General features: G+C 70.3%; 50 protein-coding genes (2 of these 50 cut by a window edge). 33 read left to right on the top strand and 17 right to left on the bottom strand.

The window, feature by feature from the left end; translation table 11 throughout:
- From ACSBPG_RS07505 to ACSBPG_RS07480, 6 genes are all read left to right on the top strand, one after another.
- Positions 1-1747, top strand: partial view of a DEAD/DEAH box helicase gene (locus ACSBPG_RS07505; protein ID WP_435536512.1) — the final stretch only. 3464 nt of this gene lie to the left of the window's left edge; the window shows 1747 of its 5211 coding nt (coding positions 3465-5211); its start codon lies beyond the left edge, outside the window; its stop codon occupies positions 1745-1747.
- A 59-nt stretch (positions 1748-1806) separates the two neighbouring features.
- Entirely contained in the window at positions 1807-4542 is a 2736-nt protein-coding gene (locus ACSBPG_RS07500) for a helicase-related protein (protein ID WP_435536511.1), read from the top strand.
- A gap of 5 nt (positions 4543-4547) precedes the next feature.
- Positions 4548-8894 carry an Eco57I restriction-modification methylase domain-containing protein gene (locus ACSBPG_RS07495; RefSeq protein WP_435536510.1) on the top strand — a complete coding sequence of 1449 codons (4347 nt, stop codon included), beginning with the start codon at positions 4548-4550 and terminating at the stop codon, positions 8892-8894.
- 4 nt (positions 8895-8898) lie between these two features.
- The gene (locus ACSBPG_RS07490; RefSeq protein WP_435536509.1) at positions 8899-9663 is read left to right on the top strand and encodes an HNH endonuclease; all 765 of its coding nucleotides are present in this window, start codon (positions 8899-8901) and stop codon (positions 9661-9663) included.
- Positions 9664-9889: 226 nt separating this feature from the next.
- Entirely contained in the window at positions 9890-12064 is a 2175-nt protein-coding gene (locus tag ACSBPG_RS07485) for an McrB family protein (protein WP_435536508.1), read from the top strand.
- Between the two features lies 1 nt (position 12065).
- Positions 12066-13712 (top strand): nuclease domain-containing protein, encoded by a 1647-nt coding sequence (locus ACSBPG_RS07480; protein ID WP_435536507.1) that lies wholly within the window; start codon positions 12066-12068, stop codon positions 13710-13712.
- A gap of 154 nt (positions 13713-13866) precedes the next feature.
- On the opposite strand, the gene ACSBPG_RS07475 is transcribed toward ACSBPG_RS07480, so the two are convergent.
- The 6 genes from ACSBPG_RS07475 to radC all read right to left on the bottom strand — a co-directional run bounded on the left by ACSBPG_RS07475 (position 13867) and on the right by radC (position 21189).
- Positions 13867-15012 carry a hypothetical protein gene (locus tag ACSBPG_RS07475; RefSeq protein WP_435536506.1) on the bottom strand — a complete coding sequence of 382 codons (1146 nt, stop codon included), beginning with the start codon at positions 15010-15012 and terminating at the stop codon, positions 13867-13869.
- A 290-nt stretch (positions 15013-15302) separates the two neighbouring features.
- Entirely contained in the window at positions 15303-17561 is a 2259-nt protein-coding gene (locus tag ACSBPG_RS07470) for an AAA family ATPase (protein WP_435536505.1), read from the bottom strand.
- A gap of 290 nt (positions 17562-17851) precedes the next feature.
- Positions 17852-18121, bottom strand: coding sequence for a helix-turn-helix transcriptional regulator (locus tag ACSBPG_RS07465; RefSeq protein ID WP_435536504.1), 270 nt, complete (start codon positions 18119-18121; stop codon positions 17852-17854).
- A 104-nt stretch (positions 18122-18225) separates the two neighbouring features.
- Positions 18226-18930: a hypothetical protein gene (locus ACSBPG_RS07460; RefSeq protein ID WP_435536503.1), complete on the bottom strand. Its 705-nt coding sequence runs from the start codon at positions 18928-18930 to the stop codon at positions 18226-18228.
- A gap of 262 nt (positions 18931-19192) precedes the next feature.
- Complete coding sequence (gene zapE, locus ACSBPG_RS07455; protein WP_435536502.1) at positions 19193-20326, bottom strand: cell division protein ZapE; 1134 nt, start codon at positions 20324-20326, stop codon at positions 19193-19195.
- A 71-nt stretch (positions 20327-20397) separates the two neighbouring features.
- The gene (gene radC, locus ACSBPG_RS07450) at positions 20398-21189 is read right to left on the bottom strand and encodes a RadC family protein (RefSeq protein WP_435536501.1); all 792 of its coding nucleotides are present in this window, start codon (positions 21187-21189) and stop codon (positions 20398-20400) included.
- Positions 21190-21344: 155 nt separating this feature from the next.
- Here radC and ACSBPG_RS07445 point away from each other — a divergent pair, with 155 nt between their 5' ends.
- The gene (locus ACSBPG_RS07445; RefSeq protein WP_435536500.1) at positions 21345-22706 is read left to right on the top strand and encodes a hypothetical protein; all 1362 of its coding nucleotides are present in this window, start codon (positions 21345-21347) and stop codon (positions 22704-22706) included.
- A 48-nt stretch (positions 22707-22754) separates the two neighbouring features.
- Here ACSBPG_RS07445 and map read toward each other — a convergent pair whose 3' ends face one another.
- Both map and sfsA read right to left on the bottom strand, forming a co-directional pair.
- Positions 22755-23573 (bottom strand): type I methionyl aminopeptidase, encoded by an 819-nt coding sequence (gene map / locus ACSBPG_RS07440; protein WP_435536499.1) that lies wholly within the window; start codon positions 23571-23573, stop codon positions 22755-22757.
- A gap of 38 nt (positions 23574-23611) precedes the next feature.
- Positions 23612-24328, bottom strand: a complete 717-nt coding sequence (gene sfsA, locus ACSBPG_RS07435; RefSeq protein ID WP_435536498.1) for a DNA/RNA nuclease SfsA — start codon at positions 24326-24328, stop codon at positions 23612-23614.
- 160 nt (positions 24329-24488) lie between these two features.
- Here sfsA and ACSBPG_RS07430 point away from each other — a divergent pair, with 160 nt between their 5' ends.
- Together ACSBPG_RS07430 and ACSBPG_RS07425 are read left to right on the top strand one after the other, a co-directional pair.
- Positions 24489-25259: a competence/damage-inducible protein A gene (locus tag ACSBPG_RS07430; protein WP_435536497.1), complete on the top strand. Its 771-nt coding sequence runs from the start codon at positions 24489-24491 to the stop codon at positions 25257-25259.
- Positions 25260-25353: 94 nt separating this feature from the next.
- Positions 25354-25590: a hypothetical protein gene (locus ACSBPG_RS07425; protein ID WP_435536496.1), complete on the top strand. Its 237-nt coding sequence runs from the start codon at positions 25354-25356 to the stop codon at positions 25588-25590.
- Between the two features lie 23 nt (positions 25591-25613).
- Here the strand turns inward: ACSBPG_RS07425 and ACSBPG_RS07420 are convergent, their stop codons facing one another.
- From ACSBPG_RS07420 to ACSBPG_RS07410, 3 genes are all read right to left on the bottom strand, one after another.
- Positions 25614-25784: a hypothetical protein gene (locus tag ACSBPG_RS07420; RefSeq protein WP_435536495.1), complete on the bottom strand. Its 171-nt coding sequence runs from the start codon at positions 25782-25784 to the stop codon at positions 25614-25616.
- A gap of 484 nt (positions 25785-26268) precedes the next feature.
- Positions 26269-26562, bottom strand: a complete 294-nt coding sequence (locus ACSBPG_RS07415; RefSeq protein WP_435536494.1) for a type II toxin-antitoxin system RelE/ParE family toxin — start codon at positions 26560-26562, stop codon at positions 26269-26271.
- A complete protein-coding gene (locus ACSBPG_RS07410) occupies positions 26552-26842 on the bottom strand; it encodes a type II toxin-antitoxin system ParD family antitoxin (protein ID WP_435536493.1) in 291 nt (96 codons plus the stop codon). Before ACSBPG_RS07410 ends, ACSBPG_RS07415 begins: the two co-directional genes overlap by 11 nt.
- A gap of 230 nt (positions 26843-27072) precedes the next feature.
- Between ACSBPG_RS07410 and ACSBPG_RS07405 the strand changes: the two genes are divergently transcribed.
- The 12 genes from ACSBPG_RS07405 to ACSBPG_RS07350 all read left to right on the top strand — a co-directional run bounded on the left by ACSBPG_RS07405 (position 27073) and on the right by ACSBPG_RS07350 (position 38067).
- Positions 27073-27837: a TetR/AcrR family transcriptional regulator gene (locus tag ACSBPG_RS07405; RefSeq protein WP_435536492.1), complete on the top strand. Its 765-nt coding sequence runs from the start codon at positions 27073-27075 to the stop codon at positions 27835-27837.
- 71 nt (positions 27838-27908) lie between these two features.
- On the top strand, positions 27909-28316 hold the full coding sequence (locus ACSBPG_RS07400; RefSeq protein WP_435536491.1) for a hypothetical protein: 408 nt from the start codon (positions 27909-27911) through the stop codon (positions 28314-28316).
- A gap of 496 nt (positions 28317-28812) precedes the next feature.
- On the top strand, positions 28813-29949 hold the full coding sequence (locus ACSBPG_RS07395; protein WP_435536490.1) for an ABC transporter substrate-binding protein: 1137 nt from the start codon (positions 28813-28815) through the stop codon (positions 29947-29949).
- 104 nt (positions 29950-30053) lie between these two features.
- Entirely contained in the window at positions 30054-30926 is an 873-nt protein-coding gene (locus ACSBPG_RS07390; protein ID WP_435536489.1) for a branched-chain amino acid ABC transporter permease, read from the top strand.
- A 1-nt stretch (position 30927) separates the two neighbouring features.
- Positions 30928-31887, top strand: a complete 960-nt coding sequence (locus ACSBPG_RS07385; protein WP_435536488.1) for a branched-chain amino acid ABC transporter permease — start codon at positions 30928-30930, stop codon at positions 31885-31887.
- Complete coding sequence (locus ACSBPG_RS07380; protein ID WP_435536487.1) at positions 31884-32672, top strand: ABC transporter ATP-binding protein; 789 nt, start codon at positions 31884-31886, stop codon at positions 32670-32672. Before ACSBPG_RS07385 ends, ACSBPG_RS07380 begins: the two co-directional genes overlap by 4 nt.
- Complete coding sequence (locus ACSBPG_RS07375) at positions 32669-33427, top strand: ABC transporter ATP-binding protein (protein WP_435536486.1); 759 nt, start codon at positions 32669-32671, stop codon at positions 33425-33427. The genes ACSBPG_RS07380 and ACSBPG_RS07375 overlap by 4 nt, the downstream gene beginning before the upstream one ends.
- Before the next feature lie 126 nt (positions 33428-33553).
- Entirely contained in the window at positions 33554-34777 is a 1224-nt protein-coding gene (locus tag ACSBPG_RS07370) for an FAD-dependent monooxygenase (protein WP_435536485.1), read from the top strand.
- Between the two features lie 20 nt (positions 34778-34797).
- Positions 34798-35553: a maleate cis-trans isomerase family protein gene (locus tag ACSBPG_RS07365; RefSeq protein WP_435536484.1), complete on the top strand. Its 756-nt coding sequence runs from the start codon at positions 34798-34800 to the stop codon at positions 35551-35553.
- 22 nt (positions 35554-35575) lie between these two features.
- The gene (locus ACSBPG_RS07360; RefSeq protein WP_435536483.1) at positions 35576-36379 is read left to right on the top strand and encodes an alpha/beta fold hydrolase; all 804 of its coding nucleotides are present in this window, start codon (positions 35576-35578) and stop codon (positions 36377-36379) included.
- Between the two features lie 36 nt (positions 36380-36415).
- The gene (locus ACSBPG_RS07355) at positions 36416-37462 is read left to right on the top strand and encodes a 2,5-dihydroxypyridine 5,6-dioxygenase (RefSeq protein WP_435536482.1); all 1047 of its coding nucleotides are present in this window, start codon (positions 36416-36418) and stop codon (positions 37460-37462) included.
- Complete coding sequence (locus ACSBPG_RS07350) at positions 37459-38067, top strand: isochorismatase family protein (RefSeq protein ID WP_435536481.1); 609 nt, start codon at positions 37459-37461, stop codon at positions 38065-38067. Before ACSBPG_RS07355 ends, ACSBPG_RS07350 begins: the two co-directional genes overlap by 4 nt.
- Before the next feature lie 228 nt (positions 38068-38295).
- On the opposite strand, the gene ACSBPG_RS07345 is transcribed toward ACSBPG_RS07350, so the two are convergent.
- The 3 genes from ACSBPG_RS07345 to ACSBPG_RS07335 all read right to left on the bottom strand — a co-directional run bounded on the left by ACSBPG_RS07345 (position 38296) and on the right by ACSBPG_RS07335 (position 41239).
- Complete coding sequence (locus tag ACSBPG_RS07345; protein ID WP_435536480.1) at positions 38296-38970, bottom strand: response regulator; 675 nt, start codon at positions 38968-38970, stop codon at positions 38296-38298.
- Positions 38967-40511 (bottom strand): ATP-binding protein, encoded by a 1545-nt coding sequence (locus ACSBPG_RS07340; RefSeq protein WP_435536479.1) that lies wholly within the window; start codon positions 40509-40511, stop codon positions 38967-38969. The genes ACSBPG_RS07345 and ACSBPG_RS07340 overlap by 4 nt, the downstream gene beginning before the upstream one ends.
- A gap of 191 nt (positions 40512-40702) precedes the next feature.
- A complete protein-coding gene (locus tag ACSBPG_RS07335) occupies positions 40703-41239 on the bottom strand; it encodes a hypothetical protein (RefSeq protein WP_435536478.1) in 537 nt (178 codons plus the stop codon).
- A gap of 344 nt (positions 41240-41583) precedes the next feature.
- Between ACSBPG_RS07335 and ACSBPG_RS07330 the strand changes: the two genes are divergently transcribed.
- From ACSBPG_RS07330 to ACSBPG_RS07280, 11 genes are all read left to right on the top strand, one after another.
- Positions 41584-43467, top strand: a complete 1884-nt coding sequence (locus tag ACSBPG_RS07330; protein ID WP_435536477.1) for a methanol/ethanol family PQQ-dependent dehydrogenase — start codon at positions 41584-41586, stop codon at positions 43465-43467.
- Positions 43468-43657: 190 nt separating this feature from the next.
- Positions 43658-44533, top strand: coding sequence for a methanol oxidation system protein MoxJ (moxJ, locus tag ACSBPG_RS07325; protein ID WP_435536476.1), 876 nt, complete (start codon positions 43658-43660; stop codon positions 44531-44533).
- 71 nt (positions 44534-44604) lie between these two features.
- Entirely contained in the window at positions 44605-45174 is a 570-nt protein-coding gene (gene moxG, locus ACSBPG_RS07320; RefSeq protein ID WP_435536475.1) for a cytochrome c(L), periplasmic, read from the top strand.
- 69 nt (positions 45175-45243) lie between these two features.
- Positions 45244-45555, top strand: coding sequence for a methanol dehydrogenase [cytochrome c] subunit (locus tag ACSBPG_RS07315; RefSeq protein WP_435536474.1), 312 nt, complete (start codon positions 45244-45246; stop codon positions 45553-45555).
- 92 nt (positions 45556-45647) lie between these two features.
- A complete protein-coding gene (locus ACSBPG_RS07310; protein ID WP_435536473.1) occupies positions 45648-46679 on the top strand; it encodes an AAA family ATPase in 1032 nt (343 codons plus the stop codon).
- Positions 46676-47539, top strand: coding sequence for a DUF58 domain-containing protein (locus ACSBPG_RS07305; protein ID WP_435536472.1), 864 nt, complete (start codon positions 46676-46678; stop codon positions 47537-47539). Before ACSBPG_RS07310 ends, ACSBPG_RS07305 begins: the two co-directional genes overlap by 4 nt.
- Before the next feature lie 32 nt (positions 47540-47571).
- Complete coding sequence (locus ACSBPG_RS07300; protein ID WP_435536471.1) at positions 47572-48474, top strand: hypothetical protein; 903 nt, start codon at positions 47572-47574, stop codon at positions 48472-48474.
- Positions 48471-49499 (top strand): vWA domain-containing protein, encoded by a 1029-nt coding sequence (locus tag ACSBPG_RS07295; RefSeq protein WP_435536470.1) that lies wholly within the window; start codon positions 48471-48473, stop codon positions 49497-49499. The genes ACSBPG_RS07300 and ACSBPG_RS07295 overlap by 4 nt, the downstream gene beginning before the upstream one ends.
- Positions 49496-50083 (top strand): hypothetical protein, encoded by a 588-nt coding sequence (locus ACSBPG_RS07290; protein WP_435536469.1) that lies wholly within the window; start codon positions 49496-49498, stop codon positions 50081-50083. Before ACSBPG_RS07295 ends, ACSBPG_RS07290 begins: the two co-directional genes overlap by 4 nt.
- The gene (locus ACSBPG_RS07285) at positions 50080-51060 is read left to right on the top strand and encodes a vWA domain-containing protein (RefSeq protein WP_435536468.1); all 981 of its coding nucleotides are present in this window, start codon (positions 50080-50082) and stop codon (positions 51058-51060) included. The genes ACSBPG_RS07290 and ACSBPG_RS07285 overlap by 4 nt, the downstream gene beginning before the upstream one ends.
- Positions 51061-51077: 17 nt before the next feature.
- Positions 51078-51614 carry an SRPBCC family protein gene (locus ACSBPG_RS07280; RefSeq protein ID WP_435536467.1) on the top strand — a complete coding sequence of 179 codons (537 nt, stop codon included), beginning with the start codon at positions 51078-51080 and terminating at the stop codon, positions 51612-51614.
- A 125-nt stretch (positions 51615-51739) separates the two neighbouring features.
- On the opposite strand, the gene ACSBPG_RS07275 is transcribed toward ACSBPG_RS07280, so the two are convergent.
- The 3 genes from ACSBPG_RS07275 to carB form a co-directional block, all read right to left on the bottom strand.
- Positions 51740-52291 carry a cold-shock protein gene (locus ACSBPG_RS07275; RefSeq protein ID WP_435536466.1) on the bottom strand — a complete coding sequence of 184 codons (552 nt, stop codon included), beginning with the start codon at positions 52289-52291 and terminating at the stop codon, positions 51740-51742.
- 257 nt (positions 52292-52548) lie between these two features.
- Positions 52549-53022: a transcription elongation factor GreA gene (greA, locus tag ACSBPG_RS07270; protein WP_435536465.1), complete on the bottom strand. Its 474-nt coding sequence runs from the start codon at positions 53020-53022 to the stop codon at positions 52549-52551.
- Positions 53023-53104: 82 nt separating this feature from the next.
- Positions 53105-56356, bottom strand: coding sequence for a carbamoyl-phosphate synthase large subunit (gene carB / locus ACSBPG_RS07265; RefSeq protein ID WP_435536464.1), 3252 nt, complete (start codon positions 56354-56356; stop codon positions 53105-53107).
- A gap of 243 nt (positions 56357-56599) precedes the next feature.
- On the opposite strand from carB, the gene ACSBPG_RS07260 reads away from it, so the two are divergent.
- Positions 56600-57086 carry the 5' portion of a hypothetical protein gene (locus ACSBPG_RS07260; RefSeq protein WP_435536463.1) on the top strand. 308 nt of this gene lie beyond the right edge of the window, so the window shows 487 of its 795 coding nt (coding positions 1-487); the start codon lies at positions 56600-56602; the stop codon falls past the right edge of the window.

Here is a 57086-nt window from a genome sequence, read left to right as displayed (position 1 = left end):
ACGCCGCATCGGCGCCGTCCTGTCGGCGCTGTCGGCTGATTACGCCGGCAATCCGCCGGAGTGGTTCACCGGTGTGGAGGAGCTGGCGCGCCGGGTCACCAGGGAGGCGCCCGCCCGCTTCGCCACCGTCTTCGACCGCTGGCGCGACCTGCTTGCCTCCGCCGAGCGGCAGGTGGACGATGCCGCGCGCAGCTTGCGCGACTACTCCATTTCGCAGCGGGAACGCCAAGCGGCCGAGCTGCGCCAGCGCGACGGCAACAATCAGATCGCCATTTTGCTCGGCGGAACCGAGAGCCAGGGTGCCGACTTCTACGTCTACCGCTATCTCGCCACCGAGGGGTTTCTGCCGGGGTACAACTTCCCCCGACTGCCCTTGATGGCCTACGTGCCGGGTGCCGACGGTGGAGAGGGACGCCGCTACATCCAGCGGGCACGCTTCCTTGCGATCTCGGAGTTCGGGCCGGGCAGCCTCGTCTACCACGAGGGCCGGGCGTTCCGTGTCGACCGTGCCCTGCTGAAGGGGGCGGGAGGCGGCCCGGACGGCATGCTGGCGACCTTCGCCACGTCGGTCTGTCCCATGTGCGGCGCCGGCCACGACGGCGAGGCGCCGGAGGCGTGCCACGTCTGCGGCCATGACCTGCACAGCCCGGCCATCATCCAGCGCCTCTACCGCATTGAAAACGTCGGCACCCGCCAGGCGGAACGGATCACCGCCAACGATGAGGATCGCCGCCGCCAGGGCTTCGATCTTCAGACGACCTTTTCCTTCGACCGAGCCGACGGCGTGGTGACCCGTGTCCTGGCGGATGCGACGGGCGATGTCCTGACCGCGACGTTCGCGCCGGCGGCGACGGTGCGGCGCATCAACAAGGGGCTGCGACGCCGGCGCAACGAGAACGACATCGGCTTCTGGATCGACCCGCGCACCGGGCGGTGGGCGGCGGGCGATACTGACGATCGGGCACCCGATCCGACGCGTGCCCGCCAGCAGATCACGCCGGTTGTGGAAGACCGCAAGAACGCCCTGTTGCTGCGCTTTCCCCTTTCCCTGTGGCAGGAGGCAGGCACGGACGTCGACAAGGTGCTGACGACGCTTCAGCACGCCCTGGCCCGTGGCATCGAGACGGTGTACCAGCTCGAAGAGGGGGAAATCCTGGGCGAGCCCACCCCCAGCCGCAAGGACCGGCGCGCCCTGTTCTTCTATGAGGCGGCCGAGGGCGGCGCCGGCGCGCTGTCGCGCCTCGTGAACGAGGCGGACGGCTTCCGCGACGTGGCACGGGCGGCCTTGACCACCATGCACATCGATGAGGCCAGCATCGACGCGGCCGGTGCCGACCCGAAGGCATTGCGCGAAACGTCGGCGCGTTGCGTGGCGGGTTGCTACCGCTGCCTGCTGTCTTACTTCAACCAGCCGGATCACGAATCGATCGACCGGCGCAACGAGTCGGTCCTCCGTTTCCTGTTGCGACTGGCCGCGTCCGAGAGTCGATCGGCCGGCGCCGGCCGCGGCAACGGATTGCCCGGTTGCCCGCCACACGACGGGCCGGTCACCGTCGCCGGTGTGTCCATCCCGTGGTTCTGGCGGGCAGCTCGCGTGGCCGCGGCCGAGGAAGCGGACACGCCGGACTCCGTCGTTGACAGCTTTGCCGCGAAAGGGGTGGACCTTTATCGCTTGCCGCGTGATGCTGGCGCACGCTCCGCCGCGATCGCCACCCTTGCCGTTGTCCTGAAAGGCCGCTTGTCGTGACCAGTGCCGTGTCGTTCTCTCCGGGCGAACTCGTCAGCGCCCGTGGACGTGAATGGATCGTGCTCTCCTCCGGGCCCGCCTTGCGCCTGCGCCCCCTGACCGGCTCGGAGCAGGAGGTGGAGACCCTGATCCCGGAACTGGAGACCCAGCCGGTCGTTCCGGCGCAGTTCGATCCGCCGACCGGCGAGCGCCCCGGCCCGCGCGAGGCGGCGCTGTTGCTGCGCGACGCCCTGCGCCTGTCGCTGCGCCGTGGCGCCGGGCCGTTTCGCAGCGCCGGGCGCATCAACTTCGAACCGCGTGCCTACCAGCTCGCCCCGCTCATGATGGCGCTGCGGCAGGAGACGGTGCGCCTGTTGATCGCCGACGACGTGGGCATCGGCAAGACGATCGAGGCGGCGCTGATCCTGCAGGAGTTCCTTGATCGCGGGGATATCGACCGCTTCGCGGTCCTTTGCCCGCCTCACCTGGTGGAGCAGTGGACAGGGGAACTGGAGAGCAAGTTCTCCCTGACGGCCACCCCGGTCACGGCGTCGGAGGCGGCGCGCCTGGAACGCGATCTGCCGGCCAGCATGAGCGTGTTCGAGGCCTACCCGTTCACCGTGGTCAGCCTGGACTTCATCAAGAGCGAGCGGCGGCTCAATGACTTCCTGCGCGCCTGCCCTGACATGGTGGTCGTGGACGAGGCGCACGCGGCGGTGTCCGGGGCCCGCGGCCGGCACCAGCGGTTCAGCCTGCTGCGCAAGCTGGCCGACCACCCCGACCGCCACCTCGTGATGCTGACCGCCACGCCCCATTCCGGCGATGAGGATGCGTTCCACAATCTCCTCGGCCTGCTGGCGCCGGAGTTCGCCGGGTTGCGCGACGTGGCCGGTGGCGAATACCGCACCCTGCGGGAACGGCTGGCCGGTTACTTCATCCAGCGCCGCCGGGCCGACATCGAGGCGTGGCGTGAGCCGGGCCTGTTCCCCACCCGAGAGACGACGGAACGGAAGTACGCCCTGTCCGGCGCCGTGGAGCGCTTCTACAGCGACGTCCTCGACTATTGTGCCGAATTGGTGGAGGCCGGCGAGGGCGAGCGTGGGCGGCGCCTCGCCTTCTGGGGCACGCTGGCACTGATGCGGTGTGTCGGGTCCAGTCCGGCGGCAGCGGCGCGGGCCCTGCGCACGCGCGCCATCATCGAGGACGATACGGCCGAAGCGGAGATGCTGGCGGCCACCACGCTGGATGGCGAGGACGTCACCGAAGACGACCTTGAGCCCGGCGCGGCCATCGACGACCCCCGCCTCGCAGCCCTGGTGGCGGCGGCGGACGCCCTGGCCGCCGCCTTCCATCGCGACCCCAAGTTCCTGGCCCTCAAGGAGGTGCTGGAGGCGCTGGTCAAGGACGGCTTCTCGCCCGTCGTCTTCTGCCGCTACATCGCCACCGCCGAGGCGCTCGGCACCGCGCTCACCAGGATCTTCAAAGACCATACGGTGGAGACGGTCACCGGCGCCCTACCGGCCGAGGAGCGCGAAGCCCGCGTCATGGCCCTGGGCGACGAGGAACGCCGCATCCTGGTGGCCACCGACTGCCTGTCGGAAGGCGTGAACCTGCAATCCTGCTTCGACGCGGTGGTGCATTACGACCTGTCCTGGAACCCCACCCGCCACCAGCAGCGTGAAGGACGCGTCGACCGCTTCGGCCAGAAGAGCGACACGGTGCGCACCGTCCTCCTCTACGGCGAGAACAACCCGGTCGACGGCGCGGTGCTGGACGTGATCCTGCGCAAGGCCCGCGCCATCGAGAAGCAGACCGGCGTGCAGGTCCCCATGCCGGATGACGGCGGCAGTCTGACCAAGGCGCTGATGGCGGCGGTGATGCTGCGCGCCCGCCAGCGGCGCCAGATGTCGCTGGATTTCGGCGTGGCCGACACGGAGGCCGCCAAGAGCATCGACATCGCCTGGACCAACGCGTCGGAGCGCGAGAAGAAGGCGCGCACCATCTTCGCCCAACGCACCCTCAAGCCCGAGGAGGTGATCCCGGAGTGGGAGGCGACGCGCAGGGCACTGGGCGGGTTCGAGGACGCGGAGCGCTTCGTCTCTCGCGCCATGATGCGGCTGGGAGCCGGACTGGTGCCGGCGCAGCGCGGCGGCTACGCGGCATCGCTGCACCTCGTCCCGCCGGTTCTGAAGGAGCGCTTCCAGGCCGAGGGATTGCTGGACGACACCGCCAACCCGAAGCCCCTGCGCATCGCGTTCGAGGCGCGGCCCCGTGCCGGGTTCCTGTCGATCCACCGTGCCCACCCGCTGCCCGGCATCCTGGCCGAGAGCTTTCTCGAAACGGCGCTCGACCGGCACGCCGGGATCGACGGCCCGGCGGTCCTGCCACGCTGCGGCGTGTGGGAGGCGGACGGGGTGGAGGCGGTCACCACCCTGCTGCTGCTGCGCATTCGTCACCGCGTCGATTCCAAGGGGCGGCTCGGCCCCCGGTTCGCCATGGCCGAGGAGGCGGGCGCCGTCGCGTTTTCCGGCATGACGCGGGAGCGCATGGCCGACGGCGATGCCGCCTTCGCCCTGCTGGAGGCGGCCAGCGCCGATGTGGTCGGCGCCGTCCGCGACGCCCAACTCGCCAAGGCGGTTGCGGCGCTGCCCGGCCTGCAGCCGGAACTCGACGCCTACGGCGCCGAGCGCGCCGCCGCCCTCGCCGACGACCACCAGCGCGTCCGGCAGGCGCTGGGGTCCAGGGCCGCCGTGAAGGTCCTGGCGGTGACGCCGGTCGACGTGATCGGTCTCTACGTCCTCATGCCCCGTCTGTGATCGCCATGGCCCGCACGTCGTCGTCCTCCGCCAAGCCCCAGCGTCGCGCCCGCCTGCGTGCGTCCCGCCGCGCCGCCCGGCTCGACTTCGCGGCGATCGAGATCGTCGGCGCCCTGCTGACCCCCCACGTCGTGGGGGAGATCACCGCCGAGCGCGCCGGCGAGCAGGCCGCCGACGACTACGATGTGCCGCCCGGCCTGAAGCTGCGCGACGAGATCTCCCGCTACTTCCGCATCGGGGAGGCGCTGTGGGGGCGTTTCGTCAATGCACGGTCCGTCAACCCGGCGTCGGCGGAGCGCTTCATGCTCGACCTGCTGCGCCAGTGCTTCGGCTTCGACACGATCGCTGCGGTGCCGCCGGTCGTGCTCGGAGAGCGGGTCTTCCCCATCGGCCACGCCGCCCTGGACAGCCGGGTTCCCGTCGTCGTGGCACCGGCCGCGGAGGAGGGGGCACGGCGTCCGGGCATCGACGAGAGCCTCGTGCAGTTCGCTGACGGCGCCCGCCGCCGCTCCGCCACGCTGTTGCTCCAGGAGTACTTGAATGCGCAGGACGGCGTGTTGTGGGGCATCGCGGCCGACGGCACGACCCTGCGCCTGATGCGCGACAACGCGAGCATGACCCGGCCGGCCTGGATCGAGGCCGATCTGGCGCGCATCTTCGGCGAGCGGCTGTTCGCCGATTTTTCCGCCCTGTGGCTGCTGCTCCACGGCAGCCGCTTCGGCGCGGCCGGCGCGCCCGCGTCCGACTGCCCGCTGGAGCGCTGGCGCGAGCGTGGCCGGGTGGAGGGCGTGACCGCCCGTGACAAGCTGCGCGAAGGGGTCGAGGCGGCGCTGCTCGATCTCGGCCAGGGCTTCATCGAGCATCCCGCCAACAACGCCTTGCGCCGCGCGTTGAGCGAAGGCCGGTTGAGCAGCCAAGCCTATTTCGAGGAACTGCTGCGCCTCGTCTACCGCCTGATCTTCCTGTTCGCGGCGGAGGACCGCAACCTCCTGCATCCTCCGGAGGCCGACGCAGCGGCGAAGCGCGCCTACGCGGAGGGTTATGGCGTCGGGCGCCTGCGCGAGCGCTGCATGCGCCGCACCGCCTGGGACCGCAACTCCGACGTCTGGGAGGGGCTGAAGGCCACCTTCGCGGCGCTGGGGCGGGGTGAGCCGCGACTCGGGCTGCCGGCGCTGGGCGGGCTGTTCGCCCGCGGACAGGCGCCGCACCTGAAGGAGTCCCGCATCGAGAACCGGCGCATGCTCTCCGCCATCTGGCGCATGGCCTGGATGCGCCCGGAAGGCCAGCCGCTGACCCGCGTCAACTGGCGCGACATGGAGACGGAGGAGCTGGGCTCCGTCTATGAGAGCCTGCTGGAGCTGACTCCGCTGCCCAGGGTCGACACCCGCACCTTCGTCTTCGCCGCGGGCGACGAGACGCGCGGCAATGCCCGCAAGACGACCGGCAGCTACTACACCCCCGACGCGCTGGTGAAGCTGCTGCTCGACGGCACGCTCGACCCCGTGCTGGACGCGGCGGAAGCGCGCAATCTCGCCGACCCGGCCGCGGAGATCCTCCGGCTGACCATCGTCGACCCCGCCTGCGGCTCGGGCCATTTCCTGCTGGGCGCGGCCCGGCGTGCGGCGGCGCGGATCGCCCGCCTGCGCAGTCCCGGCGTGCCCTCCCAGGCAGAGTTCCAGCACGCCCTGCGCGAGGTGGTGTCGCACAGCATCCACGGCGTCGACCGCAACCCCATGGCGGTGGAGCTGTGCAAGGTCGCCCTGTGGATCGAGGCGCTGGAGCCCGGCAAGCCGCTGACCTTTCTCGATGCCCGCATCCGTTGCGGCGACAGCTTGATCGGTGTCTTCGACTACGACATGCTGCGCAAGGGCATTCCCGACGCCGCCTACACACCGCTGACCGGCGACAATAAGGTGGTCGCTAAGGCCTACGGCAAGCACAACGCGGTGCAGCGCGAGGGTAAGGGCGCCACCGGCTTTCTGACCAATCTGCGGCCCCCCACCGACCTGATCGACGCCTTCCAGCGGCTGATGGACATGCCGGAGGACACTCTGGATCAGGTCGCGGCCAAGCAGGCGGCGTTCATCGACCTGCACCACGGTCGTGGATGGCAGGGCCTGAAGGCCGCCTGCGATCTCTACGTCAGCGCCTTCGTTCTGCCCAAGGTGGGCGAGGTGCCGGGTCCAGCGGAGCTGGCCCACCCGACCATTCCGCTGACCGACCACGTCTGGGCAGCGGTGCGCGGGACGCTACCGTACGGGCCGCTGCATGCGCGCGCCGATGAGACGGCGAACCGCCTGTTCGCTTTTCACTGGCCCTTGGAGTTCCCGCACGTCTTCGCGCTGGGCGGCTTTGACGTCGTGGTCGGCAACCCGCCATGGGAGCGCCTGAAGCTAAATGAGCAGGAGTTTTTCGCCGCCCGTTCTCCTGAGATCGCCGGGGCGCCCAACAAGGCGGCGCGCGCCGTGCTGATCGACCGGTTGAAGAAGGCCGAGCCGGGAACGCCCGACGCCGCGCTGCACGCCGAGTTCGAGTTCGCCAAGCGCGCCGCCGAGGCATCCAGCGTGTTCGCCCGCGGCTCCGGCCGCTACCCGCTGACCGGCGTGGGCGACGTGAACACCTACGCCCTGTTTGCCGAGCACTTTACCCGCCTGACCCGTGACCGCGGACGCGCCGGCGTGATCGTGCCGACGGGCATCGCCACGGACAGCACGACGAGCACGTTCTTCGGTAGACTGATCCGCGATGCACGGCTGGTTAGTCTATACGACTTCCAGACCGGTATGGGTTTTTTCGACCGCATCGGCCATGCACGATTTAAGTTTTGCATTTTGTCTACTACTGGAGTGGCACAGCGCATATCCGAGGCTGCCCGCTTTGTCTTCTTCATTAGGCAGGAGAGCGAGCTCAACCAAATTGAGCGTTTCTTCACGCTCGCCCCCGAACAGATTGCCCGTATCAACCCGAACACCAACACAGCCCCCGTCTTCCGAACGGCGATGGATGCCGAGTTGACGGCGAAGTTCTACGAACGTGCTCCGGTTCTAATCAAGGAACGCTCGCGAGAAGAGGGCGGCGACGTCAATCCATGGGGAGTTACGTTCCAGACAATGTTTCATATGTCAGGCGACTCCGGCCTGTTCCGCGATGTCGCCCAACTTACGAACGAGGGTTGGGTGCGGGATGGCGCCGAATGGGTACGCGGGGAAGGGTTGTCGGAACGGCTGGTGCCGCTGTACGAAGCCAAAATGGTCCATCATTTCGACCACCGCTGGGCGACCTATGCCGCTGGTGGCTCGGCCGATGATGACGAGGGCGCACGGGATGCGACCTTGGCGGAGAAGCAAGACCCGGCGTTCGAGCCAACCCCGCGCTACTGGGTGCCGGAGGAAGAGGTGACGCTCCGCGCGGCCCGCGTGCCGTCGGGTCTGAAACGTGCTTGGCGGGAGGACAGCGGCGACCGCTGCGTCAAGGCGCTAGCAGAGTGGCTGGTTGGCTGGTTCGACGCCGACGAGGGTCGTCGCATGCGCGAGGATGACCTAGCCGGCATCCTCGGCCGGGACCGGCCGTGGCGTGCCATTCTCGGCAGGACCCCAGCCAAGTGGCTGATAGAGCCGAAGACCCTGGAGAACGGCAGGGATGCTCAACATTGCACGCCTTTGACGAGGGATGATGTCGCATTTCTTGCCGACGGCCCAAGAGATCCATTAGATATTGCTGCGGCGATCATTTTGCGCAAACAACCACGCTGGTTGATGGGGTGGCGTGATATCACGAATGCTACGAACGAAAGAACAGTCGTTGGAACGGTATCTCCTAAGTTGGGTGTCGGCAATAGCCTTCCTATCTGGTATGTTGATCAGAAATTTTCAGGGAGATTTGCTGCTGTATTTGTCGGAATCATGTCCAGCATTGCTCTTGATTTCGCGGCACGATTCAAAATCGGAGGGGTTCACCTAAATTTTTTCATAGCCCAACAGCTTCCCATCGTCCCGCCATCCGAATTCACCGGAGATGATCTTAACTTCATCTGTTCGCGAGTCCTTGAGCTGACGTACACGAGCCATTCCCTGCGCCCCTGGGCGGAGGACCTCGGGCACTTTGGCCCACCTTTCGGCTGGGACGAGGAGCGGCGGGCGCTGCTGCGCGCAGACCTCGACGCCTACTTCGCGCGCAAGTACGGGCTGTGCCGCGATGAGTTGCGCTACATCCTTGATCCCGCTGACGTAAAGGGGGAGGACTATCCGTCCGAGACCTTTCGGGGACTCAAAACGAATGAGTTGCGCCGGTACGGCGAGTACCGCACGCAGCGGTTGGTGCTGGCCGCGTTCGACCGGTTGACGGGGGCGTGAGAGCATGGCGCTGTCCCCCCTCGACCACATCCGGTTGGACAAGGCCGCGGTGGACGAGGGATTCGGTTTGCGCCGCGATGGTGACGGGGCGGGCGACTGGCTGGCTTACGACAGCCTGGGCGCGCCGGCCTCGCTGCGGCTGACCAGGGCGGCGGAGAGCTACGTCGCCGCCACCGACCACCCCGGCGTCGCCGCCGACCTGGCGGAACGCTGGCCTCCCTGGCGCGGCGCGGTGCCGGAAGGCTTCACCGCCTTCGTCGTACCCGACACGGCGCCGCTGCACGACCTCGTGCGCGACATGTGGCGACTGGCCCGCGCCCTGCCCACCGCTCCCCTGCGCACCTTCCGCGAGCGGACCGAGACCTTGCCTCGGATGACCGAGGCTGAGCGCCTGACCGTGCAGCGCATCGGGCAGGACGTCTTTCGCGGTGCGCTGACGGACTATTGGTCGGCGGCGTGCGCCGTTACCGGCCTGTCCGATCCGCGCCTGTTGCGCGCCAGCCACATCCGCCCCTGGGCCGCGTGCGACACCGATGCCGAGCGGCTGGACGTGCACAACGGCCTGCTGCTGGCCGTCCACCTCGACGCCGCCTTCGACGCCGGTCTGATCGCCTTCGCCGATGACGGCCGCATCCTGATCGCCCCGACCTTCACCCCTGCCGACCGCACCATCCTCGGCATCCACGACGGCATGCGGCTGCGCCGGGTTGCACAGCCGCACCGTGCGCGGCTGGCGTGGCATCGCGCGAACGTGTTCACGAGTGGATGAGTCGTTCGATCGCTCTGGGCTTCTACCATGACGTGCTCTATGATTCCGTCGCGGAAGGGTTCGGGGGAGTCGCATGGCGGTCGATATCAAGGCGCAGTATGAGACGGACTTCGCCGTCAACTTCAGCGAGGACTGGCACGGCGCCTATCTCCGTGCCGTCGACGATGTGCGGACCACGCCGGAGGCGGACTGGAAGCACCCCCGATTCCAGATGCGTCTGTGGGACATGGACGAGGTGGCCAACATCGGCCTCGGCCGTTCCGTGAACGTCTCCGGCGCCTCCGGGGACCCCGACGTCATCGATGCCCTGTGGCGTGTGAAGACCCTCTCGCTGCCCGACGACCCGCGCCAGCGCGCCGAGCGGTTGGATCGCGCCTTCGACGAGGTGATGGGAAAGGTCTACCCCAAGCACAACGTCCGCCGCCCGTCGGCCCGGCTGGTGCGCATCTTCGCCGTGCTGTTTCCCCGGGACGTGCTGTGCCTGCTGGACGACCGGCGGTCGCAGGCGGTGCGCCGCTACCTCGGCATGCCCGCCACGCGCGGGATGGGCCTGGTGGGCAACCACGTCCTGATCCGGGACCATCTGCGCCGCATGCTCGGGCCGGAACCCGACGCGGCGACGGCCATCCGGTACAGCATGTTCACCTGGTTCCTCTGGGAGCATGTCATCGAGCCCGGAGGCGATACCGTGGCCGCCGACGCTCCCCTTGCCGCCGCCCTGCCGGCGCCGGAACCCGTGGCGACCGCACGCCCGCACGTGGTCCTGTTGCCGCCCGCGCAGCAGCGTAAGGGCATGTTCACCGTCGCCGACAACCTGTCGCTCCTGCTGGCGATCGTGCGCGCCGCGGAGGCGGGCGCCGGACGCGACGAGCTGTTGGCCGCCATCGCCACCGAGGCACCGCAGCTCAACGGCAACTCGCAGGCGCAGGTGCTGTCGCAGGCGGTGACGCTTGGCCTGCTGACCGTGGACAACGGCACCTACCGTCCGACCGAAGGGGGGCTGGCGTTGCTGGAAGGCCAGAATCCGGCGAACGTGTTGGCCAAGGTCTTCCTGCGCAACATCTTCGGCTTCGCCATCCTGATCGACGAACTCCGCCACGCCGACGGCCCGGTCACGAAGACGGCGGCCATGAAGGCGTTGCGGCGCTGCTGGTCCAACTGGACCACCAATCAGATGCCGAGCATGCTGATCAAGTGGGCGATCCGGCTCGGACTCGTCGCCGTCGTCAGCGGCGGCATCCAGCTCACCGAGGAAGGGGAGTACTGGGCCAGCGGCCTGCCGAACGATGAAGCGGCCCGCGCGGCCATGCGCGCCGCATCCCCGGCCGATGACGAACCCGGCGCCGTCGGCCCCGCGGCCGCTGCGTCGGGAGAAGACGAAGGCGAGGACGAACCGGCACCGGCACTGCCGCCGGTGGACGCGATCCTTCAGCGCTTCGCGGACGATCCGGCGCTGCGCTCCCTGGTCTTTTCCCCCGACCAGATCCGCCTGTTCCACGCGGCGCTGACCGCGTTGGAGGGGAAGCGATTCGTTCTGCTGGCGGGTCTGTCGGGCACCGGCAAGACCTCACTGGCGCGGGCCTATGCGCGCGCGTGCTGCGACATCATGGGATTGCGGGCGGAGGCGCATTACCAGGAGACCGCCGTGCTGCCGGACTGGACCGATCCGACCGGCCTCCTGGGCTTCGTCAACCCGCTTGCCAACCCGCCGGCCTATCAGGTGACGGAGACGTTGCGCTTCCTCCTGTCCGCCCACGGCCGGCGGGATCTGCCCTTCTTTCTCTGCCTGGACGAGATGAACCTCGCCCGTGTCGAGCACTACTTCGCCCCGTTCCTGTCGGCCATGGAGGGGCGCTCCACGCGGCTGTCCATCCACGCCGCCGGTGACGTCGTGGAGAACGTGCCGACCACCATCCCGTGGCCCCGCAACCTCGTGATCGTCGGCACCGTCAACATGGACGAGACGACGCACCCCTTCTCCGACAAGGTGCTCGACCGCGCCTTCACGTTCGAGTTCTGGGACGTCGACCTGGCCGGCTGGCGCAAGCGCGCGCTGGAGAACGGGAACGACCCGGCGCTGGTGGGCACCGTCGCCAACGCGCTGGAGGAACTGTACGCCGCCTTGTTCCCTGCGCGCCGGCACTTCGGCTACCGCACCTGCGACGAGGTGCTGGCCTTCTGCCGCGCCTTCGACGGGCCCGACCCGGCGGTGGCGCTGGATGCGGCCGTACTTGCCAAGGTGCTGCCCAAGATCCGCGGCGATGACGGAGGCGAACTGCCCAAGGCACTGCGGAATGCCAAAGCCGTTTGCGCCGACCACAATCTGACGGCATCCGCCGACCGCCTGGCCCGCATGGCGGAGCAGTTGGGCACCCAGGGCGTCGTCCGTTTCTGGAGTTGACGTGGAGATCGCGCTGTCCCGATTCGTGAAGGCCGCCGGTTGGCAGGACGTGTCGGTGGCGGTGAACGGCCAACCCGTTGCCTGTGCCGAGGGCGAACGGCTGCGGCTGACGGTTCGCGCGGCAGCCGCGACGACGGTCCATATGGGCGGCGGCGACCTCGTGCCCACCGGCCTCGCCGTCATTGGCGATGGCATCGAGGCCACCTACGAGTTCGTCATCGACAGTTGGGCCGGGCGCACCACCCTGGACGTGGTTGCGGGCGACGTCCGGCGGGAGGTGACCCTGGACGTGCGCCCCCATCCCGGCAAGCTGGGCATCGACGCCTTCACCGACCTGCTGATGGAGTTGGCGGCGCGCTCCGCCGCACTCCCCTGGGGCATGGCGCCGGGGCATCACGGAGGGCAGGTCACCGGTCCCACGGCAGCGGCGGTCTTTCCGGTGGTGCTGGACGTCCTGCTGCCCGAGCTGCTGCGCCACCTGCATCGCTTCCTTCGAGATCCGCCCATTGCCGTGCGCCGCCGGCGGGATCTGGCGCCACTGTCCATGGCGCGGCGGCCGGATACCCAGACCGTCCGCTGGCTTGCCAACCACCCGCGCACCATGGTTGCTCTGCGGCCCGGCGACGGCGGCACGGTGGAGCGGTTGCCGTCACTTCCCACCGTCGACCAGCCGGTCACCGTGACCGACCACGACCACCCGGTGACGCGGCACCTGCTCTTCCAGCTTCAGCGGGTGCGCCGATCGATCGATGACGCCGTTCGCCGCCTCGAAGCGCTGGCCGGCAGCGGCCATTGGCAGACCGATCCGTATGCCCGCGGTCAAGCGGCCCGGATTGTTGAGCGATGTCGGCAGCACCGCGCCACCCTGGCAGAGGCCCTGTCCGCTCCGGTATTCCGTCGCATCCGGCCTGAACCGGCCGCGGAGGGCGCCCTGCAGGCGCTGGCCGATCTGCCGGCCGCAGCCGCCGTGCAGCGCCTCGCCCACCGGCTGCTGAGCGCCGGACTGAATCTCAATGCCGAGTCCGAGGTTGAAGCCGCCCTGAAGCGCACGTATGACCTCTACGAGGCCGTCGTGTTCTACCGGCTGGCCGACGCGGTCGCGAGCGCCCTCGGCCATGGCTGGACACCGCGTTGGCTCAACGCCACCGCAAACCCGCACGAAGAGAGGCCACACGGCGGTGTTGTATGGCACCGTGACGGTGCGCCTGGCACAGCGGTCCGGCTGCTGTACCAGCAGACGTTCGCTGCCTATTCCGGCAAGGCCCGTGAATGGCACAGCCTGACCGGCGAGTTCCGGCCCGACTACGTGATCGCCTTCGAGCAGGAAGGCGCGTGTGCCGGCTGGCTGATCCTGGACGCCAAGTTCCGTGCCAGTCGTCCGGCCGTACATGACGCACTGCGCGACCTCCACGTCTACCGCGACGCCCTGCGCCGGCGGGGACGCAATGCCGATGGCGCGTACATCATTGTCCCCGCCCTCCACAGCGACGCCGAAGCGTATGCAGCGTCCAGGTACGTGGCCGAGCACCGCTTTGGCGCCGTGTACAGCGGTGCGGACGACGGCAACCTTGTGGACTTGGTGCGGGCGTTTCGGGATGGGGTGGGGGGCGCGACCCTTACGCCTCTTGCGCCAGCTCATCCGTCGTGAAGCGCACCAACGCGACCGCGCAGCCGCGGTGTGACGTCCGCCCCGCCGATGCGTTCGAGCGCATGGGGGGATCCGACCTACCTCCCGACGCTCAGAACGCATCCAGCGGCCGACCCCTAGCCCCTTGGCGGGGCCTTGCCGATGAGGAACACCTTCACTGGCGGATCTCGTCGCATCTCCGCCGCGGGTTGCCGAAGCTCGTGCAGCCAAGAGCGATGTCCGCGGTGCGCCGTCTCGGCGCCGGCGGCTGCAGGTAGCTGTCCCGAGCGGCGACTACGTTGGTGACGCCGCCCTCTGCCAGCAGCCGCGCCACGGCTGCCTCGATCTCGGCGCGCGGCGACATGCCGAGGAGGAACGGCAGCTCCATCTGGCGGGCGTAGACGCCGTTCGCGCCGGTGCGCGACATCGGCTTGCCCTGCTTCATGGCGGCGCCGATCGCCTCGATCATCAGCTCGGCCAGGTACGCCTCGACCGAGGAGGAGGTGGTGGCGTTCATCGGTTGGTCCTCGGTTTCATCCGCGTACTCCACGTGGCGCAGGGCGGGAGGGTTCCGTGGGTCGACCTCGACGTCTTCGATGTCGATCAGCTTGTTCACGATCCACTGAAGCGCGCCGCACCCCAGCGCGCGCAGCTCGGCCGGCAGCCGGCGGCGCTGGGCACAAATGCCCATCTCGCAGTAACCCTGCGCAAACGGCCGTCCCGCGCGGTATGCCTTGTCGATCTCCTGCCCCATCGCCTCGAACGGATCGAAGTCTTCGGTGGTGGCGATCTTCACCGTCTCCTCGGGGGGCGCAGGCCGCAAGCGGCCGGTGGCGGGCTCCTTCTCGACACGGCGGGTGACGAGGAGTGTGGTAACGAGGTTGTAGAGTTCGTCACGCGCCATGTGCCTGATCGGCACCGGCAGCCGGGCGCGCCGTTCGTAGACGCCGTCGATGCCGGTATGCCCGAGGGGGTCGCCATCGGCCAACGCCACGTTGATGGCGTCGGCCATCAGGTCCAGCAGATCGTCCGTGGTGTGGGTGGTGGTGGTGTCCATCGTCTTGTCCTTGGTGGTGGCCGGCGCGGGGCGCAGGTAATGGGGGGGCTGCGCGTCCTTCACGACGCGGCGGGTGGCGATCAGGTGGGCGACGATCCGCTGGAGCGTGTCCCGCCCCTTGTCGCGCAGCATGGGCGCCATCCGGTAGCTCTGCGCGTAGACGCCGCGCGTCGGGCTGGTGTGGCTGAAGGGCCGGCCCTTGGCCGCGGCGTAGGCGATCTCGTCGAACATCAGATCGTACAGGTCGGTGTCAGGGGGGAGCATGTTGGGGTCCTTTCCGCCCGCCCCGGCTCCGCGCTCACTCGTAGAGGGTGGGGGGATTTCCATATCCCCCACCCTCTCTATAGAGAGGGAGATTTCCGGAAACGGGTTTTCCGTTGAATTTCAATGGGTTAGGTCTGGAAACGGTTCTCGGAAACGGGCTCGGTGCATTTCCGGGGAAAACCGTTACAGATCAACTGGCTACGGAGTGATTTCCGGCCGTTTCCGGCGGAAACGTTTCCGCGGTTACCGTGGAAATCACCCTCTGGCGGAAATCCATCTAGCCAGAGTGGTTATTCTTCCGCGGCCTCCTCGGGCGCCGGGGCGCCCGGCCTGACCTCGCCGATCCCAAGGGCGAAATCGCCCGACGGGCAGTCCAGCCAGGACGGCGCACCCTTCTGCCCCTTGGCGCGCGTCTTCAGGATGCGCTGGTTGCGCAGCAGCAGGCCGCACCAGTCCTCCAGGTCGTGCCGGCTGCACTCGCGCAGATCCGGCGGCAGTCGACTGCGGTTCTGGAAGAGGCCGGCCGATCCGGTGTGCGTGAACGGGTGCCCGTTGGCGGCGGCCTTGACGATCGCGTCGTACAGAAGATCCAGCAGCATCGGCACGCGGACCTTGTCCTCCTTCGTGAGCGGCGTCATGTCGACCAGCAGGCCGGAGGCATCGCGCACGAAGGTGCGGACGGTGCGGTCGGCTGGGCCGTTGCTCTTGACCACGGCGCCATGATGGACGGCGTTGCGGACGAACTCCCGGTCCATGCCCTTCAGGATATTGCGCGCCAGCGACTCCTCGGCTGGCCACAGCGCGTAGCTCATGCGCACGCCGTCGACCAGGGCGGAGGTGCCGCGGATCGCGTCGCGCGCGCCCTCGGGACCCATGATGCGCTTGTCACCAGCCGGCTTGCGCATGTGGTGGGGGATGCAGACGAACGCGCCCGTCTCCGTCGCGAGTGATGCCAGCAGGCCGGTGGCAAAGCTGCCGGCGGCGGGATCGGACGTCACGTCGGCGTGGATGAACGACGACAGCGGATCGAACACCACCATCTTCAGGTCGGGGATCGCGAGGAGCTGGTCACGCGCCCACTTGAAGAACTCCGTCTCCGACGGCTCGTTGTTGGTGATCTTCACCAGCGGCTGCGGGCCGCCGGAGTTGGGCATGGGGATGATGTAGAGCCGGCCGCCTTGCTGCCGCTTGCCCAGCACGTCCAGACGCTCGATGCGCCGGTGCACCTCGGCCTGATCGTCCTCGGCCGTGAACATGACGACGGGGCCGAACTCCTTGATCTCGCCGCCGAAGGCCGTCGGGTGCGTGCCGGGGATGGAGCCGGGCTGGCCGTGCGCGATCTTCAGCGCCAGGTCCAGCGTCATCATGCCCTTGCCGGTGTCGCCCATGGCGGCGAGGATGCCGGCGACGGCCATGGGGAATGTCCCGTCGACGAGGAAGCGCTGTTCGGGCGCCTTGCCGACGAACACCTTGGACGCATCCCAATCGGCGAGCGCCACCAGCGACGTGCGGCGGCGCAGCTCGTAGCGCTTGGCGTCGCGCATGACGAACTCGCGCACCTCCCGGTGCGTCCACGGCCGCGAGAGCTGCTTGCCCTGCTCGTCCTTCTTCGGCCGCAGCGCGTCCGCCGCGTCCCACTTGTGGGGCATGTCGTCGGGCGGATAGAGGATGGCAACGTGGTTGGCGCCGGCGGCGATCGCCGCGTTCGCCACCTTCTCGGCGTAGTCCCACCCTGCCTTGTCCCGATCGGGCCACACGATGACGCGCTTGCCCTTCAGGGGCGACCAGTTCGTCTTGTCCGGCGGCGACTTCGCGCCCATCATCGCCGTGGTGCCGACCAGGCCGACCTCGTTGATCGCGTCGGCGCACTTCTCGCCTTCAACCAGGATGACGAGATCCGACTGCATGATGCCGGGGATGTTGTAAAGCGGGCGCAGCGTGGGCGCCTGATTGCGGCGGGCGCGGGTGTCGTAGGGCCGGTACTCCTTGCGCCTCTCGCCGGTGACCTCGTCGATTGGCTCATACCGCCACACGCGGCCCAGCTCCGCGCCGTCGCGGTCCAGGTAGATCCACTCGCCCGTCTTCGGACCCAGGTTGTCGATGATCGGATCGCGCTGCATCTGGTCCTGGATGAACGGCTCGGGCGCCGGCCGGCGGAACGGGGCGCCGACGTTGCCCAGCCATTGGCGGATGCCATCGAGCACCGCCGGCCAGTCGCGCTTCGTTTCCAGCCCGTGGGCGCCGGCCCACAGGTCGAAGATGTCGCCGCACTCGCCGGTGGCGTGGTCGATCCACTGGCCGGCGCGCTCGCCGCGCAGCTCGACCGCGAGCGATGCCCCGCGCTCGTTCTGCAAGCTGCCCACGCGGAACTCGTGCCCGTGGAAGGTGCCGTTCGGGAGGATGTTGTGCAGGAGATCCGGCAGGGCGCCGAGGAGTTGGGCGCGCAGCTCGCCGGCGTCGCTGGTGTCGTCGTCGCGTTGCGCCATCGCGTCGCTGAAGTCCAGCCACGGCAGCGGGCGCACGACGTTGGTCGAGGTGTCAAGACTCATTTTTGATCGGTCCTATGAGCCGCACAATGCAACCGGGTGAGGTGCGGCGGGGAGGGGAAGGAGATGGCGCCGGAGTTTTCGGCTGGCGGCGGGCAATGGGGCACGTCGGACGCTATGCTGCTGCTCCGGCGTGGCGGTCGCTTGGAACGCGCGGGCAATCACACGGATGGGACCCATCGGCCCTTCCCACGGAGCGGCAGAGTGAGCCGATCCCTTGGTGGGTGGTGGATGGGACCCAACTGTTCATCGCGTTGCCATACCCCCCGAGGGGGCCGACAGCGGCATGCCCTTCATCGGGCGCTTGCTTCCTCCTCGGCGCTACCAAAGCGCCGGGTATCGGCCCAGGTGGCGAGGTCGGATCTTCGGTACACCACACGACGATGCCCGAGCCGGGCATAGACAGGGCCACCGCCTTCCTGGCGATATCGTTGCAGGGTCCGCCGTGACAGCTTCAGCAGCTGCGCTGCATCGCTCTCGGTCAGGTACTCATCGCGCCGCCGATCTCGATCGGCGGCGCATATGCTGGTTGAATTCAACGATGCTGGCGTCGAGAGTTGCACTTTCCGATCCTCCTGCCGCTGGTGGGGCTGCTCTGGGGAGGCATACTGGCGATCCCTGGCGTCCAGAGGCAGGGGAGATAAACGCCCTGCTTAGAGGGGATATTTTACCCGCAGGGCGAGCCTCGCTCAGATTTTGGATCGCCGGGTATTTGCTCGGGCGTTGCATCAATCGCCCGGATGACCTGAAGCGCATTCTTGATTGTATCCCCAAGCCCTATTTTTCTCGCTTCCTGAGGGTTGGAAACAGTCAACGCAGCACGGACGAAATCTACAAATGGGCCGCCAACCCTATCGCCAAATTTGTCTTTGGATGTGCCGGCCCGGCGTCCAGTCGCCTTTTGCCAAGCGAATTCGAGTTCTTGAATGGCAAGATGAAGCTGTGTGTTGATCGGCCTTCCTCGGCCTGGAGGGGTGAGAAGGGTATGCGCGGCCCTCAAAGCGGTTGCAAACTCCCCTGTTGCGTCTGCAATGCTTCTTGCCAGGTGATACGGCTTGGAGAGGTTGTTGTTGCGAACTTCTGAAGATCGTATGAGCAGATCCATTGTTGGGTGGCCTTGAAGAAGATCTTCCATGTCCTCCCTCAATGACAGTGCTTTCTCGTACAACATCTCCACGTGCTTGCGTTGTTCGCCAGGCTTGATGGGCGGGTATTTGAAAATGCGCGAAACCTCTCCGACTGCGAACTTGAACAACTCCCGATCGGCGGCAGAGCTCGGGGCGCCGCTAACGCGTTCGACCGCTTCGCCCATTTTCTCCAACGCAGCTTCTTCTGGGGTCGGCTTTGCCGCATCCGGCTGAGGCTTTATCATTCTTATCTTCCATCGTGGGTGATGGCGCTGTGGCCGTCGACCTGGGGCAGGTAAGCGTGTCCGCGCGATATCGGGTGCCCGCCCGGACGTACGCCGGTGGCAACAGATCAGGGCTGTACCTCGTTTCAATGGGCGTCCGAGTCCTGCCGGCGGTGGCGGGCGGGATCGGTAGGAGGCCAGTCAATGAACGGGGCTAACCCGGCGTGCACCGGCGTCTGTCGTGACACCAGTGTGACACAAACCCAAGTTCTGCCAGATCAGCTTAAGGCAAATGCTGCCTCTGCAGATACTCCTCGCTCTGCATCTCCATCAGCCGGCTGACGGTGCGTTCGAACTCGAAGGCGTGGGTGCCCTCGGGGTAGAGGCGTTCGGGCGGCCCCTCGGCGGCGATGATCGTCTTCACCTTGTGCTCGTAGAGCGCGTCGATCAGCGTCATGAAGCGCTTGGCCTCGTTGCGCCGCTCGTCGCGCATGGTCGGGACGTCGTCGATCAGCACCGTGTCGAAGTGCGTGGCGATGGCCAGGAAGTCGGCGGCGCCGAACGGCTTGCCGCAGAGGTCCCAGAAATCCACCCAGGCGACGCCCTTGGCGGCGCAGGCGATCTCCACCCGCCGGCCCTGCACCAGCAGGTGGGCCGGGCTGGTCGGGGCGCCGTCGGTCAGGGCGGCGAAGGCCTCCTTCATCGCCCGGTCGGAGTCGGCGCCCAGCGGCCAGTGGTAGACCGGCTTGCCGCTCAGCCGGTTCAGCCGGTAGTCGGTGGCGCCCTCCAGCGCCAGGACGTCCAGCTTCTCCTTGAGCAGCGCGATGAAGGGCAGGAACAGCTCGCGCTGCAGGCCGTCCTTGTAGAGCTCGTCGGGCGGCCAGTTGGAGGTCGCCACGACGACCACGCCGTTGTCGAACAGATGGGTGAACAGCCGGCCGAGGATCATCGCGTCGGCGATGTCGGTGACGTGGAACTCGTCGAAGCACAGCAGCCACGCCTCCTCCGCCATGCGGCGGGCGAGGTCGGGGATGGCGTCGTCGGGGCCGGTCGTGGCGCGCCCGCGGGCCGAGCGGTGCTCGTGGATGCGGCGGTGCGTCTCCAGCATGAACTCGTGGAAATGGACGCGGCGCTTGCGCTCCACCGGCGCGGTCTCGAAGAACAGGTCCATCAGCATGGACTTGCCGCGGCCGACCCCGCCGTAGAGGTAGAGCCCCTGGGGCGGCTCCGCCGGCTCGCTGCGGCGGGCCAGGCCGAAGCGCTCGCGCCAGCCGGTGCGGCCGCTCTGCGGCCGGTACGAGGTCAGCGCCTGGTACAGGCTCTGCAGCTTCTCCGCGGCCAGCGCCTGGTCGGGGTCCGGGCGCAGCGTTCCCGTGCCGCGGCGGGCGCGATAGAGCGAAAGCGGTCCTTCGGGCATGGCCTCTTCGGGGGGCGACGGGCGGGACGGTCCTTACCTAGCGGATGCGCCGATGCGGCGCAACGCCGCGGCTACAGCAGCCCCTGCGCCTTGAAGCTGGTGTGCCGGCCCTTGCCGACGATGACGTGGTCGTGGACGACCACCCCGACCGCGTCGGCGGCCCGCACCACCTCGCGGGTCATCTCGACGTCGGCGCGGCTCGGCGTGGGGTCGCCGGAGGGGTGGTTGTGGACCAGGATGACCGCCGTCGCCCCCAGCTCCAGGGCGCGCCGGACCACCTCGCGGGGATAGACCGGGGTGTGGTCGACGGTGCCGCGCTGCTGCACCTCGTCGGCGATCAGCGCGTTCCTCTTGTCGAGGAACAGCAGGCGGACCTGCTCCGTCGTCTCGTGGGCCATGGCGGCGGCGCAATACTCCATCAGCGCCTGCCAGGAGCCGAGCACCGGCCGCTTCATCACCTGCTCGCGGGTGGCGCGCAGGGCGCACGCGCCGACGGCGCGCACCATGGCGATGCCGGCGTCGCTCTTCAGGGTCACGCCGCCGGCGCGCAGCCCGCGCAGCTTCTCCGGCGGCGCGTTGACGGCGTTCCACAGGCTGCCGAAGGTCTCGATCAGCTTCTTGGCGAGCGGCTTGACGTCGCGCCGGGGGTCCACCGCGAACAGCACCAGCTCCAGCAGCTCGTAGTCCTGGAGCGCGTCCGGGCCGCGCTCCAGGAAGCGGCCGCGCAGCCGGTCGCGGTGGCCGTGGTAGTGCGGCGTCTCCTCCTCCCCGGCCGGCGCCGGCGCCAGCGCCGGCCCGGCCCCGGTGGCGCCGGGCTCCGCCGGCGGCCGGGCGGTGGATCTGCGGGGTCTGGTGCCGTCCATGGGCGACGCGCGTCCTGCCATCGTGTGCGCCGATCATATCCTCCCGCGGACCGGTTGTCAGGCGGCGTCCCCGCAACGCGGGATTTCACCGCTGGACAAACAAAGGTTGCCGCCCGACAAAGGATGCGACCGCTGTCCAACGGTGCGGAGGACCGATGAGCATCCCGACGTCGCTGACCCCGATCGACAACAACGTGTTCGCCGAGGCGGCGACCCTGGCGCGGGCCGTCTACGAGAACGATCCCGCGCAGGTGTGGGCGCTGGCGCCGGGGTGGACGCCGCTCGGCGCGGACGACCTCGCGCCGGCCAGCGGCGTGCTGGACCAGGGCGTCTACACCAACGCCAACGCCACGGCGATGGTGGCGGTGGCGCAACTGGACGGCAAGGACACCCTGGCCATCGTCTTCCGCGGCAGCGACGACCGCCAGGACTGGATCGAGGACTTCCGCAACATCGACGAGCACGCCGAGCACCTCGCCGACCTCGTCGCCGCGGTCGACCGGCTGACGGCGACGGAATCCTTCGACCAGGTGCTGGTGGTCGGCCACAGCCTGGGCGGCGCCATGGTGCAGCACTTCATGGAGGAGCACGAGCCCGGCACCGGCCCCTACGTCGGGGTCACCTTCGGCTCGCCGGGGACCAACGGCGTCGCCGAGGCCGACCCGCGGCTGGTCAACTTCCACACGGTCGACGACCCCATCCTCTTCCTCGCCGAGAACCGCGCGGCCATCGCCGCCGCGGTCGGCGCCATGCCGCCGGCCGGGCAGCAGGCGGTGGCGCAGGCGATCGCCGACCTGATCGACGTCGATCCGCCCGTGACCGCCGACGACATCCTGGGGACGCTGCCCTCCATCACCGGCGACTACACCCTCGACGGCACGCTGATCCGTCTCCAGGGCCCGGGCGACGTGCCGCTGCCCGCCACCTTCACCGGCTTCGACCAGCTTGGCGCCGTCGATCCCACCGCCCACGCCATCGCCACCTACGCCGGCTTCATGCCGGTGCGCACCTTCGGCGACGCCGCCGGCGGAGCGTGGGAGGGCGGCGACGGCATGGACGAGAACTTCGGCCTGGGCGGCGCCGACACGCTCGACGGCGGCGCCGGGATGGACTTCCTCTACGGCAACCTCGGCGCCGACCTGGTCTTCGGCGGCGCCGGCGACGACTGGCTGCACGGCGGCCAGGGCGGCGACCGGGTCGAGGGCGGGGCCGGCGCCGATCTGGTCTTTGGCGGCCTCGGCGACGACACGCTGTCCGGCGGCGCCGGCGACGACCGGCTGGACGGCGGGGCCGGGGCCGACGTCTTCGCCGTCGCGGCGGGGCAGGGGGCGGACACCGTCCTCGGCTTCGACGGCGGCGCCGGCGACCGCATCGCCCTCGCCGCCGGGACGTCGTGGAGCGTGGATGCCGACGCGTCCGGCAACGCCGTGCTGGCGCTGGTGGACGGCGGCACTGTCACCCTGCTGGGCGTGGCCCCCGGCACGCTGCTGGGGGCCGGCTGGGTGGGCGTCGCCTGACGGCGGCGTCGGCGCGGGCGGCCGCTCGGCGGCCGTCCGCCGGAACGCTCACGCCTCGGGGGCCGGGTAGGGCGGCCTGGTGTGGCCGGCCGGCGAGAGGGTGAAGATCTCGCAGCCGTCGGCGGTGACGCCGATGGAATGCTCGAACTGGGCCGACAGCGACTTGTCTTTGGTGACGGCGGTCCAGCCGTCGCCGAGGATCTTCACGTCGTGGCGGCCGGCGTTGACCATCGGCTCGATGGTGAAGAACATGCCCTCGCGCAGCACCACGCCGGTGCCGGGGCGGCCGAAGTGGAGGACCGACGGCGGCTCGTGGAACACCTGGCCGAGGCCGTGGCCGCAGAAGTCGCGCACCACCGAGAAGCGGTGGGACTCGGCGAAGGTCTGGATGGCGTGGCCGACGTCGCCGAGCGTGGCGCCGGGCCGCACCTGGGCGATGCCGATCATCAGCGCCTCGTAGGTGACGTCGACCAGCTTCTTCGCCTTCACGCTCACCGAATCGCCGCACAGGTACATGCGGCTGCTGTCGCCGTACCAGCCGTCGAGGATCGGTGTCACGTCGATGTTCAGGACGTCGCCGTCGCGCAGCCGCTTGTCGCCGGGAATGCCGTGGCAGACCACGTGGTTGACCGAGATGCAGGAGGCCTTGGGGTAGCCGCGGTAGCCGAGCGTCGCCGGGACGGCGCCGTGGTCGCGCATGAACTGCTCGCACAGCCGGTCCAGCTCGCCGGTGCTGACACCCGGCTGGACGTAGGGCGCGATGAAGTCCAGCGTCATGGCGGCCAGCCGCCCGGCCCGCCGCATGCCCTCGAAGTCCTCCGGTCCATGCAGACGGATGCGGCTGGAGTCGACGTTGTCGTGTTCCACCAGATTTGCCTTTTCCCGTTGACGGCCGCCCGACCCGGTCACCCCTCCAGCCGGATCGGCAGCGGACGGTCCAATTCAATCGACTCGCGCGTGATCGCGCAAGACCAACACAGCGTTTCCACACCCGCCGCCACGGCTCGGCGCAGCCCGGCGGCGTAGGCCGGATCCAGGTCGGCGGCCACCCGGAAGTAGGCGCAGTCGCTCCGCTGCACAAGATAGAGCATCACCGCCCGGTGCCCCGCGGCGACCATGGCGGCCAACTCCTCCAGGTGCTTGGCGCCGCGCGCCGTCACGCAGTCGGGGAACTCCGCCGCCCGCCCGTCGCCCAGGCGGGGGCGGCGGAGGTGGACGTTCTTGACCTCGACGTACGCGGCCGGTCGGTCCTCCGCCTCCAGCAGCAGGTCGATGCGCGAATTGCGGCCGTAGCGCACCTCGCGGCGCAGCCGCGCGTAGCCGGCCAGCTCGGGCACCGTCCCGGCGGCGATGGCCGCCGCCGTCAGCGCGTTGGGGTGCCCGGTGTTGACGCCGACCAGGCCGCCGTCCGCCTCCACCAGCTCGAGCGTGTGGGCGAGCTTGCGCTTGGGGTTGCCGGAGCGCGACAGCCAGACCCGGCTGCCCGGGGCGTCCAGCCCCATCATGGTGCCGGAGTTCGGGACGTGCGCCGTCACCACCGCGCCGTCCAGCTCGACGTCGGCGAGGAAGCGTTTGTAGCGGCGCAGCAGCCGGCCTTCGAGGAGCGGGGAGGGGAAGCGCATGGGCGGCCACGCTAGCGGCCGGCCACCGGCGGGGCAAGCCCGCCGGGACGCGTCCGCCGGGAATCGGCCCGCTCCGACGCCCATGATCCATCGGCCGAGTTCCGGCGCGCGGCGATCTGTGGGACAGTGGCGGCCGCCCGACGACGAGAAGACACCCGCCATGAGCCTTGCCGAGTCCCTGAGCCCCACCGCCGCCGTGCTGATCATCGGCAACGAGATCCTGTCCGGCCGCACCAAGGACGCCAACCTGCCGTACCTGGCTGAGACGCTCGGCGGTATCGGCGTCCGCGTGCGCGAGGCGCGCGTCGTGCCCGACGTGGAGGAGGAGATCGTCGTCGCCGTCAACGCCTGCCGCGCCCGCTACACCTACGTGTTCACCACCGGCGGGATCGGGCCGACCCACGACGACATCACTTCGGCATCGGTCGCCAAGGCCTTCGGCGTGCCGCTGGAGCGCAACGCGGAGGCGGTGGCCCGCCTGGAGCGCCACTACGCCACGGGCGCGCTCAACGCGGCGCGGCTGCGCATGGCCGACGTCCCGGCCGGGGCGGTCCTGGTCGACAATCCGATCAGCCAGGCGCCGGGCTTCCGGATCGGCAACGTCTTCGTGCTGGCCGGCGTGCCCAACATCATGCAGGCGATGGTCGACGGGCTGCTGCCGCGCCTCAAGGGCGGCCCGCCGATCCACGCCCGCACCGTGAGCTGCGAGCTGGCCGAGGGGCGGATCGCCGCCGACCTCGCCGCCCTGCAGGAGCGCAACCCCGACGTCGAGATCGGCAGCTATCCCTATTTCCGCAACGGCTTCTTCGGCGTGAGCCTGGTGCTGCGCGGCACCGACGAGTCGCTGCTCGACACCGTCGCCGAGGATCTCTGCGCCGTCGTCCGCCGCCTCGGCGGCACGCCGACGCTGACCCATGGAACGAAAGGCTAAGGGGGCTGATCTTCGGTCCAACCCGGCTTGCACCCGGCGCGCTCGACCCTAGGTTCGCTTCTTGGGTGGGAACGCGGGCCGGAGCCGGGCGATCATGAAACCGTTCGAGAAGCCGCTGGTCTACTATCTTCTGCAGCATCTGGTGTCGGGGATCGCCGGCGCGGTCGTGCTGGCCACCGGCATCCTGCTGTTCGACATCGCCAATCTCGGCACCCTGGTGACCACCAGCGAGCACTGGGTGGCGGCGCTCGTCCTGCTGTACGCCGGCCTGGGCATCACCTTCGGCAGCGTCGCCATGGGGATCGGCGTGATGATGCTGGCCGAGGACTGAGCGGCCTCCTCAGAACGGGCCGCTCAGAACGGGCCGAGGCGGCCGTAGAGGAACACCAGCGCGGTGACCGCGGCCAGCCAGATCGCCGCGTTGCGCAGCCAGGGGCTGCGGCGCACCCGCGGAAGGGCGCCGGGCAGGACGATGATCGCCACCATGATGATCGCCGCCAGCCGCAGCCAGTCGTTCTCGTCCACCGCCCCGTCCTCCCCGCCGTTCCCCTCCTAGATGGGATTGCCCCGAAGCTTGTCCACGGGCCTTGAACCGACGCCTTGACCGGAGCGGCGCAAGGGGCTATGCAACCCCAGGACGCGCGCCGCGCGTCGTCGCGGACGTGGCGAAATCGGTAGACGCAGCAGACTTTGTTGGAGTGCACCCGGGGAAATCCGGGATGTAGAACCGCTCAAATTCGGGGAACGCTAACGGCACAGCCCAGGCCAATCCCGAGCCAAGCCCCGGCGATGGGGAAGGTGTAGAGACTAGACGGGCGGCACCTAAGGTCGGAAGGCTACGGTGAAGGGATAGTCCAGACCACGAACGCCCCACGGGGCGGCGGCGAAAGCCGAAGTCGGTACGAAAATCTGCTTCTTGTTCCAAGAGTGGGGGTTCGAGTCCCCCCGTCCGCACCACCGCGCCGTTGCGCCAGCGGAAGCACCGAAGGCCACCGCCGGGCGGTGCATTCTACACCCCTGTCAAGTCGCGACCGGCGTAGAGTATGCGCAGGATGGTGACGTGCCCGGCGTCGACGTGGAAGGCAACCGTCGCCCGGCCTTCGAACCCGATCACCCGCAAGCCCTGCCGGATGTCGTCCCGCGCGGTGCCGCGCTCCGGGAAGTTGGCGAGTCGCAGGCAATACTGTTCGATCCGCTCCACATAGCCGAGCGCCCGCGCCGCCCCCGCCTTCCCGGCGATACAGTCGTAAATTTCCAGAAGGTCGTTTTGCGCCTCCGGGCTGAATTGGACTTTATGGCTCACGCTCGCCCTTTTTCACGCGGTCGGCATGGCGGGCGCGAACGGCGGCAAACACCTGCGACGCTGGAATGGCACGGTCGGCGTTCCGCTGCATGGCGTCATAAGCGTCCGCCACTTCCTCCCGCAGCCAGCGTTCGACGGCGGCATCGCGCTCCTGCAAGGCGCGCAGTCCGGCGCGAATCACCTCGCTGCCCGAAGCATAGGCTCCGGACGCAACCAGCGTGTCAATATACTCCGCTTGCTCGCTGGGCAGGCTGAACGTGCGTTTTTCCGGTGATGCCATGGGCTCTTTCCGTCGAAGATCCATCTCTCCTTCAGGGTATGAAACTTTCATACCTCCGTCAAGGCGCGCCGTCGGCATCGCCGCGCGCGACCCCGCGCCATCCCGAAAACCGGTGGAGACGTGCGACCGCAGTCCGCCGCGGTGGCACAAGGGCCTTGCCGAGGGGCGCGGCAAAGGACGACATAGGGGCGGCCGGCGATGCCTGGTGGGGAGCGGGAGGAGACGCAGCGTTGAGCACGGGTCGAGCGACGAAGAAGACTCCGGAAGCCGTCACGGCGTCGCAGGACGCGGAGGCGGCGCCGAGCGGGCCGCGGCGGCGCAGCGGGCCCGGCCGTCCGGAGGGGGTCAGCAACGTGCGCGACGAGATCCTCGACGCCGCCGAGATCGAGTTCGCCACGCTGGGCTACGCCGGCACCAGCCTGCGCAACGTCGCCGACCGCGCCCAGGTGACCCAGGCCCTCATCAACTACTATTTCGGCTCCAAGTACGGCCTGTTCGAGGAGGTCTTCCTGCGCCGCGGCCGGCAGATCGCCGAGGATCGCGTGCAGCGGCTGGAGGCCCTGCGCCGAACCGGCAAGCCGCTGGCGGTGCGGGACATCGTCTACGCCTTCCTGATGCCGGCCCTGGCCATGCGCGAGACGCCGTCCGGGCGCACCTTCATGCGCCTGCAGGCCCGCCTGCACACCGAGCCGTCGGAGATCTCCTACAAGCTGCGCAACGAGGCCTACGACGTCTCGACGCGGATCTTCGCGGCGGCGCTGCGCGAGGCCATGCCGCACCTGCCGGAGAAGGACGTCTACTGGCGCATGACCCTGATGATCGGCGCCTACCTCTACGCCTTCTCCGACACCCACCGCCTCGAGGAACTGGCGCCGGGACTCTGCGATCCCAACGATCCCGACGAGATCATCACCGCCATCAGCAGCTTCGTCACCGCCGGCATGCTCGCCCCGCCGTCGGACCGCACGCCCGGGCCGCCGTCCGACGGCGCATGATCCAGGTCAAGGCGGCCGGCGGCTCCGATCCGCCATATTAATCGGACGATTAATATGGCAGGAGGCCGGTCATGTCTGTTTTCGCTCTGGCGTCGCCCGCAGGGTGGGGCGCGCGGCTCGTGCGCCGGTTGCGGGCGGCGTCGCGCCCCGACGCGCTCCGTTTCCTCGAACCTCACGACCGCCGCGCCGTCCTGGCGGAGGCGGGGCTGGGCGAGCACGATCTGCCCGTGCTGCGCCGGGCCGGCCATGTGCGGGAGCTGTTGCCGGCCGCCCTGGACCTGCACGGAATCGACGGCGCCGCCCTCGACGACGACCGTCCCGACGTCCTGAACGACCTCAACCGCGTGTGCGCCCACTGCACGTCCACCCGCGCCTGCGCCGACCTGCTGGCGGCCGGCGCGGCGCGCGACGCGCACGCGCGGCTGTGCCCGAACGCGGGCACCCTGGAATCGCTGCGCCCGCACCCCGCCTCCCGGTGACGGAGAGCGCCGGTCGGGCCTCCCGACCGGCTGACGGCGGGCCGTCATCGGCGGCCCGTCCGGCGCGCCCGCCCACCGTGCCGGTGCGCAATCTTTGATCGTTCATGCCTACTCCGGCGGCAACTGCACGCCGCGTGCGCGTCGACCGCCCCCGGGCATCCTCCGCGCCCCCTCCCCGAAAAACCGGCCGCTGTCCTCGGCTGCGCATCGTCGGCGACAGCACCGCGGCGCTGGCCCGGAACTTGCTCTCCTCCGGCGCGACGCTCGACGTCCGTCGCCGCGCCCGCGTGTCCGGAAACCGATTGACAGGGAGAAAACCCTACCGTTAGCATCGGACGAAAATTAATTGGTCGAATAATAAATGCCGGCATCAGCGTCCCTGGCGGACGATGCCGCAGCCGTTTCGGGCCGGCGCCCGCCCCGTGCGGGGGTGCGAGACGGACGGGAGTGTCGAAGGGCGTTGTCGCGAGAAAACCGTCGAACAGCGGAGGGAGAGATGAAGAGACTGGTTCTGGGAAGCCTGCTGCTGGCAGGCATCGCCGCGGCGCTTCCGGCGCGGGCGCAGGACACCATCAAGATCGGCCTGATCGAGCCGCTCACCGGCTCGGTCGCCTACAACGGCAAGTCGGTGGTCGAGGGGGCCAAGCTGGCCCTCGAGCAGATCAACGGGGCCGGCGGCGTGCTCGGCAAGCCGATCGAGCTGATCGTCGAGGACGGCCAGTGCACTCCGGCCAACTCGGTGAACGCCTTCGAGAAGCTCGTGAAGAAGGACGAGGTGGTGGCCGTCGTCGGCGCCTTCTGCAGCTCGGCCACCGCCGCCATCATGCCGGTCGCCGCCAAGTACAAGCTGCCGCTGGTCACCGGCGTGTCCTCGGCCGCCAGCCTGACCGAGCAGGGCAACGCCTACTTCTTCCGGGCCGCCGAGACCGACAAGCTGATGGCCGAGGCGTTCGCCCGCATCCTCGCCCAGGGCCTCAAGCTGACGCGCGTGGCCTACATCGGCGTCAACGACGACTGGGGGCGCGGCGGCATCGAGGAGTTCTCCCGCGATCTCTCGGGGCTCGGCGTGGAGACGGTGCTGACCGAGTACTTCGACCACGGCACCACCGACTTCTTCACGCTGCTCGCCAAGCTGCGGGCGGCCAAGCCGGACGGCGTGTTCGTGGCGGCGGAGACCCAGGACGGCTCCGTCCTGGTCAAGCAGATCCGCGAGATGGGCATCGACACCAAGGTCTTCGGCGTCGGCTCCTGGGCCACCGCCGACTTCATCAACCTCGCCGGCGAGGCGGCGGAAGGCCTCTACGCCGCGGTGCCCTACGCGTCCAGCATGGACGCCCCGCGCAACCAGGCCTTCGTCAAGACCTACGAGGCGAAGTACGGGGTGAAGCCGGGCAAGTACGGCGCCGCCGGCTACAACGCCCTCAACATCACCGCCCAGGCCATCGCGCGGGCCGGCGGCACCGACGCCGAGGCGATCCGCGCCGCGCTGCACAAGACGCAGTACGAGGCGCCGAACGGCGTCTACCGGTTCACCGAGAAGGGCCAGGCCTACGGCTTCGACGCGGTGCTGGTGCGCATCCACAACGGCACGCCGGAGGTCATCTCGACGACGCCGGTGGACGCGCCGCACTGATCCGTGCCCGGCGGGCCGGTCCGCCGGCGCGGCGCCGCACGCGCCGCGCCGGCCGGGCTCCCGGCCGGGACGCACGCACCGCCTCGGCCAACGCGAGAACGGCAATGGACCTCTTTCTGCAATTCCTCACGAACGGGCTGGTGATGGGCGTCTTCTACGCCCTCTCGGCCCTCGGCCTGACGCTCATCTTCGGCCTGATGCGCGTGGTGAACTTCGCCCACGGCGAGTTCTACATGCTGGGCGGGGTGGCCGGGTGGTTCTTCACCACCCATCTCGGGCTCGACTTCTTCACCGGGCTGGTCGTCGTGGCGACGGTCATGGCCGGCTTCGGCTGGCTGGTCGACCGCGTCCTGATCGAGCGGGTGCGCGGGCAGGGCGAGGAGCCCGGCATCCTGCTGACCATCGGCCTGTCGATCTTCCTCGTCAACGTGGTCCTGCTGGTGGTCGGGCCGGCCCCCATGAAGGTGGCCGGCGCGATCGCCGAGGGGCCGGTGTTCCTCGGGCCCGTGGTCGCCACCAAGCTGCGCCTGCTGGACGTCGGCGTCGGCATCGCCCTGATCGTCGCGGCCCACCTGATCATCCAGAAGACCCGCCTCGGGCAGGCCATGCGGGCGACCTTCCAGGACCCTATGGCGGCCAGCCTCGCCGGCATCCGCACCGGGCACGTCTACGCCGCGACCTTCGCGCTGGGCTGCACGCTCGCCGCCCTGTCGGGCATGCTGCTCGCCTCCATCTACTCCGCCCAGGCCTCGGTCGGCGGCCTGATCAGCCTGAAGAGCTTCGTCGTCGTCATCCTCGGCGGCATGGGCAGCTTCGCCGGGGCGATCGCCGGCGGCCTGCTGCTGGGGATCGCCGAGGCCATGTGGGGCGGCTACGTCGCCACCGGCATGGTCGACGTCATCGGCTTCATCCTCGTCATCCTGATCCTCCTGTTCCGGCCGCAGGGCCTGTTCTCGATCCGTGCGGAGAGGGCGTGACATGACGCTGGAACGCAACATCCTCCTGGCGGCGTTGGCCGTCGCCGCCCTGCTGCCCGTGCTGGTGACCGACCAGTACGTCCTCCACCTCGCGGTGATGGCCCTGTTCTACGCCACCCTGGCGAACAGCCTGAACCTGACGGTCGGCTACGTCGGCGAGTTCTCGCTCGGCCACACCGCCTTCCTCGGCACCGGCGCCTACACGGCGGCGCTGCTGTCCACCCACGCCGGCCTGCCGATGTGGCTGACGATCCCGGCGGCCGGCGCGGTGGCGGCGGTGTTCGGCCTGTTCATCGGGGCGATCACGCTGCGCCTGCAGGGGCCCTATTTCGTCATCGTCACCCTGGCCTTCGCCGAGGTCCTGCGCATCGTCGCCAACAACTGGGTGGCCGTCACCAACGGCCCGATGGGGCTGGCCGGCATCGACCAGTTCGGCATCACCGACAAGGCCACCTTCCTCTACGTCGTCCTCGGGCTGGCGGCGGTGTCGCTCTACCTGTCCTACCGCTTCGTCTACTCCAACGCCGGGCGGGCCGCGGTCTCGGTGCGGGAGAACCGCTACGTCGCCCAGTCGATCGGCGTCGATCCCTTCGGCAGCGCCATGCAGGCCTTCGTCCTCGGCGCCTTCCTGGCCGGTCTGGCCGGCGGCTTCTACGCCCATTACATCTCGTTCGTCGGCCCCGAGGTGTTCCGCTTCTCCTTCATGGTGTCGATGATCATCATGGTGCTGCTGGGCGGCAAGGGCACCCTGATCGGGCCGCTGGCCGGCGCCGTCATCGTCACGGTGCTCGAGGAATACCTGCGCGAGGCGCAGGAGCTGCGCCTCACCCTGTTCGGGCTGATCGTCATGGCGGTCGTCCTCTTCCTGCCCAACGGCCTGATGAGCTTCGTCGCCCAGCGCCGCGAGCGCCAGGACGCCCGAATCCCGCTCGCCACCCCGATCGAGGAGAAGCCGGTATGAGCGACGGCAAGGAGACGGCGCCGCTGCTGCGCGCCGACAACCTGACCATGGTGTTCGGCGGCATCACCGCGGTGAAGGGGTTCAGCCTCGCCGTCGACCGCGGCGAGATCGTCGGCCTGATCGGCCCCAACGGTGCGGGCAAGACCACCTGCTTCAACATGCTGACGGGCTTCTACGCGCCCACCGAGGGACGCGTCTGGTTCAAGGGCGAGGAGATCACCAACCGCAAGCCCCACGCCATCGCCCGCCTCGGCCTCGTGCGCAGCTTCCAGAAGACCAACGTCATGAAGCGGCTGACGGTCTTCGAGAACGTGCTGACCGGCCACTACCTGGCGGCGCGCCAGTCGCTGCTCGCCACCTTCTTCCCCGGCGAGCGGGTGCGCCGCGCCGAGCGGGCGGCGCGCGACAGCGCCGCGACGATCGTCGAGATGATGGGGCTCGCCCACCGCATGAACGCCCCGGCCCGCCTGCTGTCCTGCGGCGAGCTGCGGCTTCTCGAGGTGGCCGTGGCGCTGGCCGCCAAGCCCAGCCTGCTGATGCTCGACGAGCCCGCCGCCGGCCTCAACAGCCATGAGGCCGCCACCTTCGGTGAGGTGCTGAAGACCCTGGTCGGCCGCTACGTCGACTCGCTGCTCGTCGTCGAGCACAACATGGAGATGGTGATGGCGGTGTCCGACCGGGTGGTCGTGCTCAACTTCGGCCGCATGCTGGCCGAGGGGCGGCCCGCCGACATCCTGGCCGACCCGCAGGTCGCCGAAGCCTATCTCGGAAAGGCTGCCGCATGACCATGACCGCCCTGGCGTCCCCCGCCGCCGCAGCCGCCGCGGCGCCCGCCGTCCTCGCCGTCGAGGGACTGCACGTCGCCTACGGCAGCACGGCCGCCCTGCACGGCGTGTCGCTGGAGGTGCGGGCCGGCGAGACCGTCGCCCTGATCGGCGCCAACGGCGCCGGCAAGAGCACGACCTTGCGCGCCATCTCCGGCCTGCTCAAGGCGCGCTCCGGCACCATCACCTGGGAAGGCCGGCCGATCGCCAACCTCGCGCCCGACCGCATCGTCGCCGCCGGCATCGCCCATTGCCCGGAGGAGCGGCACGTCTGGCCGGGCATGACGGTGATCGAGAACCTGTCGCTCGGCGCCTATCTCTGCCGCTCGCGCCAGGAGGTGCAGCGCCGCGTCGGCATGGCCTTCCACCGTTTCCCGCGCCTGCGGGAGCGCTCGGGCCAGCTTGCCGGCACGCTCAGCGGCGGCGAGCAGCAGATGCTCGCCATCGCCCGCGCACTGATGTCGGAGCCGCGCCTGCTGATGCTCGACGAGCCCAGCCTCGGGCTCAGCCCGAAGATGGCCGACGAGGTGTTCGACGTGGTCCGCACCATCAACGGCCACGGCGTCACCGTGCTGCTGGTCGAGCAGAACATCCACAACGCCCTGAGCGTCGCCAGCCGCGCCTACGTGGTCAAGACGGGGCGCGTCGCCGCGAGCCGGCCGGCGGCGGAGCTGCGCGGCGATCCCGACCTGCTGCGGGCCTATCTCGGCGGCTGACCCGGACGCTGGCGCCGGGCCGGGACCGGTGGCCCGCTCGCGGCCGGCCCTTCCCATGCCGCGCGATAACAATTAAACATACGGCCAATTAAATTTCTTGAGGCCGCTTCGGCAAAGGAGACGACAGTGAGGACGAACTTGCGAATTGGCATCGTCGGCGGCGGCATCGGCGGCGTCGCGCTCGCCGGCAGCCTGCTCCAGCGCGGCTTCGAGGTCCGCCTGTTCGAGCGCGCCGCCGGCTTCGGCGAGATCGGCGCCGGCATCCAGATGACGCCGAACGCCGTCAAGGTGATCAAGGCGCTGGGCCTGCTCGACAAGCTGCAGGCGGTGGGCTTCCTGCCGCACGCCCTGGTCGGCCGCAACTGGCGCACCGCCCGGGAGAGCTTCCGCACGCCGCTGATCGACACCTGCCCGGTGATCTACGACGCGCCGTTCTTCCACGTCCACCGCGCCGACCTGCACGGCCTTCTCGCCTCGCTGGTCCCCGAGGGCGTGCCGACCTTCGGCGTGAGCTGCACCGGCGTGCGGCAGGAGAAGGACACGGCGGTGGCCACCTTCGACGACGGCAGCGAATTCGAGGCCGACGTCATCGTCGGCGCCGACGGGGTGCGCTCGGTCGTGCGCTCCGCCCTGTTCGGGCAGGAGGCGCCGCGCTTCACCGGCCACATGTGCTACCGCGCCGTGGTGCCGGTCGGTGGCGTGGTCGACTTCGTCAGCCCCGACGCCTCGTTCTGGTTCGGGCCGCACAGCCACGTCGTCACCTACTACGTGCGCGGCGGCAAGGCGGTGAACATCGTCGCGGTGGCGGAGACCAAGGAGTGGGTGGAGGAGTCCTGGAACGCCCCCAGCAGCCGCGACGAGATGCTGGGCGCCTTCCGGGGCTGGCACCGCAACGTCGAGACCCTCTTCCAGCGGGTGGACGAGGTCTACAAGTGGGGCCTGTTCGACCGCGACCCCATGCGCACCTGGTCGCAGGGCCGCATCACGCTGCTGGGCGACGCCGCCCATCCCATGCTGCCCTTCCTGTCCCAGGGGGCGGCCATGGCGATCGAGGACGCCTACGTCCTCGCCGCCGCCCTGGACGGCCACGGCGGCGACGTCGCCGCGGCGTTCCGCGACTACGAGGCGGAGCGCCTGCCGCGCACCAGCCGGGTGCAGCTCGAGGCGCGCGAGCGCGGCCGGACCTACCATCTGCCGTCGCCGCTCGCCCAGGCCAAGCGCGACTTCGTCTACTGGGTGCGCGGCCTGCTGAACCCCCAGACCACCGGCATCAAGGCGAACTGGGTCTACGAGTACGACGCCCGCGCCTTCCGCCCGAGCGCGCCCGCCACGCCGCGCCTCGTCGCCTAAGCGAACCTCAGGATACGAACATGCACGCGAGAACCTACCGCATCGGCCAGATCGTCCCGAGCTCCAACACGACCATGGAGACCGAGATCCCGGCGATGCTCGACGCGCACGCCCGGGCGCACGGCACCCGCTTCACCTTCCACTCCAGCCGCATGCGGATGAAGACGGTGGTCAAGGAGGAGCTGGCGGCCATGGACGCCGAGTCCGACCGCTGCGCCGTCGAGCTGAGCGACGCGCGGGTCGACGTCCTCGGCTACGCCTGTCTGGTCGCCATCATGAGCATGGGCAAGTCCTACCACCGCGTCTCCCAGGACCGCCTGCACGCCCGCACGGCGGAGAACGGCGGGGCGGCGCCGGTCGTCACCAGCGCCGGGGCCCTGGTCGACGCCCTGCACGTCATCGGCGCGAAGCGGATCGCCCTCGTCGCCCCCTACATGAAGCCGCTGACCCGGGTGGTCGTCGACTACATCGAGCACGAGGGCATCCAGGTCGCCGACTGGCGCGCCCTGGAGATCCCCGACAACCTGGCGGTCGGGCGCCACGACCCGGGCCGGCTGCCGGCCATCGTCGCCGAGCTGGACACCGACGGGGTCGACGCCGTGGTCCTCTCCGCCTGCGTGCAGATGCCCTCGCTGCCCTCCGTCGCCCAGGTCGAGGCGCAGGTCCGCAAGCCGGTGGTCACGGCGGCCGTCGCCACCACCTACGCCATGCTGCGCGCGCTCGACCTCAAGACCTTCGTGCCGGGAGCGGGTGCCCTGCTCTCCGGGGCCTACTGACCGGACGACGGAGGATCCCGCCATGAGCACCTTCCTCTACGGCGCCAACGTCCGCGCCAACGGCATCCGCCAGCACTATCTGCGCTTCGGCGGGCGCGGCCGGCCGGTGGTCGTCGTCCCCGGCATCACCAGCCCCGCCGTCACCTGGGGCTTCGTCGGCGAGCGCTTCGGCCGCTCCTTCGACACCTACGTGCTCGACGTGCGCGGCCGCGGCCTGTCGGAGGCGTCCGACGCCCTCGACTACGGGCTCGACGCCATGGCCGCCGACCTGGCCGCCTTCGCCGGGGCGCTGGAGCTGGGCGACTACGCGCTGGTCGGCCACTCCATGGGCGGGCGCATCGCCGCCCGCGCCGTCGGCCGCCACGGCGCCGCGCCGGGCTGCCTGGTGATGGTCGATCCCCCGGTGTCGGGGCCGGGGCGGCGCCCCTATCCGGCCCAGCTCCCCTGGTACGTCGATTCGATCCGGCTGGCGCGCCGGGGCTGCGACCTCGAGGCGATGCGCCCGTTCTGCCCGACCTGGACGGACGAGCAGCTTCGCCTGCGCGCGGAATGGCTGCACACCTGCGACGAGCGGGCGATCGTCACCGCCTACGAGGGCTTCCAGAGCGACGACGTCCATGCCGACCTGCCGCGCCTGCGCTGCCCGACCCTGCTGATGATGGCCGGCCGCGGCGGCGTGATCCTGCCCGAGGACGAGACGGAGATCCGCGCCCTCCTGCCGTCCGTCCGCACCGTCCGCGTCGAGACCGCCGGCCACATGATCCCGTGGGACGACGAGGAGGGCTTCTACCGCGCCTTCGGCGATTTCCTCGGCACGCCGGTCTGACCCTTGCCCCAACCGCTGATCTGAAAGGACCCCGAGATGCCCGTCAGTGACGCCGACATGGTCCGCGCCTGGACCCACGTCCTCACCCTGTCGAAGCTGAAGCCGCAGGACACGGTGACCGTGCTGACCAGCCAGAGCACCCACCCGCAGACCCTGCGCACCGCCGTGATCGCCGCCTCCGCCCTGGGGGCGACGGTCAACCGGCTCGACCTGCCGCCGGTCAACGCCGAGCACGCGCACAGCCGCGACAGCCTCGCCTATCTCGGCACCACGCCGCTCACCGGCAACCGCGCGGCGATGGCGGCGCTCAAGGCGAGCGACCTGGTGCTCGACCTGATGACCCTGCTGTTCTCGCCCGAGCAGATGGAGATCCTGGAGGGCGGCACCAAGATCCTGCTGGCGGTGGAGCCGCCGGAGGTGCTCGTCCGCCTGCTGCCCAGCGAGGAGGACAAGGCGCGCACCGCCGAGGCCGCGGCCCTGCTGCGCGGCGCCAGGGAGATGCGCGTCACCTCGCGGGCCGGCACCGACCTGCGCCTGCCGCTCGGCGAGTTCCCCATCGTCCAGGAGTACGGCTTCGTCGACGAGCCCGGGCGCTGGGACCATTGGCCGAGCGGCTTCAGCTTCACCTTCCCCAACGACGGCCAGGCCAGCGGCCGCATCGTGCTGGACCGCGGCGACATCCTGCTGCCGATGAAGTCCTACGTGACGACGCCGATCGACATGACCGTGGAGAAGGGCTACGTCACCGCCATCACCGGCGACCTCGACGCCGACCTGCTGAACGACTACATGGACGCCTTCGGCGACCCCGAGGCCTACGCCATCTCCCACGTCGGCTGGGGGCTGCAGCGGCGGGCGCGCTGGTCGACGCTCGGCCTCTACGACCGCGAGCAGACGCTTGGCATGGACGCCCGCGCGTTCGCCGGCAACTTCCTGTTCTCGCTCGGGCCGAACAACGAGGCCGGCGGATCGCGCACCACCGCCTGCCACATCGACATCCCCATGCGCCACTGCACGGTGGCGGTCGACGGGCGCGAGGTGGTCCGCGAGGGCCGGCTCCTGGAGCCGGAGGCGCTGGCATGAGCGAGACCGAGGTCTACGACCGCCAGGGCTTCGGCCGCACCCTGGGCTTCCAGGGCCGCATCGGCCTGCTCATCGTCGATTTCGTCAACGGCTTCGCCGACCCGGCGGTGTTCGGCGGCGGCAACATCGGTCCCGCCATCGCCCGCACGGCGGAGGTGCTGGCCGCCGCCCGGGCGCGCGGCTGGCCGGTCGCCCACAGCCGGATCGTCTACGCCGACGATGGCGCCGACGCCAACGTCTTCTCGATCAAGGTGCCGGGCATGCGGACCCTGACCGAGCACGTGGCGATCAGCGCCATCGTTCCGGAGCTGGCGCCGGCGCCGGGCGAGCTGGTGGTCCGCAAGACCGTGCCGTCCGCCTTCTTCGGCACCGGCCTGGCGCCGTGGCTGACGCAGCGCGGCGTCGAGACCCTGCTGATCGCCGGCGCCACCACCAGCGGCTGCGTGCGGGCGAGCGTCGTCGACGCGATGTCGCACGGCTTCCGGCCGATGGTGATGGAGGATTGCGTCGGCGACCGGGCGATCGGCCCGCACGAGGCCAGCCTGTTCGACATCGCCCAGAAATACGGCGACGTCATCCCGGCGGCCCGCGCGCTGGAGCGGTGAGGGAGGGGAGGGGGCGGGTTCATATCCCTCCCCCGGCGAGCCCGGGGGAGGGAGGGGCCCGGCCAAAGGCCGGGAGGGTGGGGGCAAGGTGTCACCGACCATGCTGGCGCCCGTGCTGCGCACCATCCGAAATCCGGCATCCTCGCCGGACCTTGCCCCCACCCGGCGCCTGCGGCGCCACCCTCCCCCGGCAGGGCCGGGGGAGGGGCAACGTCGCCGCAACCCCGCTCAGGCGACGCGGGCCGCGAGGACCGGCTGGCGGTACTGGCTGGGCGAGGAGGAGAGGAACTCGATCGACATGCGGATCAGCTCCGGCAGGTTGTGCGCGCCGAGCTTGATCTTGAGCTGCGAGCAGGTGTTGGCCACCGTCTTGTAGCTCACGCCCAATTCGTCGGCGATCTGGCTGTACGACTTGCCGTCGGCGATCAGGGCCAGCGTCTGCAGCTCCCGCGGGGTCACCGTGCCGAGCGTGCTCTCGCGGCTGCGGGTGCCCAGCATCGCCACCTGGACGGCGAGCTGGTGGCTGAGGTAGGGCCGGCCGCGCCGGACCGCGTAGACCGCGTCGATGAAGTCCTCGGGCGCCGTGTCCTTGAGGAGATAGCCGTTGGCGCCGGCCTCCAGGGCGCGGCTGACGATGACGGCGTCGCCGTGCATGCTGAACACCAGGATCGGCATCCGGGCGTCGTGCAGGCGGATGCGGTGGATCAGCGCCAGCCCGCCGAGGCCGCTGCCCTGCAGGGCCAGGTCGATGATCGCCAGGTCCGGGCGGTGGCGGCGGTACAGGCGGTAGCCGGCCATCGCGCTGCTCGCCTCCAGCACGTCGTGGAAGTCGGCGTCCTGCAGCACGCGGCGGCAGCCCTGCAGGACCATGGGATGGTCGTCGATGAGCAGCACGCGCGTCATGGGTTTGGCTCCTGGGGCAGCGCCGAGGAAGGGGGCGGGCGGTCGCCGTCGTCGAGGGGGATGGCGACGGCGAGGCGGGTGCCGCCGCCGGGGCGGGCGGTCATGGCGATGGTCCCGCCCAGCGCCGTGACGCGTTCCCTCATCCCGGTGAGCCCCAGCCCGGCCGGCGTGTCGGGCGCCATGCCGCGGCCGTCGTCCTCGACCGACAGCCGGATCGCCGCCGCTCTCCCGCCCGGCCCGTCGCCGCGCGCCGGCATGCCGTCTTCGGTGAGGGCGACGGCGATGCCGCGGGCTCCGGCGTGACGGACGGCGTTGGTGAGGCCCTCCTGGATGCAGCGATAGAGGGTGAGGTCGATGCTGTCGCCGTAGCTGGGCGCGAGCCGGCCGACGTCGAGGCGGAACCGGCAGGCCGGCTCGTGGCGCTCGAACTCGGCGACCAGGCCGGCGATGGCGTCGGCCAGGGGGACGTGGCCCAGCGCCATGGGACGGACCGTCTTCAGCAGGCGCCGGTTGACCGTCTGTATCCGTTCGCCGATGTCCATCAAGGTGTCGACCCGCTCGCGCACCGGGCCGCCGAGGGCCGGCGGCAGGGCGTCGGCGAGGCGCGACAGCGACGCCACGTTGGCCTTCAGGCCGAAGAGGCACGGCCCGAGCTCGTCGTGGAGCTCGACCGCGAGCTGGCGCCGCTCGTCGTCCTGCACCGCCACCAGGCGGCGGTTCAGGCGCGCGTTGTCCGCCTGGGCGCAGGTGAGGGAGTTGGCCAGGGCGTTGAAGCGCTCGACGATGACCGACAGCTCGCGCGTCATCGGCCGCGGCAGACGGTGGCGGAAATGGCCCTGCTCGAGCTCGTGGAACCCGGCGGCGAGGCCGCGCAGAGGGTCCAGCACGCGTCCCAGCACCACGTAGAGCACGGCGACCACCGCCAGATTGACCAGCACCGCCAGCAGCGCCAGGTCGGTCGTGTCCTGCCAGACCTCGGCGATCTCGTCCGCCGCCTCGCCGAGCACCGTCACGGTGGCGATCCGCCGCCCTTGCGACAGGACCGGGATCGACCGGCCGGAATCCTCGACGCCGACCAGCGCGGAGAACCAGGCGGGGGCGTCGCCGTCCCGGGCCGCCGTCTCCTCGGGCGCCGCCGCCCCGTCCACCGCGACGGGAGCCGCCCGGTCCGCCGCGGCGGTGATGACGATCCGCACGTGGCGCTGGTGGCTGAAGCGCAGGGGCAGGTCGTCCAGGCGCAGGCCGTTTGGGCTCGCCTCCTCCAGATGCTGCAGCGTCGCCCGCACGAACCGTTCGGCCAGATCGACCGAGGAGTCGATCTCGACCAGCGTCGCCCGCCGGGCGTTGGCGACGACGAGGACCAGCGCCAGGGCGCACGCCATCATGTTGATGAGGACGAAGGTTGCAAGGATCTGCGCGCGCAGCGACCGGTCGTGCCACAGCCGCCGCGCCAGGCCGGCCGGGACCGGCGTGCGGGGCCGGGCGGACGGCCCGTCGGCGGAGCGCACGCGGTGGTAGGGCGCGCCTGGTTCGTCCGTCACGCCGACCTCTGCCATTCTCACTGGGCCTCCTCCCGCCGCGGACGGTCGTGGCCCCCGCGGTGCCGCGTCCCTGAGCGGCCCGCGGCGACCGCGCCGGCGAACCTCAGGGTTGCTTAAATGTGGCCGAAGGGTCGTTCGCCCGACAATTGTTCTTTGGGCCGAATGTCGGGTTGGCCCGCGTGTGCGGCGCCTCAGCGCCGGGCGTCGTCGGCCGCCCGCTGCAGCGCGGCCAGCGCGTCGTCGCGGCTCTGTCCGGAGGTGCGGAGATTGAAATAGTGCTGGCAGGCCTCGCCGAAGCCCTGCTCGGCGCCGTGCTGGCCGACCGTCAGCAGCCCCTCGATGAGGGAGTCCAGGCCTTCGGTGATGCCGCGGCCGGCCAGCATGTCCTGCAACTGCACGGTGCGGTTGGCGATCATCCGCGGCGTCTCGTCGAAATCGCGGTCGGCGCGGGCGAGAAGGTCGCGGAAGCCGTCGACGGCCGGGGCGGACGGCGGGACGTCGGCGCCGGCGGCGCGGCTGGCCAGCCACTGCGCCGGCGGCGTCGAATCGCCGACCGCGAGCCAGGCCTTGCCGGCGATCGTGGCCGCCGGGTCCGCGGTCACCGCGGCGAGCTCGTTCCCGCCGGCGTTCCCGTCGGACGCCTGTTCGCCGTCGCAGGCGGCGGCCAGGGCGGCGAGGGCGAGCGCCAGGGCGGCGCGGCGGGGGCCGGATCGGCGCAGGCTGGACACGGGCGGCTCCTTTCCGGCGCGGGGGGACGCGGTGCCGCTGCGCGGTGCGCGGCCGCATCCTCCTCATCCTATGGGCCCGCGCCTGTGGCGGTGCAAGCGCCCGGCGGCCCTGCCGCGCCGTGGCGCCTCTAATTGCCAAAGCTTCCCGGTTCGATTTGCCAGACCTGCTCAAGACAGGAGCGCCGGCGGATGGAACACTTCAGGCGCTGCAGGGGAACCGCAGTGGCGCCGCCGGCACCGTCCCCGCGACGACGGCCGGCACGCCGACCGTGGCCGCGAACTAGGCGGACCGAGGATCCGGGTGCCCGTCACCCTGTCGAGAAAAGCAAGGGGAGGTAACGTTCATGAAACGCTTCCTGACTTCGTTGCCCGCCGTGACCATGACGGCGGCCATTGTCGCAGGGGGACAGCTGTGTGCCCTGGCGCCGGCCCAGGCCAACGACAAGCTGTTCGAGCTGTCGCAGGACGAGAAGAACTGGGTCATGCCCGGTAAGAACTACAGTTCGGACAATTTCAGCAAGCTCGACCAGATCAACACCGAGAACGTGAAGCAGCTGCGTCCCGCCTGGTCCTTCTCCACCGGGGTGCTGCACGGACACGAGGGCGCGCCGCTGGTGGTCGACGGCAAGATGTACGTCCACGGCGCCTTTCCCAATTCCACCTTCGCCCTCGATCTGAAGGACCCGACCCGCATCCTCTGGCACCACAAGCCCAAGCAGAACCCGGTGGCCCGCTCGGTCGCCTGCTGCGACGTGGTGAACCGCGGCCTCGCCTACTGGCCGGGCGACGGCAAGGTGCCGCCGCTGATCCTCAAGACCCAGCTCGACGGCCACGTGGTGGCGCTCAACGCCGACACCGGCGAGGAGTACTGGAAGCTGGAGAACTCCGACATCGCCGTCGGTTCGACCCTGACCATCGCCCCCTACGTCGTGAAGGACCTGGTCATCGTCGGCTCGTCGGGCGCCGAGCTCGGCGTGCGCGGCTACGTCACCGCCTACGACGTGAAGACCGGCGCGCTGGTGTGGCGGGCGTTCGCCACCGGCTCCGACGACTCCATGCTGATCGGCGCCGACTTCAACGCCACCAACCCGCACTACGGCCAGAAGGGGCTGGGGCTGGAGACCTGGGAAGGCGACGCCTGGAAGATCGGCGGCGGCACCAACTGGGGCTGGTACGCCTACGACCCCGGCACCGACCTCATCTACTACGGCACCGGCAACCCGGCGCCGTGGAACGAGACCATGCGGCCCGGCGACAACAAGTGGACGATGACCATCTTCGCCCGCGACGCCGACACCGGCCAGGCCAAGTTCGGCTACCAGAAGACGCCCCATGACGAGTGGGACTACGCCGGCGTCAACGTCATGATGCTGAGCGAGCAGCCGGACAAGTCGGGCAAGATGCGCAAGCTGCTCACCCACCCCGACCGCAACGGCATCGTCTACACGCTGGACCGCGAGAACGGCGAGCTCGTCTCCGCCGACAAGATCGACGACACGGTGAACGTGTTCACCCACGTCGACCTCAAGACCGGGCTGCCGGTGCGCGATCCCGAGTACGCGACCCGCATGGACCACATGGCCCGCGACATCTGCCCGTCGGCCATGGGCTACCACAACCAGGGGCACGACTCCTACGATCCCGACCGCAGGCTCTTCTTCATGGGGATCAACCACATCTGCATGGACTGGGAGCCGTTCATGCTGCCCTACCGGGCCGGCCAGTTCTTCGTCGGCGCGACCTTGAACATGTACCCGGGCCCCAAGGGCGACCGCCAGGGCTACGAGGGGCTGGGCCAGATCAAGGCCTACGACGCCATCAGCGGCAAGTTCAAGTGGGAGAAGATGGAGCGCTTCGCCGTGTGGGGCGGCACGATGGCGACCGCCGGCGACCTCGTCTTCTACGGCACCCTCGACGGCTTCATCAAGGCGCGCAACAGCGACACCGGCGAACTCCTGTGGAAGTTCAAGCTGCCGTCCGGCGTGATCGGCTATCCCATGACCTACGAGCATGAGGGCACGCAGTACGTCGCCATCATGTACGGCGTCGGCGGCTGGCCGGGGGTCGGTCTGGTGTTCGACCTGCAGGACCCCACCGCCGGTCTCGGGGCCGTGGGCGCCTTCAAGAACCTGCAGCACTACACCCAGATGGGTGGCGGCGTGATGGTCTTCTCCCTCAACGGCAAGGGACCCTACGACGACGTCAGCGTCGGCGAGTACGGCGGCTGATCGACGGCTTCCGGTGATCTGCCCCGTCGTTGACGGTCGACGGGGCGGGCGCGCCGGGGCGGGCGGCCCCCACCTTGTTCCTCCCGCAGAGGCGTGGGGGCCGCATCCCGCACCACCGAAAGCGACCCCGTCCGGGCCGGATCGGAGCCGGTCGGTTCGAGGCCAGCCAGTTCGAGGAGTGCATCCGACGATGATGCCCGTTCACACCACACTTCACACCCTTTCACGATCCTTCGCCCGCTCCCTGGGGCTCGCCGCCGTGGCGGCCGCCATGGGCTGGGGAACGGCCGCCGCGGCCGACGCGCCGGCCCTCAAGGTCTGCGCCTCGTCCAAGGCCGCGCCCTACACGACCAAGGACGGCACCGGGTTCGAGAACCGCATCGCCATGGTGGTCGCCGAGGCCATGGGGCGCCAGGCGGAGTTCGTCTGGACCGACAAGCCGGCGATCTTCCTGGTGCGCGACCTGCTCGACAAGGGGGCCTGCGACGTCATCGTCGGCGTCGACGACGGCGACTCGCGGGTGCTCACCACCGCTCCCTACTACCGCACGGGCTACGCCTTCATCACCCGCGCCGACAGCGGGCTGAAGTTGTCGAGCTGGTCGGACGACGACATCGCCCGGGTGAAGCGGATCGCCTACCAGTTCTATTCGCCGTCCGAGGAGATGCTGAAGCAGACCGGCCTCTACGAGGACAACCTGATCTACCAGTACTCGCTGGTCAACTTCACCGACCGCCGCAACCAGTACACCCAGGTGCCCAACGACGTCCTCGTCTCCGAGGTCGCCAAGGGGTCGGCCGACGTCGCCGTCGCCTTCGCGCCCGACGTCGCACGCTACGTCAAGGCCTCCACCACCCCGCTGGTCATGACCATGATCGACCGCAACGGGGTCACCGCCGGCGGGGAACTGGTGCCGCAGCAGTTCGACCAGTCGATGGCGGTGCGCAAGGGCGACGAGGACCTGCGCCAGCAGCTCGACGCGGCGCTGGTCGAGGCGCGGCCGCGGATCGAGGCCATCCTCCGCGACGAGGGCATTCCCCTTCTGGAACCGAGTGTCGGTCAGTGACCGTCGGCCCGCGGGAGCGCGACCATCCTTTCGGCAGCAGCAGGGAGCGGAACGGCAGAATGAGCAGGAGCATGAGCGTGCGTTTGATCCTCGGTGCCGTCATCCTCGGCGTCGGCGGCGCCTGGGCCGCGCAGGCGGCCCTCACCTTCAACCACACGGTGACCGGCGAGGTTCTCGACATCGGGGAGGCACGGCCGGAGGGCCGCGACACGCCGGCCGTGAAGGCCTTCCTCGACACCGGGGTCAATCCCTACAACGAGAACCCGTCCTGCCTGCCGGCCGGTGAAGAGATCTTCCTGTCCGCCTGCTCCGGCTGCCACGGCCACCTGGCCGAGGGCAAGGTGGGGCCGGGGCTGAACGACGACTACTGGACCTATCCCAAGAACGCCACCGACAAGGGGCTCTTCGAGACGATCTTCGGCGGCGGCCAGGGCCAGATGGGGCCGCAGTACGGCGCGCTGACGCTCGACGAGATGCTGCTGGTCATGGCCTGGGTCCGCCACCTCTACACCGGCGACCCCGGGACGGCGGAATGGCTGACCGAGGACCAACGCCACCGCTTCAAGCCCTACTCGGCCAAGCTGGCGGCGGCGGCACACGGCACGCCGCAGCCGGGGGCGTGCCAGCCCGTGACGAACTGACGGGCGAGCGGGAGCACCGGCGCCCCTGCCGGTGCCGAACTTCATGCGATGCGAGAAAGGAGCAAACCGATGACGTTGTTCGATCGCGCCAGCCACCTGATCCCGGCCGCGGCGGTGGCCGCGGTGCTCGCCTTCGCCGCCGTCCCGGCGGCCGCCTACGACGGCACCAACTGCAAGGCGCCCGGCAACTGCTGGGAACCGAAGCCGGGCTATCCCGCCAAGGTCGCCGGCAGCAAGTACGACCCCAAGCACGACCCGATGGAGCTGAACAAGCAGCAGGAGTCCATCAAGGCGATGGACGAGCGCAACCGCAAGCGGGTCGAGTATTTCCAGAAGTCCGGAACCTTCGTCTACGACGTCAAGAAGATCCCGGCGCAGTGATGCGGTCTTCATTTGGTCGTTCCGATCAAATGAAAGCCGGTCGACCCGGTCCCGTCGCGGCTTGGCCGCCCAGGCAACCCGAGAGGTCCACCATGCGTGCTGTTCCCGACGCCGACACGGCGTTGAGCGACTGGCTGGCCTGTGCCGAGACGGTGCAACGGGAAGTGGGCAAGGCGATCGTCGGCCAGGAGCGGGTCATCCGCCTGCTGACGATCGCCGTCTTCGCCCGCGGGCACGTGCTGCTGGAGGGCGACGTCGGCGTCGGCAAGACGACCCTGCTGCGCGCCCTGGCGCGGGCGATCGGCGGCGCCTTCGAGCGCATCGACGGCACCATCGACCTGATGCCCACCGACCTCGTCTATCACGCCCATCTGGCCGAGGACGGGCGCCCGCGCGTCGACCCCGGTCCGCTGCTGCGCCAGGGCGAGGACCTGTCGATCTTCTTCTTCAACGAGATCAACCGCGCCCGGCCGCAGGTGCACTCGCTGCTGCTGCGCCTGATGGCCGAGCGCAGCGTCGCCGCCTTCAACCGGGAATACCGGTTTCCCTACCTGCAGGTCTTCGCCGACCGCAACCGCGTGGAGCAGGAGGAGACCTTCGAACTGCCGGCGGCGGCGCGCGACCGCTTCCTCATGGAGATCGAGGTGCCCATGCCGGTGGAGGAGGCGGTGCGGCGCCGGCTGGTCTTCGATCCGCGCTTCCACGACACCGACCGTCTCGTCGCCGGCATCCCCGAGGGCATTCTCGACGTCTCCGGGCTGCCCGCCGCGGCCCAGGCGATCCAGATCGGCGTGCGGGCGAGCGAGGCCCTGGAGGCCTACACCGCCGCCCTGTGGGGGGCGATCCGCGAGCCCCACCGCTACGGCGTCACCGTCGACGGGGTCGACATGGCGCGGCTGGTGGTCGGCGGCGCCAGCCCGCGCGGCGTCTCCTTCCTGGTCCGCGCCGCCCGGGTGCGGGCCTGGCTGGAGGGGCGGGACATGGTGGTGCCCGAGGACCTGCGCGACGTCTTCTTCGAGGTCATGGCCCACCGCATCTTCCTCGACCCGGTCTACGAGCGGCGGCGGGGACCGCTCGTCCGCGCCCTGTGCGAGGCCGTCTTCGAGCGGGTGGCCGCGCCATGACGGACGACCACGCAGCCGGGTCGGCGCCCATTCCCTACCGGCTGCGCTGGCGGCCGAGCGGCGTCCAGGTCGGCGCCCATCCCGGGAGCGGCGACGGCGGCGACGGCATGTTCCGGCGCCATGTGCCGTTGCTGCAGCATCCCGACCCGCGCCGCGTCGACGTCCGGGTGACCGCCCGCGACCCGATGGGCGCGGTGCAGGTCCGCCAGTTCGCCCGGCGCAGCCCGATCGTCGTCGCGGCCGTCGTCGACCTGTCCGGGTCGATGGGCTTCACGGGGCGGGTGCCGCGCATGGCGGTGGTGGCCGATCTGTGCGCCACCCTGGCCGCCTCGGCCCACAAGATGGGCGACCGCTTCGCCCTGATCGGCTGCGACGGCGCGCTGCGCGAGGACGTCTTCCTGCCGCCGGCCCGCCGCCGCGGCATCGCCGACGAGGTGCGCGAGCGCCTGCTCGGCGCGGCGCCGCGCGGCGCCAGCGCCGACGGGCTGCTGGCGGCCGTCGACCGGCTCCCGGCGCGGCGCTGCCTGGTGGTCCTGGTGTCCGACTTCCTGCTGCCCTTCGACCGGCTGGCCGCCCTCTTCGACGGGCTGTGGCGGCACGACGTGCTTCCCGTCGTCCTGCGCGACCGCGGCGAGGAGGAGGACCTGCCGGCCTGGGGGCTGGTGGCGCTGCGCGACCTGGAGACCGGACGGCAGCGGCTCGCCGTCATGCGGCCGTCGTTGCGCACCGCCTGGCGGCGCGCCGGCGAGGAGCGCCGGGCGGCGCTGGACCGCCTGTTCCGGGCGCGCGGCTGGACGCCGTTCCCCCTCGTCGACCGCTTCGATCCCGACGCTCTTGCCGAGCTTCTGCTCGCCCGATGAGGTTGGTCATGCGCCAGGGGACGGCCGCCGCATTGGCACTGTTGGTCGGAGCGTGGGCCGGCGGCGGCCGGGATGCCGCCGCCGCCGTGCGCTCGGTCGAGCTGGCGGCGCCGCGGCCGTTCGGCTTCTTCATCGGCGACGTCATCCGCCACGAGGTCACCATCGCCGCCGATCCCGGCTTCCGCGTGGCGCCGGCCTCGCTGCCCCAGCCCGGTCCGGTCACCTACTGGCTGGACCTGAGGGCGGTGGAGCTGGAGCCCCCCGACGCGCGCGGCGGGGTGCAGCGGCAGCGGGTGCGCCTGGAGTACCAGACCTTCTACGCGCCGCTCGAGCCGCGGGCCCTGGAGGTCCCGTCCTTCACCCTGACCCTGCACGACGGGGCGCGGCGGACCGACGCGGTGGTCCCGGCGTGGACCTTCCTGATGTCGCCGCTGCGGGAGATCCGGCCGCAGGGCGACGGTGGCCCCCACCTGCGCCCGGACGTGCCGGCGCGGCCCGTGGACCTGGCGGCGTGGTCGCTCGCCGCCGCCGGCTCGGGGACGGCGCTGCCGGCGCTGCTCGCCCTCGTCGCCTGGCATCGCGGCTGGTGGCCGTTCCGCGGTCGCACCCGCCGCCCCTTCGTACGGGCGCTCCGCCTGGCCCGCCTCGACCTGCAGATGGACGGGGACGCCGCCGCCTACCGCGGTGCGCTGCTCGCCTTCCACCGCGCCTTCGACGCGACGGCCGGCCGCCGGGTCCTCGCCGACGACGTGCCGGCCTTCCTGGACGCCGCCCCGGCGTTCCGGCCGCTGCGGCGGGACATCGAGCGCTTCTTCGCCGCCTCCCGCCACGCGTTCTTCGCGACCGACACCGACGCCGCGGTCGACCTGCTGCCGCCGCGCGCCCTGCTGGCGTTCGGGCGGCGCCTGACCGCCGCCGAGAGGGAGGCGGCATGACCCTGGCCGTCGACGCCCCCCTGGTGCTGCTCCTGGCGCCGCTCGCCCTGCTGCCGCTGCTGGTCAGGCCGTTCGCCCCGACCGACCACCCGTCGCTCGTGGCCGTGCCGCGCGATCCCCTGTCCTTCGCCGTCGACGCCGGGCTGCGGCTGATCGCCGTCCTCGCGCTGGCCGCGCTCGTTCTCGGCCTGGCCGGCCTGCACCGGCTGGCGCAGACCGTCGAGCGGGAGGGCAAGGGTGCGCAGATCGTCCTGCTGCTGGACCGCAGCAGCAGCATGGACAACAGCTTCGCCGGCCGCCTGCCGAACGGCGACGAGGAGGCGAAATCGACCACGGCGCGGCGTTTGCTGACGCAGTTCCTGGCGCGCCGCCCCCACGACAGCATCGGCATCGCCGCGTTCTCCACGGCGCCCATGCCGGTGCTGCCGATCACCGACCATCGCGCCGCGGTGCAGGCGGCCGTCCGCGCCATCGACCGGCCGGGGCTGGCGCACACCGACGTGGGGCGGGGCCTGGCCCTGGCCTTCTCGATGGTCGGAGAGGCGCCGCCGGGGTCGTCGCCGGCGGTGGTCCTGGTGTCGGACGGCGCCGCCGTCATCGACCGCCGCGTCCAGGAGGCGCTGCGCGACGCCGTGGCGCGCACCCCGGTCCATCTCTATTGGCTGTTCCTGCGCACCAAGGGCAGCCGCGGCCTGTTCGACGAACCGCAGCAACCGGGCGAGGACACTCCGCAGGCCATGCCGGAGCGCCATCTCCACCGCTTCCTCGGCAGCCTCGGCGTGCCCTACCGCGCCTTCGAGGCGACCAGCGCCCAGGCGGTCGGAGCGGCCATCGACGCCATCGACACCCTGGAGACCCGTCCCATCCGCTACCGCGAACGCATTCCCCGCCGCGACCTGACCGCCGTCGCCTACGGCGTCGCGGCGGCCGGCGTCGGGCTCCTCCTGCTCGCCAAGCTCTGCGAACGGCGTCCGCGCCGCGCGGGTGAGGCGCTCCGGCGCCGGCCGGAGGCCGCCGCGTCATGACGGGCGCCGCACCCCGTTCGGGGCGAGCGTGGCTCGCCCGGCTGCGGGCCGCCCTGCTGTGGGGGGCACTCGCCGCGACCGCCGGACTGTTCGTGCTGTCCGCGGGCAAGCTGCTTCTCGGCCTGCACGACAACCGGCTGATCGGCGGGCTCGCCGCGGGCCGGGACCTCGCCACCGACGAGCCGGTCGTGGCGGACGTGCGGTTCGCCCGCGCCCATTTCCTGATGCTGCGGGACCGTCTGGACGAGGCGCAGGCGCAGGTCGACCATCTCGACCCGGGCGACCGCACCCTCGCCGCCGCCGCGCAGTACGATCTCGCCAACGCCCGGCTGCGCACCGCCTTCGACCTGCTCGAGGCGGGCCGCCTCGACCCGGCCATCCCGTTGGTCCGCCTCGCCAAGGACGGCTACCGGCGGGCGCTGGTGCTGAATCCGGGATTCTGGGACGCCAAGCACAACCTCGACGTCGCCATGCGCCTGGTGCGGGACTTCCCGGAGATCGAGCGGGAGCCGGAGGACGAGGCCCAGCCCACCGACAAGCGCCTGTGGACCGACCTGCCGGGCCTGCCGAAAGGGCTGCCATGAGGGTCCGCCCGCCAGGCGACGCCCGCCTGCTGCTGCTCGGCGCGGCGCTGGCCGGGCTGCTCGCCGCGCTGGCCGGACCCGCGCTCGAGGTCCCCCGGCCGGCGTACGACCTGCTCTTCGTCGTCGACATCACCGGCAGCATGAACGCCCGCGACGAGACGCTCGACGGCCGGCCGGCGAGCCGCCTCGACTTCGTCAAGAACGCGCTGCGCACCGTCGTGGCGCGCTTGCCCTGCGGTTCGCGCGCCGGTCTCGGCATCTTCACCGAGCGCCGCAGCTTCCTGCTGTTCGAGCCGGTGGAGACCTGCGAGAACTTCGCCGCCATCGACGGCGCCGTCGCGTCCCTCGACTGGCGGATGGCCTGGGAAGGCGACAGCCGGATCGCCTCCGGGCTCGACGATGCCCTCGCCATGGCCGAAGCGGTGGGCAGCAGCCTGGTGTTCCTCACCGACGGCCACGAGGCGCCGCCGCCTCCCGCCTCGGCGGCGGCGCCGTCCGCGGCGGAGCGCCGGGCGGTGCAGGGCATGCTGATCGGCATCGGCGGCACCGTGCCGGTGCCCATCCCGCGCTTCGACGACCGCGGCCGCGAGGTCGGCTTCGTCCGGGCGGAGGACGTGCCCCACGAGTCGCGCCTCGGCCCGCCGCCGGCCGACGCGTCGAGCCGCCCCGGCTGGCACCCGCGCAACGCGCCCTTCGGCGCGGTGCCGGTGATGGGGACCGAGCACCTGACGTCGGTGCGCGAGACCTATCTGCAGTCGCTGGCGCAGCGCACGGCGCTCGGCTACGCCCACCTGACCGGCGCCGACGTCCTCGACGCGGCGATCCGCCGCGACGCCGCGGTCCGCCCGATGCCGGCCGCGCTCGACCTGCGGCCGGTCCCCGCCGGGCTCGCCCTGCTGGCCCTGCTCACCCTGTACGGCGTGCTGCCGGCCGTCGAGCGCGTGCGCCGCCGCCGTCACGCCCTCCGTTCCCCCTGACAGCGAGAACCTGCCTGATGCCGACACGACTGCTTGCCATCGCCGCCACGCTCCTGATGCTGGCCTCGCCCGCCGCCGCCCACGGCCCGACCCCGCGCAAGGCCGAGGAGAGCGTCGTCATCGCCGCCAGCCCGGACGCGGTCTGGGCGGTCGTCAGCGCCTTTCCCGACATCGCCGCCTGGCACCCGATGATCACCGCCAGCGCGGCCGACCCCCAGGCCGGGGCGGGAACCACGCGGACGCTCACCCTCGACAACGGTGGGCAACTGGTCGAAAGCCTCGACGAGATGGACGCCGCCGGCAAGAGGCTGTCCTACCGCCTCTTGAAGGAGAACGTGGAGGCGTTCCCGGTCAGCTTCTACTCGGCGATCCTGACGGTGAGCGCGGCGCCGGAAGGCGGCAGCCGGGTGGTGTGGTCCGGGCGCTTCTACCGCGGCGACACCGGCAACTATCCGCCCGAGACGCTCGACGACGCCGCGGCGGAAGCGGCGATGACCCGGTTCTTCCGGTCCGGGCTCGACGGCCTGAAGGCGAGCGTGGAACGGAAGTCCTGAGACGAGGAACCGGGCCGGCCGGCCCGGCACCGCACATCCGGCACCGCACACGCGAAAAAGGCCGCCCCGGGGGGCGGCCTTCATTCCGTTGGCAATCCGTTCGACGGTGCGGCGCCGGCCGGGGATCAGGCCAGTTCGATGCGCTCCGCCTCGGGCCCCTTGGCGCCCTGCCGGACGGTGACGCGCACCTGCTCGCCGTCGGAGAGGCCGTTGATGCCGCACCGCTCCAGCGCGCGGATGTGGACGAAGATGTCCTTGCCGCCGGTCGACGGTGCGATGAAGCCGAAGCCCTTGGTCACGTTGAACCACTTGACCGTACCGTCGACCGTTTCGGTCGGGCCGGAAGGCGCACGGTCCCAGCCGCCGGCGCTGCCGGTGCTGCTGCGGGCCGGACGGGGGGAAGCCGTCGCCGTGGACAGGTCGACCGAATGGATGTTGGCCACCTGCGGCCCCTTCGGTCCGCGCGACAGGTCGCACACGATGGTCGCGCCGTCGGGCAGCGCGTCGTGTCCAGCAAACTGAAGAACAGTTGAGTGGAGGAACGCATCCGGTGAACCGTCGTCCGGCGTCACGAAGCCGAAACCCTTGGTCGGATTGAACCACTTGACGGTGGCGCGGATGTTGCGGTGGGTGATCTCGGGAGCGCGGAAGGCCCCGCGCTGCGGGCGGTCGAACATCAACGGTCTCGTGCGAAGTGACAGGCCACGACCCCCTCGTGGGCCGCGACACAGTGAGGATGACCCACAATCACCCGCATTTCAACCAGGAATCCGTGGACGGCGCGCCGAGCGTCGCCGACTGACGCTGGTGCTCAAAAGAATCGCATTCGGCTGCCGGAAATGCCCGCGGGAGGATCGGCGGTGCGGCCGGAAGCGGCCGGCCGCACCGTCGCCGCGGGGGGCTGCGCCGGGTGCCCGGCGACTCCGCCGCCCGCTCAGCGGTAGGAGACGGTGACGATCTCGTAGAGCTTGGAACCGCCGGGGGTGGAGACCTCGACGCTGTCGCCGATCTGCTTGCCGATCAGGGCGCGGGCCAGCGGCGACTGGATGGAGAGGAAGCCGTTCTTGATGTCGCTCTCGTCCTGACCGACGATCTGATAGGTGGTCTCCTCGTCGGTGTCCTCGTCGGCAAGGGTCACGGTGGCTCCGAACTTCACGGCGTCGCCCGACAGCTTGGAGGGATCGATGACCTCGGCCCGGCTGATCTTGTCCTCCAGCTCGGCGACGCGGCCTTCGATGAAGCTCTGGCGCTCGCGGGCGGCGTGGTACTCGGCATTCTCCGACAGGTCGCCGTGCTCGCGAGCCTCAGCAATCGCCTTGATGACGGCCGGACGCTCGACGGCCTTCAGGTGCTTCAACTCTTCTTGCAGGCGTTCGAAACCTGCCGCGGTCATCGGCACTTTTTCCATGTCTTCAGTCCATCACCAAGCCAACGCGTCGTGCGGAGAAAGATAGCGGCGCGGGGGGCGGGCCTCCGCGCCGTCATCCGTCTCAGTACGATCCGCTAAGGTACGACTGGAGCGGCGCGACTTCAAGGCTGCCGTTTCGCAGCGCCGCGATGGCTTCCACCGCCGCGCGAGCACCGGCGACGGTCGTGTAGTACGGCACGTTGTAGGTGAGCGCGGTCCGCCGCAGGCTGAAGCTGTCGGACAGCGCCTGCGCACCCTCCGTGGTGTTGAGGCCGAGCTGGACTTCGCCGTTGATCATGGCGTCGACGATGTGCGGCTGCCCCTCGACCACCTTGTTGATCGGCTCGGCCGGCAGGCCGGCCGCCTTCAGGAAGGCGCAGGTGCCGGTGGTGGCGATCAGCCGGAAGCCCATCTCGTGCAGCTTGGTGGCGATCGGCACCAGGGCCGGCTTGTCGCGGTCCTTGACCGAGATGAAGCAGGTGCCGGTGACCGGCAGGGTCACCCCGGCGCCGAGCTGCGACTTGGCGAAGGCGAGCGCGAAGTTGTGGTCGAGCCCCATGACCTCGCCGGTCGACTTCATCTCCGGGCCGAGCACGATGTCGACGCCGGGGAAGCGGGCGAACGGGAACACCGCCTCCTTGACCGCCGTGTGCGGCGGCGTCGGCCCGTTGAGCGTGAAGTCGGCCAGGGTCTCGCCGGCCATGAGGCGCGCCGCGATCTTGGCGATCGGCGTGCCGGTCGCCTTGGCGACGAAGGGCACGGTGCGGCTGGCGCGCGGGTTGACCTCGAGGATGTAGACGGTGCCGTCCTTCACCGCGAACTGCACGTTCATCAGGCCGACGACGTTGAGCGCCCGGGCCAGCGCCTCGGCCTGGCGGTCGATCTCGGCGATGGTCTGCGCCTTCAGCGAGTAGGGCGGCAGGGCGCAGGCGCTGTCGCCGGAATGGATGCCGGCCTCCTCGATGTGCTCCATCACGCCGGCGATGTAGACCGCCCCGGTGCGGTCGGCGACCACGTCGACGTCCACCTCGATGGCGTCCTGGAGGTAGCTGTCGATCAGCACCGGATTCTTGCCCGACACCTTCACCGCCGTGGCGATGTAGCGGTGCAGGCCGGCCATGTCGTGGACGATCTCCATGGCCCGGCCGCCCAGCACGTAGGAGGGCCGGATGACCACGGGGAAGCCGATGCGGGTGGCGACGGCCTCCGCTTCCTCCAGCGAGCGCGCCAGCCCGTTGGCCGGCTGCAGCAGGTCGAGCTTGTGCAGGAGCTGCTGGAAGCGCTCGCGGTCCTCGGCCAGGTCGATGGCGTCGGGCGAGGTGCCGAGGATGGGGATGCCGGCCTTCTCCAGGGCCTCGGCCAGCTTCAGCGGGGTCTGGCCGCCGAACTGGACGATGCAGCCGAGCACGGTGCCGGTGCGCTGCTCGACCCGCACCAGCTCGATCACGTCCTCGGCGGTCAGCGGCTCGAAGTAGAGGCGGTCGGCGGTGTCGTAATCGGTCGACACCGTCTCCGGGTTGCAGTTGACCATGATGGTCTCGATGCCGGCCTCGCGCAGCGCGTAGACGGCGTGGACGCAGCAGTAGTCGAACTCGATGCCCTGGCCGATGCGGTTGGGGCCGCCGCCGAGGATCACCACCTTGCGCCGGTCGCTCGGCTCCGCCTCGCACTCCGCCGCACCGCTGCCGTCGGTCTCGTAGGTGGAATACATGTAGGGCGTGCGCGACGGGAACTCGGCGGCGCAGGTGTCGATGCGCTTGTAGACCGGGGTCACCCCGGCCGCGCGCCGGGCGGCGGCCACGGCGCCCTCGTCGCGGCCGGTCAGCTCGGCCAGCCGGGCGTCGGCGAAGCCCATCTGCTTGAGGCGGAGCCAACCGGCGGCGTCGCCCGGCAGGCCGTGCCCGCGCACGTCCGCCTCGGCGGCGACGATCTCGGCGATCTGTTCGAGGAACCAGGGGTCGTATTTGGAGGCCTGCTGCACCTCGGCCACCGTGAAGCCATGGCGGAACGCCTGGGCGATCACCAGCAGGCGGTCCGGCGTCGGCTTGGCGAGCGCGCCGCGGATGGCGGTCGGGTCGGGGCTGTCATCGCCGCCGATGCGCACCTCGTTGAAGCCGGTCAGGCCGGTCTCCATGGAGCGCAGGGCCTTCTGCACCGATTCCTGGAAGGTGCGGCCGATCGACATGGCCTCGCCCACCGACTTCATCGAGGTCGTCAGCAGGGGTTCGGTGCCGGCGAACTTCTCGAAGGTGAAGCGCGGCATCTTGGTGACGACGTAGTCGATGGTCGGCTCGAAGCTGGCCGGGGTGACGCCGGTGATGTCGTTGTCCAGCTCGTCCAGCGTGTAGCCGACCGCCAGCTTGGCGGCGATCTTGGCGATGGGGAAGCCGGTCGCCTTCGACGCCAGCGCCGAGGAGCGGCTGACGCGCGGGTTCATCTCGATGACGATGAGGCGGCCGTTGGCCGGGTTGACGGCGAACTGCACGTTGGAGCCGCCGGTGTCCACCCCGATCTCGCGCAGCACCGCGATCGAGGCGTTGCGCATGATCTGGTATTCCTTGTCCGTCAGGGTCAGCGCCGGCGCGACGGTGATGCTGTCGCCGGTGTGCACGCCCATCGGGTCGATGTTCTCGATGGAGCAGACGATGATGCAGTTGTCGGCGCCGTCGCGCACGACCTCCATCTCGTACTCCTTCCAGCCCAGCACCGATTCCTCGATCAGCACCTCGCCGACCGGGCTGGCGCGCAGGCCGCCGCGCACGATGTCCTCGAACTCCGCCCGGTTGTAGGCGATGCCGCCGCCGGTGCCGGCCAGGGTGAAGGAGGGGCGGATGATGGCGGGCAGGCCGACGAACTCCAGCGCCTCGAGCGCCTCGCGGTAGTTGCGCACCAGGCGCGAGCGCGGGCTCTCCAGGCCGATCTTGTCCATGGCGTCGCGGAACAGGATGCGGTCCTCGGCCTTGGCGATGACGTCGCGCTTGGCGCCGATCATCTCCACGCCGAGGCGCTCCAGCGTGCCGTCGTCGGACAGCGCCATGGCGGTGTTCAGCGCGGTCTGCCCGCCCATGGTGGGCAGCAGCGCGTCGGGGCGCTCCTTCTCCAGGATCTTGGCGACGACCGCCGGGGTGATCGGCTCGATGTAGGTGGCGTCGGCCAGGCCGGGGTCGGTCATGATGGTCGCCGGGTTCGAGTTCACCAGGATGACCCGGTAACCCTCCTCGCGCAGCGCCTTGCACGCCTGGACGCCGGAGTAGTCGAACTCGCAAGCCTGGCCGATGACGATCGGCCCCGCGCCGATGATGCAGATGGACTTGATGTCTGTGCGCTTGGGCATGGCGGTCCGCTTTTCGACGTTCGGTCAGCAAAAGCCCCCTCCCGCCGTGGCGGGGGGAGGGGGCGTATGTCGTGCGAGGGCACTTTATAGGCACTAAGCGTCCGGGTGGGAAGGGGTGGTGTCGCCCCCTCCGCCACCGGCTTGAAACAATGGGGCCGCGCCGTGAAACGCCCCCTTGCGCCTGCGGGCGAACGGCGTCATCAATCGGCCGTCCCCGCTCCCACCTCCCCGGCCGCCTCCGTCATGACGCACGCCTTCGCCAAAGACAGCCGCGCCTGCGCCGCCTGCGTCTCGTGGGGCGGCCAGCGGTCGCTCGCCGCGGACAACACGCTGGTCCACGTCGCCCGCTACAGCGTGGAAGGGGAATGCCGCACGGCGATCTCCCAGGACTACCGGAAGATCACCAAGTCCTACCACACCTGCCCGGCCTGGGCGCCGCTGCCCATGCTGAAGTCGCACGGCGGCCGGCCGGAGCGGGTCGCCGCCCCGGCGGCGGCGGCCGCCGCCGGGGCGGCCGCGGCGATCGGCGCGCCGGCGGCGGCGCGCCCCGCGGCCGAGCCGGCACCCGAGACGGACGTTCCCGTCTGCTCCTCCTCGCCCCTCGACGTCGACATGGCGCCGCCGCAGGCCCGCATCCTCTACACCTACTGGCGCCGGCTGAAGCAGCAGCGGGCGATGCCGGCGGCGGTCGACATCGACACCGCCCACATCCGCGAATGCGTGTCGCGGC

Source organism: Azospirillum sp. ST 5-10 (assembly GCF_051225715.1).
Lineage (GTDB): Bacteria > Pseudomonadota > Alphaproteobacteria > Azospirillales > Azospirillaceae > Azospirillum.
This window is presented reverse-complemented; position numbering and strand designations above follow the sequence as displayed.

What these genes read in the sequence shown, in the direction of transcription:
- ACSBPG_RS07470 (WP_435536505.1), bottom strand. Translation starts at nt 17,561, where the DNA reads ATGAGTCTTGACACCTCGACCAACGTCGTGCGCCCGCTGCCGTGGCTG.
- moxG (WP_435536475.1), top strand. Translation starts at nt 44,605, where the DNA reads ATGAGCGTGCGTTTGATCCTCGGTGCCGTCATCCTCGGCGTCGGCGGC.
- ACSBPG_RS07315 (WP_435536474.1), top strand. Translation starts at nt 45,244, where the DNA reads ATGACGTTGTTCGATCGCGCCAGCCACCTGATCCCGGCCGCGGCGGTG.
- ACSBPG_RS07380 (WP_435536487.1), top strand. Translation starts at nt 31,884, where the DNA reads ATGAGCGACGGCAAGGAGACGGCGCCGCTGCTGCGCGCCGACAACCTG.
- ACSBPG_RS07355 (WP_435536482.1), top strand. Translation starts at nt 36,416, where the DNA reads ATGCCCGTCAGTGACGCCGACATGGTCCGCGCCTGGACCCACGTCCTC.
- ACSBPG_RS07285 (WP_435536468.1), top strand. Translation starts at nt 50,080, where the DNA reads ATGAGGGTCCGCCCGCCAGGCGACGCCCGCCTGCTGCTGCTCGGCGCG.
- ACSBPG_RS07485 (WP_435536508.1), top strand. Translation starts at nt 9,890, where the DNA reads ATGGACGAGGTGGCCAACATCGGCCTCGGCCGTTCCGTGAACGTCTCC.
- ACSBPG_RS07375 (WP_435536486.1), top strand. Translation starts at nt 32,669, where the DNA reads ATGACCATGACCGCCCTGGCGTCCCCCGCCGCCGCAGCCGCCGCGGCG.
- zapE (WP_435536502.1), bottom strand. Translation starts at nt 20,326, where the DNA reads ATGCCCGAAGGACCGCTTTCGCTCTATCGCGCCCGCCGCGGCACGGGA.
- ACSBPG_RS07290 (WP_435536469.1), top strand. Translation starts at nt 49,496, where the DNA reads ATGACGGGCGCCGCACCCCGTTCGGGGCGAGCGTGGCTCGCCCGGCTG.
- ACSBPG_RS07295 (WP_435536470.1), top strand. Translation starts at nt 48,471, where the DNA reads ATGACCCTGGCCGTCGACGCCCCCCTGGTGCTGCTCCTGGCGCCGCTC.
- carB (WP_435536464.1), bottom strand. Translation starts at nt 56,356, where the DNA reads ATGCCCAAGCGCACAGACATCAAGTCCATCTGCATCATCGGCGCGGGG.
- ACSBPG_RS07280 (WP_435536467.1), top strand. Translation starts at nt 51,078, where the DNA reads ATGCCGACACGACTGCTTGCCATCGCCGCCACGCTCCTGATGCTGGCC.
- ACSBPG_RS07360 (WP_435536483.1), top strand. Translation starts at nt 35,576, where the DNA reads ATGAGCACCTTCCTCTACGGCGCCAACGTCCGCGCCAACGGCATCCGC.
- ACSBPG_RS07400 (WP_435536491.1), top strand. Translation starts at nt 27,909, where the DNA reads ATGTCTGTTTTCGCTCTGGCGTCGCCCGCAGGGTGGGGCGCGCGGCTC.
- ACSBPG_RS07395 (WP_435536490.1), top strand. Translation starts at nt 28,813, where the DNA reads ATGAAGAGACTGGTTCTGGGAAGCCTGCTGCTGGCAGGCATCGCCGCG.
- ACSBPG_RS07385 (WP_435536488.1), top strand. Translation starts at nt 30,928, where the DNA reads ATGACGCTGGAACGCAACATCCTCCTGGCGGCGTTGGCCGTCGCCGCC.
- moxJ (WP_435536476.1), top strand. Translation starts at nt 43,658, where the DNA reads ATGATGCCCGTTCACACCACACTTCACACCCTTTCACGATCCTTCGCC.
- ACSBPG_RS07490 (WP_435536509.1), top strand. Translation starts at nt 8,899, where the DNA reads ATGGCGCTGTCCCCCCTCGACCACATCCGGTTGGACAAGGCCGCGGTG.
- ACSBPG_RS07495 (WP_435536510.1), top strand. Translation starts at nt 4,548, where the DNA reads ATGGCCCGCACGTCGTCGTCCTCCGCCAAGCCCCAGCGTCGCGCCCGC.
- ACSBPG_RS07365 (WP_435536484.1), top strand. Translation starts at nt 34,798, where the DNA reads ATGCACGCGAGAACCTACCGCATCGGCCAGATCGTCCCGAGCTCCAAC.
- ACSBPG_RS07425 (WP_435536496.1), top strand. Translation starts at nt 25,354, where the DNA reads ATGAAACCGTTCGAGAAGCCGCTGGTCTACTATCTTCTGCAGCATCTG.
- radC (WP_435536501.1), bottom strand. Translation starts at nt 21,189, where the DNA reads ATGGACGGCACCAGACCCCGCAGATCCACCGCCCGGCCGCCGGCGGAG.
- ACSBPG_RS07275 (WP_435536466.1), bottom strand. Translation starts at nt 52,291, where the DNA reads ATGTTCGACCGCCCGCAGCGCGGGGCCTTCCGCGCTCCCGAGATCACC.
- ACSBPG_RS07310 (WP_435536473.1), top strand. Translation starts at nt 45,648, where the DNA reads ATGCGTGCTGTTCCCGACGCCGACACGGCGTTGAGCGACTGGCTGGCC.
- ACSBPG_RS07475 (WP_435536506.1), bottom strand. Translation starts at nt 15,012, where the DNA reads ATGCTCCCCCCTGACACCGACCTGTACGATCTGATGTTCGACGAGATC.
- ACSBPG_RS07430 (WP_435536497.1), top strand. Translation starts at nt 24,489, where the DNA reads ATGAGCCTTGCCGAGTCCCTGAGCCCCACCGCCGCCGTGCTGATCATC.
- ACSBPG_RS07410 (WP_435536493.1), bottom strand. Translation starts at nt 26,842, where the DNA reads ATGGCATCACCGGAAAAACGCACGTTCAGCCTGCCCAGCGAGCAAGCG.
- ACSBPG_RS07460 (WP_435536503.1), bottom strand. Translation starts at nt 18,930, where the DNA reads ATGATAAAGCCTCAGCCGGATGCGGCAAAGCCGACCCCAGAAGAAGCT.
- ACSBPG_RS07350 (WP_435536481.1), top strand. Translation starts at nt 37,459, where the DNA reads ATGAGCGAGACCGAGGTCTACGACCGCCAGGGCTTCGGCCGCACCCTG.
- ACSBPG_RS07390 (WP_435536489.1), top strand. Translation starts at nt 30,054, where the DNA reads ATGGACCTCTTTCTGCAATTCCTCACGAACGGGCTGGTGATGGGCGTC.
- ACSBPG_RS07305 (WP_435536472.1), top strand. Translation starts at nt 46,676, where the DNA reads ATGACGGACGACCACGCAGCCGGGTCGGCGCCCATTCCCTACCGGCTG.
- greA (WP_435536465.1), bottom strand. Translation starts at nt 53,022, where the DNA reads ATGGAAAAAGTGCCGATGACCGCGGCAGGTTTCGAACGCCTGCAAGAA.
- ACSBPG_RS07330 (WP_435536477.1), top strand. Translation starts at nt 41,584, where the DNA reads ATGAAACGCTTCCTGACTTCGTTGCCCGCCGTGACCATGACGGCGGCC.
- ACSBPG_RS07345 (WP_435536480.1), bottom strand. Translation starts at nt 38,970, where the DNA reads ATGACGCGCGTGCTGCTCATCGACGACCATCCCATGGTCCTGCAGGGC.
- sfsA (WP_435536498.1), bottom strand. Translation starts at nt 24,328, where the DNA reads ATGCGCTTCCCCTCCCCGCTCCTCGAAGGCCGGCTGCTGCGCCGCTAC.
- ACSBPG_RS07445 (WP_435536500.1), top strand. Translation starts at nt 21,345, where the DNA reads ATGAGCATCCCGACGTCGCTGACCCCGATCGACAACAACGTGTTCGCC.